Below are 48,102 nucleotides of genomic sequence, written 5' to 3'. Positions count from 1 at the left end.
GTCCCCGCCGGGGCCACCCCCGCCATTCGGTCGGGCGTGGCCTCCACGCCCGAGCCGCCGTCGTCGGGCTGGGCGCGGACCGTGGTCATGGAACCCGGGCAGTACGCGATGGCGAAGAGGGTCACCACCGCGGCCGGGGACGCCGCGCTCAACCAGCTGCTGACGGTCTCCGGGGCCTCCCTCGCCGTCTACTCGGCGCTCTCCGTCGCGCTCGCCTGGTGGATGGCGGGCCGGGTGCTGCGGCCGGTCGGCGTCATCACTGCCCGCGCCCGCCGGCTCTCCGGCAGCAACCTGCACGAACGCCTGGCGCTGAAGGCCCCGCCCGGCGAGCTCAAGGAACTGGCCGACACCTTCGACGGGATGCTCGACCGGATCGAGGAGCTGGTCGCCGCCCGGCAGCGGTTCGCCGCCAACGCCGCCCACGAACTGCGCACCCCGCTCGCCGTGCAGCGGGCCGCGGCCGAGATCGGCCTCGCCGACGACCCGCCGCCCGAGAAGGTCGCCTGGATCCGGGACAAACTCATCGACACCGCCGCCGACAGCGAGCAGCTCATCGAGGGACTGCTGCTCCTCGCGGTCTCCGACGAGGGCCTGCGGCGGCGCGAACGGGTCGCGCTGGACGCGGCCGCCGTCACGGTGACCAAGGCGCTGGAGCCGGAGGCGGAGAATCGGTCCATCACCATCGAGGCGGAGGCCCGGCCGCTGCCGGTGGAGGGCGACCCGGTCCTGCTGGACCATCTCGTGCACAACCTGGTCGCCAACGCGCTGCGCCACAACCACCCCGGCGGAACGGTACGGGTCCGGGTGGGGCCGGGCGGTCTGGAGGTCGCCAACACCGGGCCGGTGGTGGACCCGGCGACCGTGCCGCTGCTGTTCGAGCCGTTCCGCCGGGCGCAGGCCCGCCGCCACGCCCCCGGTGAGGGGGCCGGCCTGGGGCTGTCCATCGTGGCGTCGATCGCGAGGGCGCACGGCGGCGGGGCGAGCGCGACGGCGAACCCGGGAGGCGGTCTGACGGTCCGGGTCGTGCTGCCGGCCTGCCCGTAGCCGCCGGCGTGTCCGCGGAGGGGAGCCGGGGGCGGCCGACGGCCCGGCGCGATCAGCGGCGGTAGAAGATCCGGTCCCGGTACTCCGTCATGACGCGGCCGTTCCACTCGTGGCCGCCGTCGACGTTGCCCGAGCGCAGCAGTGGCGGCTCGATGCCCCGGGCGACCAGCTGCTCCGCGGCGGCGGCCATCATGGCCTGCATCAGCGCGCTGGTGACGACCGTCGACGCGGGGGCGAAGGGCGCCTCGATCCCGTCGAGGGTCAGCTCGGCGTCGCCGATGGCGATCTTGCTGTCGAGCACGATGTCGCAGTGGTCCCGCAGAAAGCCGCCCGAGGTGTGCCGGGAGCGGGTGCCGTCCGCGTACGCCACCGAGGTCACGCCGATGACCTTCAGGCCGAGGGCCCGTGCGTTCAGCGCCATCTCCACCGGGAGCGCGTTGCGGCCGGAGAGCGAGATGATCACGAGGACGTCGCCGGCGGTGGCGGGGCTGGAGTCGAGCACGGCGCCCGCCAGTCCGTCGACCCGCTCCAGCGCGGAGCCGAGCGTCGCGGGCACGACGTCGACGCCGACCGTTCCGGGGACGGCCAGCAGGTTCATCAGGGCGAGGCCGCCGGCCCGGTAGACGACGTCCTGCGCGGCGAGCGAGGAGTGTCCGGCGCCGAAGGCGAAGAGCCTGCCGCCCGCTTCCACGGTGTCGGCGATCGCGGCACCGGCGGCCGCGATGTTGCCGGACTCCTCGTCGCGTACCCGCTCCAGCAGGCCGATCGCTGCGTCGAAGAACTGACCGGCCAGCTTGCTGTCGCTCATCGAGGAGGCCCTTTCCGGCGGGAAGAAGTGTTCATGGGTGTCCGTGCCGCCGATCACGTTGCGGTCTGGACCAGTGACATGTCAATACCGCCTGCCGGGCTGCGGCGTCCGGCGTTCGACCGGCCCGGCACGGTTGTCGGCGGTATGCGTCAGAATTGGAGGAGGGCCAGCGCACAGCGCTTACGACGTTTTCCTGTCACAGCATCGAGGGGCACGAATGTCCGGACTGATCGACACCACGGAGATGTATCTCCGCACCATCCTCGAACTCGAAGAGGAAGGCGTGGTCCCCATGCGCGCCCGGATCGCGGAACGGCTGGACCAGAGCGGTCCGACGGTCAGCCAGACGGTGGCGCGGATGGAGCGTGACGGCTTGGTGCGGGTCGCGGGCGACCGGCACCTGGAGCTGACCGACGAGGGGCGCCGCCTGGCGACGCGGGTGATGCGCAAGCACCGGCTCGCCGAGTGCCTGCTGGTCGATGTGATCGGCCTGGAGTGGGAGCAGGTCCACGCCGAGGCGTGCCGCTGGGAGCATGTGATGAGCGAGGCGGTGGAGCGGCGGGTGCTGGAGCTGCTGCGTCACCCGACGGAGTCGCCGTACGGGAATCCGATCCCGGGCCTGGAGGAGCTGGGCGAGAAGGCCGAGGCCGACCCGTTCCTGGACGAGGGCATGTTGAGCCTGGCGGAACTCGACCCGGGGGCGGACGGCAAGACGGTGGTCGTGCGCCGGATCGGTGAGCCGATCCAGACGGACGCCCAGCTGATGTACACGCTGCGGCGTGCGGGTGTGCAGCCCGGTTCCGTGGTCAGCGTGACGCAGTCGCCCGGCGGGGTGCTGGTGGGCAGCAGTGGTGAGGCGGCGGAGCTGGACACCGAGGTCGCCTCGCACGTGTTCGTCGCCAAGCGCTGAGTCCCCGGCTGCCGAGTGCCCGGTCGGCGACTGCCCCGCCGCCGGGGCCGGCCGTCGGCCGGGCTCCCCGGGCGGATGCCGTCGAGGGGCGCCGGCCGGGGGTGCGGCGGGGCCGGTGTTCTCCGGCCGGATTCCCGCCGCCGGGGCGCTGCTTGGCCGGATGTCGTTGCCGGGGCGCCGCCGGCGCGTTGAAGCGGGGCGTCCGCTCAGCGATTTTCCGTCCGGAAGTGCAGCGCCCGGACGGATCGCGTGCCAGGCTGTGGCTGAGGCATACCTGAGAGTGTCGGCCAACTGGTCGCGCGGTCGGGGAGGGAGCAGGTGCATGCGCCCGTCGTTTTCGCATGTCCGGTACGTCCGGCACGCGCACCGGAAGGTGGCTGCCGCGGTCCCGGCCGCCCGCGCATCGCGTGCCCGTGCCCATGAATCGAACATTTTCGCTGAATCGCACGCCGCCGCCCGGGGGACCGGTGCCGGCGCCCGCCGATGCGCATCGCCGCCGGCGGCTCCCCGGAAGACAGAGGGCCCCGGCGCCTCGCGGCGCCGGGGCCTGTCCTCCCCTGCTCTGACCTGGAGCCCCGAGCTCTCAAGGTCAGTCCCCACGGGCCCTCATCCCCGAGTGGCCCGCCTCCCGGAGAAGGTCTCCCCGCCGCCGCCTCGGTCAATCCTTGGGGCCGGTCACTCGAACGAGCGGTGTTGGATGGCAGATCCCGGTTTTCGAATACAAGTTCGATAGTCTGGCGTGACGCGACCACGCGGTGATCAAGGCTGTGATCAAGCGGCGATCGAGGACCAGAAGGGGGTGCCAGGACATATGGTGCGGCGCATCGATGTGACCGGGACCGACGGCTTACGCCTCGCGGCCTGGGAGTTCGCCGACCCGCCCAAGGGGCGCACGGAGGGCGAGCGCGCCCCCGGGGTCTTATTGCTCCACGGCCTGATGGGCCGGGCCGCGCACTGGGCCCCGACCGCCCGCTGGCTCGCGGAGCGGCACCGGGCCGTCGGCCTCGACCAGCGCGGGCACGGCCGCAGCGACAAGCCGGCCGAAGGCCCGTACACCCGTGACGCGTACGTCGCCGACGCCGAGGCCGCGATCGAGCAGCTCGGCCTCGCCCCCGTCACCCTCGTCGGGCATTCCATGGGGGCGCTGACGGCCTGGCAGCTCGCCGCGAAGCGCCCCGATCTGGTGCGGGCGCTGGTCATCTGCGACATGCGGGCCTCCGCGCTCGGCGCGGCCTCGCAGCGGGAGTGGGAGGACTGGTTCAAGTCCTGGCCGGTGCCGTTCGCGACGCTCTCCGACGTACGGAAGTGGTTCGGCGAGGACGACCCCTGGGTGGAGCGGCCCAACCCGGCCCGCGGCGAGTTCTTCGCCGAGGTGATGGCCGAGCGGGCCGACGGCTGGCGCCCCGTCTTCTCCCGCCGCCAGATGCTCCGCTCCCGCGCGACCTGGGTGTTCGACGCGCACTGGGAGGAGCTGGCGCAGGTCCGCTGCCCGACCCTGGTGCTCCGCGGGCTCGACGGCGAGCTGGGCCGGGCGGAGGCGCAGGAGATGGTCCGGGTGCTGCCGCGCGGGCAGTACGCCGAAGTGGCCGACGCCGGCCACCTCGTCCACTACGACCAGCCCGAGGGCTGGCGCGCCGCGGTCGAACCCTTCCTGGAGCAGTTCGCCGAGGACCCCCGGGAGGAGCGCGAACCCGTCCCGTCCTGACCGGGGGTGCGACGGAGCGGCGCGGCCGGGCCCGCGGGTCCGGCCGCGGCCGTCCTCAGCCCTTGCTGACCGCCGCCAGGATCTCCGGGAGCCGGTCCGCCGTGCGCGGGGCGGCCACCCGCAGCCCCGCCCAGGAGATCAGCGCCCCGTACACCGCCCCCACCGGCAGCAGCAGCCACAGCCACTGCTCGTGGTCCGCGACGTGCAGCCAGATCGTCGCCGCGATCGCCGGCGCGCAGAGCAGCCCCGCCGAGACCATGCCGCCGAAGATGGAGATCCAGGCGAGCCCGGCCTGCCCCGGCGCCACGTTCTTGAACGCCCCGTCCTGCGGGATCGAGTACGGGAAGTTCGCCGACGCCACCGCGCCCGTCGCCAGCATGCCGCCCAGCAGCGCGAACGACAGCCCCATGACCTCCGGCAGCGCGGCCCAGTCGTCGAGCACCGCGGCCGTCACCACCGTCACCACGATCGTGTAGGGCAGCGTGATCAGCAGCAGCGCCAGTGCCCGCGCCCGCAGTTCCAGATAGGCGTCACGGGTGGAGGAGATCGTCAGCGCCACCATCCAGAACGCCGAGGTGTCCTGTCCGAACTGGTTGTACATCTGGATGCCGAGCATCCAGGCGGCGAAACAGGCGAAGTAGACCGAGCCGGTGCCCTGGAGCGCGTTGAGGATCGGCACGATCAGCCCGATCGCCAGCGCCGTGACCCAGGCGGCCTTGGTCTTCGGATCGCGCGCGATGTACCGCAGGCTGCGCTCCATCACCGTCCCGGTACGCCCCTGCGGCAGCAGCGAGGCGAGCCCGGAGCCGCCCTTGCCGGCCTTCTCGCGGCCCGGCCCGGCGGCCGCCAGGGTCGAGCCGTCCGGGGTCGTCATCAGCTTCACCAGGCTCCGCTGCCACAGCCACAGCAGCGCGACCAGCGCCGCGACGGAGAGCAGCAGCTGTGCGAGGGCCGGGCCGTACGAGCCCCGCGACGCCGAGTCCACCGCCCCGATCGCCGAGGCGGGCGGCAGCCAGCGCACCACGTCGGCGACCGGGTCGAGCGCGGACAGCCCGCCCGCCCGGCCGAGCCGCTGGGCGCCGAAGTTGACGACCTGGAAGCCCACCGCGATCACCAGCCCGCTGAGCACCGCGAGATCGCGGCCCTTGCGGGACGTCAGCAGCCGGGTGTTGGCCGTGGCCACCGCCCGCGCCAGCGCCACGCACACCAGCAGCGCGAGTGGCGCGGCCACCACGGCGAACACCGCACCGGCCGCCCCGCGCGCCACCGCGAACACCGATCCGGCCGTCAGGCAGAGCGTGAACAGCGGACCGATCCCGACCAGCGAGGACGCCAGCAGCGCCGAGATCAGCGGGCGCGGCCGCAGCGGCAGCATCACCAGCCGGCTCGGGTCCAGAGTCTCGTCACCGCTGGGGAAGAACAGCGGCATCACGGTCCAGCCGACCGCCAGCACCGCCGCCAGCAGCACCACGAGGGAGCCGGTGTGGGCGTTCCCGCGCAGCGCGATCAGCCCGATCAGCTGGCCCGCGGCGAACAGCAGGGTGACGACGACGGAGGCGATGTACGCGGCCCGCCGGCCGGCCGACTGCCGCAGCCCGTTGCGCAGCAGGGTCAGCTTGAGCCGTACGAAGACCGGGACGAGGTTCTCGTTCGCGGCCCGTCCGGGGGCGGTGCCCGCGGGGGCGTCGAGCACGCTCATCGCTTGCCGCCCAGCCAGTCGAGGGAGCCGTCGGTGGCGCGGGATCCGGCGCCGACGAGTTCCAGGAAGGCGGTCTGCAGCGAGGGCGCCTCGCCGCGCACCTGGGCCAGGGTGCCCTGCGCCCGGATCCTGCCCGCCGCCATGACGGCGACCCAGTCGCAGAGGGACTCCACGAGCTCCATCACATGGCTGGAGAAGACGACGGTCGCCCCCGAGCGGGTGTACCGCTCCAGGACCTCGCGGATGGTCTGCGCCGAAACCGGGTCGACGCCCTCGAACGGCTCGTCCAAGAACAGCACTTCGGGGTTGTGCAGCAGCGCGGCCGCGAGCCCGATCTTCTTCCGCATGCCGGTCGAGTAGTCGACGACCAGTTTGTGCTGGGCGCCCGCGAGATCGAGCACGTCCAGGAGCTGGGTGGCCCGCTTGTCCACCTCGGCGCCGGGCAGCCCGTGCAACCTGCCGGTGTACGCGAGGAGTTCGCGCCCGGAGAGCCGCTCGAAGAGCCGCAGCCCCTCCGGCAGCACGCCGATCCTGGACTTCACCTCGACCGGGTCGCGCCACACGTCGTGGCCGGCCACCTCGACCTTGCCCTGGTCGGGCCGGAGCAGTCCGGTGACCATCGACAACGTGGTGGTCTTGCCCGCCCCGTTGGGCCCGACCAGACCGATGAACCTGCCCGCGGGCAGCTCCAGATCGATCCCGGCCACCGCGGTCTGTTCCCCGAACCGCTTCCACAGCCCCTGTACGCGAACGGCGGGCGCCGCCCCACCGGCTCCGCCCGCCGCGTCCGCTCCGTCCGCCCGTACCGCTCTGTCGGTCTCTGCGCGGTCACGCATGTTTCCTCTGCCTTTCGGTGGCCCCGTGTTCCGGGACCAGCCTACGAAAGGGTGTTCCGTCAGAGGCGGGTCCGCGCATCGGCCGCTTCCCTGGCGCAGGCGTAGGCGAGCGGGCTGATGAGCTCCTGCACGTCCGGCAGCCAGCGGTTGGCGGGGGTGGGGCGGCGCGCCCACTGCACCGCGCCGAGCCCGCCGACCCGGGTCGGCGGGCCCGTGACGTAGTGGCCCTCGCCGCGGGCGACCAGATCGATGGCGGCGGCCCGCCAGCCCAGCTGCCTCACGAGGCCGTCCGACCTGGCCGCCGCGCCCGGCAGCACGAAGAAGAACATCCGCCGGTCGGGGCCGCAGGTGACGGGGCCCAGCGGCAGGCCCATCCGCTCCATCCGGGCCAGCGCCAGGAAGCCGGCGGACTCCGGTACTTCGATCGCGTCGAAGCTGCGGCCGGTGGGCAGCAGGATCGACGCCTTCGGGTGCCTGGACCACATCCGGCGGGCCGCGGCCCCGCTCCCGGTCGCCTGGCCCGCCCAGTCGGGGCCGGTGGGATGGGCACCGGGGGCGGCGCAGTCGGCAGCGTCGCAGGAGCACCGCTCGGTCCCCTCCGCCGCCTCCAGCCAGGTGCCCGGGCACACGTCCCAGTGCCGCTCCTCCGCGTACCGCACCGCCGCGTCGAGCAGTTGCTCGCCCCGCTGCTGGGGGACCTTCGCGGCTTCCATGACTCCGACGGGCTCTTCGACTGCGATGGGCTCTTCCACGCTCAGCACAACTACGGCCAACACTTGGGGTTACGGGCGTGACGGGTGCGGTCCCGGCGTATCGATCCGGCATACGGGGCGCATGGATGCATGGGCGGGGGCGCGCGTGAGGCGGTGCCGGGCAGGGCGGGTAGCCACATACGGGCAACCGCCGGACCGCCCCTGCGCGGGTCCGGAACGGTCGGCCTCTGTCATATGCCGACATGAATGACAAGGAACAAGACGCACGTGACGAACACGATGAATCTGTGCATTTTCCGCGTATTCGCCGGGCAGTGATCGGCTCAATGATCACTGCGGCCTCAGGGGGAAACATGGCAGCCAGGCCTCTCGTCGCACGCCAGCCGAACGAACGGCTCCAGGCGCTCATCCAGGAAGCCGGATGCTCCAACGCCGGCCTCGCCCGCCGCGTCAACATGGTCGGCGCGGAACGCGGGCTCGACCTGCGCTACGACAAGACGTCCGTGGCCCGTTGGCTACGCGGACAGCAACCACGCGGCAGGGCACCGGGAATCATCGCCGAGGCGCTCGGCCGCAAGCTCGGCCGTACGGTCACGATCGACGAGATCGGGATGGCCAACGGCAAGAATCTGGCGTCCGGCGTCGGCCTCCAGTTCGCCCCGACCGTGATCGGTGCGATCGAGCAGGTCTGCGAGCTGTGGCGCAGCGATGTCGGCCGCCGGGACTTTCTGTCCGGTTCGGCGGTCGCCTCCTCCGCGCTCGTCGAACCCAGCCGTGACTGGCTGATCACCGGCGCCGACCCGCAGGTGGCACGGGCCGCCGGGGCCCGTGTCGGGATGCCGGACGTCGAGGCGGTGCGGGCGATGACGACCGCGCTGATCGATCTCGACCACCGGTTCGGCAGCGGCCACGTCCGGCCGGTCCTGGTGCACTACCTGAACAGCGTGGTCTCCGGGCTGCTCTCCGGGGCGTACCGGGAAGCGGTCGGCCGGCAGCTGTTCGGGGCGGTCGCCCGGCTCACCGAACTCGCCGGGTACATGGCGGTCGACACCGGTCAGCCGGGGCTCGCCCAGCGCTACTACATCCAGGCGCTGCGGCTGGCCCAGGCGGCGGGCGACCGGGCGTACGGCGGTTATGTGCTGGCCGCCTCGATGAGCCATCTCGCCGCGCAGCTCGGCAACCCCAGGGAGATCGCCCAGCTGGCCCGGGCCGCCCAGGAGGGCGCGCGCGGGCGCGTGACACCGCGGGCGGAGGCGATGTTCTACGCGGCGGAGGCGCGCGGCCACGCACTGCTCGGCGACGCCCGCTCCTGCCAGGCGGTGACGGGCCGCGCGCTGGCCGCCATGGAACGGGCCGAACCGGGCACGGGCGACGACCCCGACTGGATCGCCCACTTCGACCGCGCCTATCTCGCGGACGAGCTGGCGCACTGTCACCGGGACCTCGGCCAGGCGGAGGCCGCCGCGCGCCGCGCGAAGGAGTCGCTGGCCGGCCACCCGGAGTCCCGGACCCGCCGTCGCGGCATCGGCCTGGTGCTGCTGGCCACGGCCCAGGTCCAGATGCGCGAGGTGGAGCAGGCCTGCCACACGGGCACGCGGGCGATGGAGCTGCTGGGGTCGGTGCGCTCCAGCCGGGGAGCGGAGTATCTGGACGATCTCCAGCAGCGGCTGATCCCGTACGGGGACGAGTCGGCGGTGCGCGAGTTCGGCGCCCGGCTGGAGCTCCAGGCGGCCTGACCGGGGCCGGGGAACGGGGGCCCGGCCGGCGGGTGCGTCAGGGCGCTCCATTAACTGCGTCTTGAGGGCGCCGAGTGTTACAGCGTGCGTGAAGGGCTGGTGAGTGACAACACACGCTTGGCGAACGGCGGCAACCACCCGATAGCGTGAGCCGACGATTCCGTAGGTTTACACGTAGGAGTCCCGGTGACGCAGAGCGGTCAGGGTGACGAGCAGCAGCTCCCTGCTGTACGGCCCACGCACGAAGGTGTCGTGCTGCCCGCGGGTGGCGGCGAGCCCTGGATACCGGGGGGCCCCGCGGATCAGGCCGCCCCGGCGGGCGGCCAGCCGTGGGGGCAGCCCTGGGGGCCGCAGGCGGCGCACCAGGACCCCTCGCACCAGCCCCAGGGCCAGGGCCAGGGGGCTTACGGTCAGGGGCAGTACGGCCCCGGGCAGCCGGGGCAGGGACAGTACGGGCAGCCGCCCGCCCCGCAGCATGCCCAGATGCCGCAGGCCCAGCCACTGCCCCCCGTACAGCCGCAGCAGATGCAGCAGCCTCAGCAGATGCAGCCGCCACAGATGCAGCAACAGCCGCAGCCGCAGCAGTCGTTCGCGCAGCCGTTGCCGCCCGAGGCCGTGCCCGGGATGAGCATGGGCGGCGACGCGGAGGCCACGCAGTACATCGCACCGGTGCCCGGTGGGCCCGGACCGGGCGGGCTGCCGCCGGAGAGCCCCGCCGAGTCGACGACGTTCCTCGGCCACGGGATGCCGCCGCAGCAGGCGTACCAGCAGCAGCCCGGCGCCGGCGGTGACGCCGAGGCGACCCAGTTCATCCCGCCGGTCCCCGGCTCCACGCCCTACGGCATCAGGCCCGGCGCCCCGGGCGACCGGCAGCCGCCCGCCGAGTTCGACAACCTGTTCCGCAACGACGAACCGGCGGGCGCCACGCAGCAGATGCCCCGGCTCGACCCCGGTCGGCAGGCCGGTCAGCACCCGGGCGGACAGTACCGGGGTGCCCCGCAGTACCAGGGCGCCCCGCAGGCGCAGCAGCCCCCGCAGGCCGGGTACCAGCCGGTGGGCGAGGAGCCGCAGCCGCCGCGCAGGAAGCGGGCCCACGTCACGCTGATCGCGGCGGTCGTGGCCGGCTGCGCGGTGGTCGGTCTCGGCGCCGGTGCGCTGCTGAGCGGCGGCGACGACAAGGGCGAGGACGACAAGCAGCCGGTCGCCGCGGCGAGTTCACCCGCCGGGAAGGAGCCCTCCACGCAGGCGGCGGCCGACCCGGCGAAGCCGCAGGCCGAGGCGCTCGACAAGCTGCTGGCGGACAGCAACAACAGCCGCGCCGCGGTCATCGGGGCCGTCGAGAAGACCAAGAACTGCACGGATCTGGACCAGGCCGTGACCGATCTGAAGGGCGCCGCCCAGCAGCGCCGCGATCTGGTGACCCGGCTCGAAGGACTGTCCGTCGACAAGCTGCCGGACCACGCCCGGCTGACCGCCTCCCTCACCAAGGCCTGGCGGGCCTCCGCCGCCGCCGACGAGCACTACGCCGCATGGGCCGCGCAGGCCAAGCACGGCAAGAAGGTGTGCAAGCACGGGAAGGCGCGTACGACCTCCGAGACTCAGCAGGCCACCGTGCAGAGCGGCGAGGCGAGCAAGGCCAAGCAGCAGGCGTCCGGGCTGTGGAACTCGATCGCGACGAAGTACGGACTGACCCGGCGGGCGGCCACGCAGCTCTGAGGGACCGCCCCGCGGCGCCCGTCCGGCGGATCCGGGCCGGCGCCGCGGGTCAGCTCCTCGCGCTGGCGTCCGACAGAGTCTTCGAGACGTCCATGAAGCCCTTCCGGTCCGCGACGAGCCGGCCGTTGCGCACCACCTGATACGTCACCCTGGTGTTGACGATCCGGGGGTACGAGGACGAGCCCAGCACGTCCGTGAAGCCCCAGCGCAGCACCGGGGTGAGGCCGCCGGTCTCCGCCGGGGTGCCCTGGTTGAGGGCGGAGGTCAGCTTCCAGGAAGTGATCTGCGCGGAGTCGACCGACTCCACGATCTTCTTCAGCACGGTGTACGCGATCCAGGTCGTCTGCACGCCCGTGTCGTCCGGGTCGATCCGGTTGTCGCCGAAGGCGTGCTTGCGGATCACGTTCCGCATCGCGTCCCAGCGGGCGTCGCCCGCGTCCGGGTACCAGCCGGTGATGTACGCCCCCTCGAACGGGCTGTTCCGGCCGCCGGTGCTGTCGATCAGCGGCTGGTCGACGCTGCCCAGCACGGAGGAGATCCGGACGTCCCCGTACGACGGTTCGAGCCGCCGGAAGGAGTCGAAGAAGGTCTCCGTGCGCTTCCCGAGCACCGCCGTCACACAGCCGCCGGACGCCCCCGCCGCCTGGAGCGCGGGAGCGGCGGCCTCGTCGTACGAAGTGGCCGACTCGGGTGCCCGGATGTCGGTGGGCGCGGGCCGGCCGGCCTCGGTGAGACCGGTTCTGAGGAGCCAGGCCTGGCCGTCGCCGGGCAGGGTGTCGGGACGGACCACGGACACCCGCTCGCAACCGCGGGACAGCTGCCGGGCGTTGCCCGCCAGCAGGGCGGGCTGGCCGCCGTTGACCGGGAAGGAGATGTAGCTGCTGAACTCCTCGTCGGAAGCGCCGTACCCGCCGATGTAGGGGATTCCGGCGCCCTCCAGCGGCGGCATGAACGCCGTGCCGTGGCGGCTGTACGAGCCGACCACCGCCACCGCCTTCTTCTTGATGGCCAGCCGCGCGCAGTTCGCCGCCCCGATCGAGGTGTCCTGTTCGTCACAGGTGACGACCCGCAGCTTGTGACCGGCCAGCCCGCCGTTGTCGTTGGCCCAGCGGGCGTAGGTGCGGGCCATGGCGGTCATGCCCGCCATGTTCGCCGCGTCCGGACCCGTGCCGCCGCCGGGGGCCCAGGTCACGACGGTGACGGGCTCCCTGGAGACCCCCGTGGCCCCAGGGAGCGCGCCACAGCCGGTGACCAGCAACGCCCCGGCCGCCGCCGCACTTGTGAGGAACTTGTAGGGGCGGGTGAGGATGGGGCGTCGCCGTCCGGTCATGGACACGAACATTTCCGGCCGCGGGGTAACGCCACAGAGTGACCCGCTCAACGCTCAGTGACATCCAGGTGAATTGCGGGGGCCGGTGCGGTCGTCGGAAAAGGGAACGTACGATCGATGACCGTGCAGCAAGGTTCGGAGAACTCTTCCCGTCGCGGCCGTCGCTCCTCCACCATGGGCGGCATGCCGCTGAATGACATGCCTTGGTGGCGCTGGCGCAGCAACGTGCGCTCGGCGCTGCACATGCTCTCCGACCCCGTCTTCCACCACGAGTGCTGGCTGGCCGGCCGGGAGGGGTACGGCGACGTCACCGACGCCGTGTACCGCCTGGTCGAGGACACCTGGCTGGACAACTGGTCCGCCGAGAAGTACATCGGGACGATCTTCCGCGACACCGGCGAGGCCGCTCTCGTCGACGTCGCCGTGCTCCGGGTGCTGCGCATCATGCACCAGGTCGGCGCGGACGCCCCCGTCTCGGCGTATCTGGAGCACCACGGCTGGCAGGAGGCGGTACTGGCCGCCCGCGAGGCCCATGTGCTGCTCGCCGGGAACGACGGCGAGGACCCCGACACACCGCCGCGCTCCCTCGACGTGCTCCGCATCATGACCAGATCTGCCTGATTCACGGCCGGTGTGGCACGCTACGAGGATGACTGTGCCACGGCCTGCCGACGCCGCCCCCGAGCAGTACGTCCTCACTCTTTCCTGCCCCGACAAGCAGGGCATCGTGCACGCCGTGTCGAGCTATCTCTTCATGACCGGCTGCAACATCGAGGACAGCCAGCAGTTCGGCGACCACGACACGGGTCTGTTCTTCATGCGGGTCCACTTCTCGGCGGACGCCCCGGTGACCGTGGAGAAGCTGCGGGCCAGTTTCGCCGCCGTCGGCGACTCCTTCCGGATGGACTGGCAGATCCACCGCTCCGCGGACCGGATGCGGATCGTGCTGATGGTCAGCAAGTTCGGGCACTGCCTCAACGACCTGCTGTTCCGTTCCCGCATCGGGGCGCTGCCGGTCGACATCGCAGCGGTCGTCTCCAACCACACGGACTTCGCCGAGCTGGTCGGCTCCTACAACGTCCCCTTCCGGCACATCCCGGTGACCAAGGACACCAAGGCGGCGGCCGAGGCCGAGCTGCTGGAGCTGGTGCGCGAGGAGAACGTCGAGCTGGTCGTCCTCGCCCGCTACATGCAGGTGCTCTCGGACGACCTCTGCAAGCAGCTGAGCGGCCGGATCATCAACATCCACCACTCCTTCCTGCCGAGCTTCAAGGGCGCGAAGCCGTACCACCAGGCGCACGCCCGTGGTGTGAAGCTGATCGGTGCGACGGCGCACTACGTGACCGCGGACCTCGACGAGGGGCCGATCATCGAGCAGGAGGTCGAGCGGGTGGGCCACAACGTCACCCCGGACCAGCTGGTCGCCATCGGGCGCGACGTGGAGTGCCAGGCGCTGGCGCGGGCCGTGAAGTGGCACGCGGAGCGCCGCATCCTGCTCAACGGCCGCCGCACGGTGGTCTTCGCCTGAGCGCCGGGCACGGAAGGAACTACAGGCGGCTCAGCGAGGCCGCGGCGGAGAGCACGTCGCGGATCGCCTCGCGGTCGCCCTCCTGACCGGCCGCCGCCTCGACGGGCGGTACGCGCCCGGCCACCAGCCGGCAGAACTCCACGCCGTCCAGTGCGACCTGCGCCACGGTGTGCGCGGGGGAGCCGAGCGCGGCCGGGGAGTCCAGCGGGATGTACCAGTCGCCGCCGCCCGAACCCTCGACCTCCAGATGCAGCGAACGGCCCGGCGAACCGGCCGTCACCAGATGACGGGCGGGCCCGGCAAGACCGGTTCTGCGGCGCTCGGCGAGGGCGGCGGGCAGCAGCCGGGCCGCCAGGTCGATCATCCGGTTGAGGTGGGCGGCGGACGGCGCCTCGTACGGATAGTCCACCGCCTCCGCGATGTCGCCGCCGTGCACCCAGCACTCGAAGGCCCGGTCCAGCAGGGCGTCGTGCATCGGGAGGGCGAAGTCCCCGTACGAGACGGAGAGCTCGGAGACTCCGCGGCCGGCGAAGGACACCGTACGGATGAGGGTGTGGCTCTGCGCCCGCCACGGCTCGTGGACCGCGCGCGTGGGCGGCCGCAGCGCGGCGGACCAGTACCGCTCGGTGCGTGCGGTGGGCGAGAGCGGCCAGTCGGCGCCCCGGCCGAGGATTCCGTCGCCGAGCGGCACATCGAGGTCGAGTGCGGTGCCGATCAGTCCGTCGACGGCCATGAGATGGCTGATGACGCCCGCGACCGTGGTCTTGCGGCCGGCCTCCTGCTCGCCCTCGAACCACTTCAGCCGCACCGGGGCGTGCCACTCCGAGCCGCCGATGTCACGGAGCAGCGCGTCGAGCCGCGCGGTCTCCGCGTCGTACGGAGCGGCCCAGTCCGGCACCGGGATGTCGGCCGGGCGGCGGTTCAGACAGGCGTCGATCACCCGGGTCCGCAGCGTCGGGTCGAGATCCAGGCTGCGGTCGGTGTGCAGCAGCCCGACCGCGTCCCGCAGCCGCAGGGCCTCGTCCGCGCAGGCGGCGCACTCGGTCAGATGCGCCTCGACGGCCTCGGTCTCCTCCGCGGAGCAGGCCGCCAGGGCCCATGCGCCGAGGAGCGCCTTGAGGACGCGGTGCGTCAGCACCGGCGGGTCCGACGGGGTCGATGGGGCCGGTGGTGCCACGGCGGTTTCCGGTTCCGGTGCTGTCGGCCGCGGGGTCGTGCGCGGCTCCTCGGGCGGGGTCGCGGGGACGGGCGGGGGCAGGGGTACGGCGGAGAGGTCGAAGTCGTCCGCGGCGGCCCGGGGTCCCGGTATGCGCGGTGCGCCCCGGACCTCGTCGTCGTGCCCGCCGTCACTGCGGCCGTCCGCTCCGTCGTCGGTCACAGGGGCCGTCCGGGTCCGGGCGGCGACATCCCTTCGAGCGGGCGGGTGTGCGCGGTGGAGAGCAGTTGCAGCCCGAGGCGGAGCCGGCGGCGGGCCTCGTCCTCGGTGACCCCGAGATCGGCCGCGGTCTGCCGGTAGTCCCGGCGCTGGACGTACGCGAGCTCCAGGGCGGCGCGCAGCGGTGCGGGCATGGACGTGACGATGTAGTCGGCGCGGGCCGCGACCGTGGCCCGGTGCACCCGCTCCTCCAGACCGCTTCCGTCCTCGTCCGGGCCGTCGGGCCGGCCGTTCTCCTCGCGCAGCCGCCGCACGGACTGGCGGTGCGTGAGCCGGGCCACCCAGGAACGCATCGAGCCCTCCTTGGGGTCGTACGCGCCCGGGTTCTCCCACACGTAGCCGAAGACCTCGCGGGTCACCAGGTCGGCGGCGGTCTCGTCGTCCAGCATCCGGTGGGCCTGGCTGTGCACGAGCGAGGCGAACCGGTCGTAGAGCTCACCGAGAGCCGCCGCCTCACCGCGTGCCAGCCGCTGCTGCATCTTGCGGTCCCAGCGGGGTGGTGCGTTTTTGGCCATGCGACCCCCGACCCTGTTCCCTCTGCTCTGTTCCCCTCGTCACATCGAATGTAGTCGGCGGTGCCAACCATGTGCCTCCCTTTACGGCAAGTACGCCCGCCAAGAGGCCCGGGATGATAGGGAATGCGTCAGTCGGCTCCGGCGGAATCGGACCCGAACCGATCATTTCTGTTCGAATCCGACTGTGCCCGGTCGGGCCGCCCGGTGTTTCATGGGGGTGCGGCTGGGGCAGCCGCGAGAAGGAACGGAAACTTCCGGATCGTCGGAAGCCCCGGAACGAGAGGCCCAGTGGCGTGACACTAGATGTGGCCGAGACCGTGCAGGGCGAATGGACCGTGCTGCACATAAGTGGCGAACTGGATCTGCTGACGGCGCCCACGGTGCGCCAGTCCGTCCATGACGCGGTCGCCGTCGGCCGCCACGACGTGGTGCTCGACCTCTCCGAGGTGCTGTTCTGCGACTCCAGCGGGGTCGGTGTGCTGATCGCCTCCCGCCGGCTGATGCGTTCCTGCGGGGGCCGGCTGCGGCTGATCCTGCCGGCCCGGGGCGCGGAGGAGGGCTCGCACGTCAACCGGGTGCTCGCCGCCCTCGGCGTACGCCGGCTGTTCGAGGTCTACCCCGACTGGGACACCGCCGTCGACGACCGGGCCCGGCCGCTCTCCGCGTGAAGCCGCTCCGGGGCGCCGTCCACAGGGGGCGGCGGCGGGCGGCGACGACCGGGTCGTGACACCGGTGGAGCGCGTAAGTGACATGTGACGCCCTCCGGCGTCGTACGCTCCCCGCATGGACAGCGCAGAGTACGAGCGCAAGATCGCCTTCCGCTTCGCCGCCTTCGACCAGGACGGCAACGGATACATCGATCGCGCGGATTTCAATGCCGCCGCGGCCCGTCTGCTCGCCGAATTCGGTACGACGGCGCGTTGCGACAAGGGCCAGGCGCTCTACATCGGGGCCGAGGCGTTCTGGCAGGGCATGGCGGGCATCGCCGATGTCGACGGGGACCAGCGCGTCACCCGTGAGGAGTTCGTGGGCGGGGCCGTGAAACGGCTGCGCGACAACCCGGAGCGCTTCGCGGAGATCGCCCGCCCCTTCCTGCGCGCGGCGATCGCCGTGGCGGACCGGGACGACCTGGGCACGGCGGACGTGCCCGCCGTGGAACGGGCGCTGCGGGTGCTGGGCGCGGACGCCGGGACGGCACGGATCGCGGCCCGGAGCCTGGACGCGGACCACGACGGCCGGATCGCGGAGAACGAGGCGGTGTCGGCGCTCGCCGACTACTTCACGGTGATCGCCCCGGACACGTAGGACCGAGGGGGGTGCGGGGCGGCCCCCGCACCCCCCTCGTCGGCTCTCAGGCGAACTGCTCCCGCAGCCGGTACTTCAGCACCTTGCGCAGGGCGTCGTTGCGCGGCAGCGCGGCCACCACCTCCAGCCGCTCCGGCAGCTTGTGCACGGCGAGTCCCTCGGTCCGCAGATACCCCGTCAGCCGTGTCAGCGTCAGCGGCTCCGCACCCGCCGGCTGCTCCACGACCGCGCAGACCAGCTCGCCCCGCTCCGGGTCCGGCAGCCCGATCACCGCCGCGTCCCCGACGTCCGGGTGCCGGTGCAGCAGGTCCTCTATCTCCTTCGCGGAGATGTTCTCGCCCTTGCGGATGATGATGTCCTTCAGCCGCCCGGTGAGCACCAGATGCCCGCTCTGCCTGACGTGGCCGACGTCGCCGGTGATCAGGAACCCCTCCGCGTCGAAGGCCGACGCGGTCGCCGCCGGGTCCAGATAGCCCTTGCAGACCGCCTCGCCGCGCAGCCGCACCTCGCCGTCCGTGCCGTGCGGCAGCGGTTTGCCGTCCTCGTCGGTGATCCGGATCTCCATGCCCGCCGGCGGCCGCCCCTCCGTCCCGGCCAGGTTTTCCGCCGTGTCGTCGGGGGCGCCCATCGTGATCATGGGGACCTCGGTCATGCCGTAGCCGTGGGTGAGCCGGACGCCCATCTCCCGGACCACCGCGTGGTAGATCTCCGGCGGCTTCGGGGCCCCGCCGCCCGCCAGCAGCCGCAGGGTGGGGATCGGCTTCCGGTCCGGCACCTTGCGCTGTTCGGCCAGGAACATCGAGTAGAACGCCGTGGAACCGCCCGCGACCGTCACCCCGTGGCGCCGGTAGTCCGCCAGCGCGTCCGGCATCGCGAAGTGCTCCAGCAGCACCGCCGGGAACCCGTACAGCAGCAGCATCACCGCGTAGTCCGGCCCGCCGACGTGGGCGAACGGGAAGGCCACCGAGCCGATGTCGTCGGCCGTCAGGCGCAGTGCGTGGGCCAGGCAGGAGCCGCCCGCGATCAGGCTGCGGTCGGTGTGCAGCACCCCCTTCGGGTCGGAGGTGGTGCCCGAGGTCCAGTAGATCCAGCGCACCCGCGTGCCGTCGCCGGGCGGCGGCGGGAGCACCGAGGGATCGCCGTCCGGCAGCGACGCGTACGCCTCGAACACCGTCACCGGCCGGTCCGCCGTCAGCCGTCCGGCCATCGCGGTGTGGTCGAAGCCGCGCCAGGTGCCCGGTACGGCGAAGAACTCCGCCTTCGACTCGCGCAGCGCGAACCCCGCCTCGCGGTCCCGGTAGAACGGGATGACGGGCGACTGCACGGCCCCGATCCGGGTCAGCGCGAACGACAGCAGCACCGTCTCGATCCGGGTCGGCAGCTGCCAGGCGACGACGCCGGCGGGGCGTACGCCCATCTCCCACAGCCCGGCCGCGACCCGCTTGCCGCGGTCGCGCAACTCGCCGAAGGTCAGGGTGCGGTCGTCCTGGATCAGGAACGGGCGGTCCGGGGTCAGGGCGGCCCGGCGTTCGACGAGTTCCCAGAAGGTGCCCGATGCACCCAGGGCGTGCGCGGTCTCGGTCACGGCGTACCCCTCACAGCTGACGGACAGTCAGATAGTGCGGAGAGCGTAGAGCGCTGCGCCTTGTCGGTCCAGGGGTGCGGGGCTAGCCTGATGGCGACATAAATCTGACGGGTCATCAGAAAATCGCGCGCCGGAGGAGACACCATGACGGAACTGCCTCGGATCGTCAGCGTCGACGACCATGTGATCGAGCCGCCGCACCTCTTCTCGACCTGGCTGCCCGCCAAGTACCGCGAGCGCGGCCCGCAGCCGCTCACCGCCGGCATCGGTGAGCTGGCCTACACGGGCGGCAAGTACGTCATCACGATGGACCCGGACGGCCCGCCCACCGACTGGTGGATCTACGAGGACCTGAAGTTCCCGTACAAGCGCAACATCGCCGCCGTCGGCTTCGACCGCGACGACATGACGCTGGAGGGCATCACCCGGGCGGAGATGCGGCCCGGCTGCTGGGATCCGGCCGAGCGGCTCAAGGACATGGACCTCAACCACGTCGAGGCCAGCCTCTGCTTCCCGACCTTCCCGCGCTTCTGCGGCCAGACCTTCGCCGAGGCCCATGACAAGGAGGTCGCGCTCGCCTGCGTGCGCGCCTACAACGACTGGATGGTGGAGGAGTGGTGCGGCGACAGCGGCGGCCGGCTCATCCCGCTCTGCATCATCCCGCTCTGGGACATCGACCTGGCGGTCGCCGAGATCCACCGGAACGCGGCCCGCGGGGTGCGCGCGGTGACCTTCTCCGAGATCCCCACCCACCTGGGACTGCCGTCGATCCACACCGGGTACTGGGATCCGTTCTTCGCGGCCTGCCAGGAGACCGGCACGGTCGTCAACATGCACATCGGGTCCAGCTCGCAGATGCCCGCCGCGTCACCGGACGCCCCGCCCGCCGTGCAGGCCAGCCTCTCCTTCAACAACGCCATGGCCTCGATGATGGACTTCCTGTTCAGCGGGGTCCTGGTGAGGTTCCCGCGGCTCAAGCTCGCCTACAGCGAGGGCCAGATGGGCTGGATCCCGTACGCCCTGGAGCGCGCCGACGACGTCTGGGAGGAGCACCGGGCCTGGGGCGGGGTGCGCGACCTGATCCCCGAGCCGCCGTCCGTGTACTACTACCGGCAGATCTTCTGCTGCTTCTTCCGGGACAAGCACGGCGTCGCCTCGCTCGACGTCGTCGGACGGGACAACGCCACCTTCGAGACCGACTACCCGCACGTCGACTCGACCTTCCCGCACACCAAGGAGGTCGCCCTGGACCACGTCAAGGGACTGGACGACGAGACCGTCTACAAACTGATGCGCGGAAACGCGATCCGGATGCTCGATCTGGACCTCGACAAGTAGGCCCGCGATGGACCTCGCGTACACCCAGGAGGAGCAGGAGTTCCGGGCGCGGCTGCGCGAATGGCTGGGCGAGGTGCTGCCCGGACTGCCGCCGAGGCCCCGCCCCGACGACTGGCCGGGGCGCCGCGCGTACGACACGGCCTGGCAGCGGATGCTCCACGACGCCGGCTACGCGGGTCTGCACTGGCCCGTCGACGCGGGCGGCCGGGGCGCGACCCCGACCCAGCACCTGATCTTCCTGGAGGAGACGGAGAAGGCCGGAGCCCCGTACGTCGGGGCGAACTTCGTCGGGCTGCTGCACGCCGGCCCGACGATCGCCGCCGAGGGCACCGCGGAGCAGCGGGCCCGCTGGCTGCCGCCGGTGCTGCGCGGCGACGAGATCTGGTGCCAGGGCTTCAGCGAGCCCGACGCCGGATCCGACCTCGCCGCGCTGCGGACCAGGGCGGTGCGCGACGGCGACCACTACGTGGTGAGCGGCAGCAAGATCTGGACCTCGCACGCCGAGGTCGCCGACTGGTGCGAGCTCCTGGTGCGTACGGATCCGGCGGCGCCCAGGCACCGAGGGATCACCTGGCTCGCCATGGAGATGGACGCGCCCGGGGTCACCGTCCGCCCGCTGCGCACCCTCGCCGGATCCACCGAGTTCGCCGAGGTGTTCCTCGACGAGGTGCGGGTGCCGCTCTCGCACCGGGTCGGCGCGGAGAACGACGGCTGGCGGGTCACCATGGTCACCCTCTCCTTCGAGCGCGGTACGGCCTTCGTCGGCGAGGTCGTCGCCTGCCGCCGCACCCTGGACGAGCTGGCCGCCGAGGCGCGGCGCAGCGGACGCTGGGACGATCCGGTCCTGCGCCGCAGGCTGGGCAGGCTGAACGCCGAGTTCCGGGCGCTGTGGCGGCTCACCCAGTGGAACGTCAGCGAGGCGCAGCGGGCCGGCGGCGGGGTGCCCGGCACCGGCGGCTCGGTCTTCAAGCTGCGCTACTCGCACGCCCGCCAGGAGCTGTACGAGGCAGCCGCCGAGGTGCTCGGCGCCGACAGCGCGGACCTGGACCGGGAATGGGTCCTGGACCGGCTGTCCTCGCTCTCGTACACCATCGCCGCAGGCACCTCGCAGATCCAGCGGAACATCGTCGCCGAACGCATACTCGGCCTGCCGAAGGGGCGCTGACGCACTCATGGACTTCCAGCTCTCGGACGACCAGCGGGCCCTGCGGGCGGGGGTGCGGGAACTCCTGGCCGGGCGTTTCGGCAGGGACCGGATGCGGGCGGCGCTCGACGACGGCACGGGCGTCGACCGGGCGCTGTGGCGGGAGCTCGGCGAAGCCGGGTTCTTCGCGCTGCGGCTGCCGGAGGCGGAGGGGGGCGTCGGACTCGGACTGCCCGAATCGGTGCTGCTCTTCGAGGAGGTGGGGCGCTCGCTGCTGCCGGGGCCGCTGATCGCCACCCACCTCGCGGCCGGTCCGGTGAAGGGCGCGGCGCAGGGCGCGACGGTGGTCGCCGTCCTCGACCCGGGGCAGCCGGTGGCGCACCTGGGGGAGGCGGACGCGCTGCTGGTGCTGGGCCGTGTCCGCGAAGCGCCGCGCGCCACACCCTCCGGGCGTACGACGGGCCGTCACGGACACGACCCGGACCCCGGCGACGGGCCGCGGGCGTCCGCCGCGTCGGTGGACGTCACCCGGGTAAGGGACGACGCCGCCCCCGTACGTTCGATCGACCCGTTCACGCCCCTGTGGCGGGCCGAGGACCCGGAGGAGACCGGGGAACTGCTGCCCGGGGGCGGGCGGCTGCGCGAGGAGGGGGCCCTGCTGGCCGCCGCCGAACAGCTCGGCAGCGCCGCCCGGACGACCGAGATGGCCGTCCAACACGCCGGTGGGCGCGAACAGTTCGGATCGCCGATCGGGTCCTTCCAGGCGGTCAAACACCTGTGCGCCGGAATGCTGGTCCGGGCCGAACTGGCCCGCTGCGCCGTCTACGCGGCGGCCGTGACGGCGGACCCGGTGGAGATCGCGGGCGCGAAACTGCTCGCCGACGACGCGGCGGTCCGCAACGCGCGGGACTGCCTCCAGGTGCACGGCGGCATGGGCTTCACCTGGGAGGCAGATGTTCACCTGCATCTCAAACGGGCCTGGCTGCGGTCCGGGCAGTGGCTCACCGCGGCGGCGGCCGAGGAGGTGCTTGCGGGGGACCTGTGCTGAAGCCGGAGTGTTTCCGTGCAGGCTTTCGGCACCCGGCAGCGGGTGAATGTACGGTGCACGGAGGTGACGAACAGGGCCACGAGCCTCACGCTGCGGAGTTACGCAGTGCAGTCGGCGGGCGCGGGGCCGGTCCGCGGCCTTCACGTTCTCTGTCACGGGGTGGAGTCGGTGCCGGGCTCGGGTACGCTCCGTTGGATGCGACAGGAACTGGAACCGGGCGATCCGGAGCTTGCCCCTGCGGTGACTCCGGGTCCGGAGTGGCATCCTGCTCGCGTTCCTGGCAGAAGCGCCGGGAGCGCCCGGGAGGCGGTTCGGGCGACCTCTGCGCGCCTCTGTTCGACTCGCCGCAACGTGCGTCGCACAGTATGCATCACGCGTACTCCTTGGCGCTGGAATATGCCCGAAGCGCTTGTTGCGGTGACTGTACGTCAACCATGCTGTCTCGAAGGGGAATCACGTTCCGTGACCCCGAGGAGGCGCGAGGCGATGTGTCCGCCGGTTCGGATGGTGTGAGCGGTGCAGGTGCTTCAGGTTCAGCTGGAGGTCGGGCCGGATCCCGCGGAGGTCGGGCGGGCCCGTAGATGGGCCCGGTCGAGACTGGTCGGGTCCGGGATAAGGGACGACGAGCCACTGGCCGAGACGCTCATCCTGCTGATCTCGGAGCTGGTCACCAACGCGGTGGTGCACACCGGGTGCCCGGCGGTGCTGCGGATGCTGTTCGGCCTGACCGGCTCGGCCGGTGCGCCCGGGACCGTCCGGGTCGAGGTGGCCGACACCAGCTGCCGCCCGCCGCGGCAGCGCCACGCGGCCGGCGAGGACACCAACGGCCGGGGCCTGGAGCTGGTCGACGGTCTCGCGGACCGCTGGGGCTGGCAGCCGGAGGGCGCGGGCAAGCGCATCTGGTGCGAGGTCGACCGCGGCGCACCGCTGATCCAGCTGCCGCTGAACTCCGGCGCACAGGGCGCCGCGCCCTGCGCGGGAGACCCGGGCCGTGAGCCGCACCAGACGTCACAGGTCATGAAGGGCGCGTCGCGGGCCGTGAAGAACGCATCACAGGCCATGACGAACGCATCACAGAGCATGACGAACTTTGCATAAAGGTTAAAGCAGTCCTTGCGGGCTGCCGTACGGCGCCGGCCGGTCCCGTCACAGGACGGCGACCGGCGCGACCGGGGTGCCGGTCGCACCGACGAACGGCTCCGGCATCGCGGAGAGCAGGAAGGCGTACCGCTCCTCCTGTGCACAGGCTGTGGACAGGGCCTCCAGATTCCAGTTCTGGCCCTGGAGCATGCCCATCTCGACGAGGTCCAGGGCGTGCACCCCCAGCCACAGGTCCTCGATCTCCGGCGGGAAGATCTCGAAGGTCAGGGTGTCGTTGGCGACCGCCGCCACATCGCGCGCGCGGAACCATTCGGGCGTCCGGATCGACAGGCCGGGCGACGGATAGCCGTACGCGTGCTTGTCGCCCGCCAGATACACCTGCACCTGCCCGGTCCGTACGAGCACGATGTCGCCGGAGCGGACCCGCACCCCCGCCAGCTCCTCGGCCGCGTCCAGGTCCTCCGGGGTGACCGCGTGACCGCCGGGCAGCCGGTCCATGCCGTGGGCGCGCGCCACGTCGAGCAGCACCCCGCGCGAGACGATGTGCGGGGCCTTGTCGATCCCGCTGAACTGCGCGCCGCCGTGCGCGGTGATCGTCGCGGCCGGGCGGCCGTTGTAGATCTTCCCCGAGTGCGAGGCGTGGGTGAGGGCGTCCCAGTGGGTGGCCGTCTGCAGGCTCAGCACCGCCGTGTCGTCGCTGGTGGCGACGGTGCCGGGGCCGAAGAGCTCCTGGTTTATCTGAATCATGGTGTGCAGCGGGTTGACCCGTCCCGGGATCAGTCCGCTCTGCACGCCGTCCTGCTGGAGCGGGAGCGCGAGCGGGATCCGCAGACCGCTGCGGACGGCGGCGGCAGCCTCGCGCACCACGGCGTCGGTGATCAGGTTGAGCGTCCCGATCTCGTCGTCGTCGCCCCAGCGGCCCCAGTTGCTGACCCGCTTCGCGATGTCGTGGAACTCGGCCGGCAGTGACATGGCGCCTCCTGGGGCTTGTGCTCGTGGACCTGATGGCCCATAAAATCTAACGGTCCGTCAGAAACCGCGGGAAGGGGCCGGGCATGGGGAACTTCTTGGCAGGCAAGGTGGTGGCCGTCACGGGCGCCGGGCGCGGCATCGGGCGGGCGGTCGCGCTCGCGGCGGCGGCCGAGGGAGCACGGGTGGTCGTCAACGACTACGGCGTCTCCATCGAGGGCGGCGAGCCCAGCAGCGAGGTGGCCGAATCGGTCGTCAAGGAGATCGAGGCGGCGGGCGGCGAGGCGGTGGCGGTCGCCGACGACGTCTCCGCGATGGCGGGCGGGCAGCGGATCGTGGACACGGCGCTCGCCCGGTTCGGCCGGATCGACGGCGTCGTGTGCGTGGCCGGGATCCTGCGCGAACGGATGCTGTTCAACATGTCCGAGGAGGAGTGGGACCCGGTGGTCGCCACCCACCTCAAGGGCACCTTCACCGTCTTCCGGGCCGCGTCGGCGGTGATGCGCAAGCAGGAGGGCGGCGGCACCCTGATCGGCTTCACCAGCGGCAACCACCAGGGCAGCGTCGCCCAGGCCAACTACAGCGCCGCGAAGGGCGGGATCATCTCGCTGGTCCGGAGCGCGGCCCTCGGCCTGCACAAGTACGGCGTCACGGCCAATGCCGTCGCCCCGGTCGCCCGCACCCGGATGTCCGCCAACGTCCCCATGGAACTCAAGGAGATCGGCGAGCCGGAGGACGTGGCGGCGCTCGTCGTCTACCTGCTCAGCGAACGGGCCCGCCAGGAGAAGATCACCGGCCAGGTGTACACCGTCGCGGGGCCGAAGATCGCGGTCTGGGCCCAGCCCAGGGAGCTGCGGGCCGGGTACGTCGAAGGGGCGTGGACCCCGGAACGGATCGCGGACTTCCTGCCGGGGACGGTGGGCACCGACCCGATGCCGATGCTGGCCCGGCTGGAGGAGATGGCCGCGGCGGCAGCCGCGAAGGCGCGTCCCAACGCGTGAGGCCCTGCACGGCGAGCGGCAACGGTCAGGAGACACCGTGGACTTCACCTTCGGACCCGAGGACACCGCGTTCCGCGCGGAGGCGCGCGGCTGGCTGGAAGCGCACCTCGTGGGCGAGTACGCGGCGGCCGCGGGCACCGGCGGTCCCGGCAGCGAGCACGAGGGCGTCGCGGTCCGCCGCGCCTGGGAACGCGAACTGGGCCGGGACGGCTGGATCGGCCTCGGCTGGCAGAACCCGGGCACCGGCCACGGCAACCGCCGGGCGAGCCTCACCCAGCAGGTCGTCTGGGCCGAGGAGTACGCCCGCGCCGCCGCCCCCGCCCGGGTCGGCCACATCGGCGAGAACCTCCTCGCCCCGACCCTGATCGCCTACGGCAGCGAGGAACAGCAGCGGCGCTTCCTGCCCGCCGTGGCCCGCGGCGAGGCGCTCTGGTGCCAGGGCTACAGCGAACCGGACGCCGGATCGGACCTCGCCGCGGTGCGCACCGCCGCCGTGCCCGACCCGGGCGGCGGCCACCGGGTGACCGGGCAGAAGATCTGGACGTCACTGGCGAAGGAGGCCGACTGGTGCTTCGTGCTGGCCCGTACGGAGCCCGGCTCCAGCCGCCACCACGGCCTGTCGTTCCTCCTCGTGCCGATGGACCAGCCCGGCAGGATCGAGGTGCGGCCGATCCGTCAGATGTCCGGGACCAGCGAGTTCAACGAGGTCTTCTTCGACGGGGCGCACGCCGAGGAGTGCGTCGGCGGCGAGGGCAACGGCTGGACGGTCGCCATGGGGCTGCTGGCCCTGGAACGCGGCGTCTCCACGCTCGTCCAGCAGATCGGCTTCGCCGCCGAACTGGGCCGGGTGGTCCGGGCGGCCGTCGACAGCGGCGCCGTCACCGACCCGGTCCTGCGTGAACGTCTCGTACGGCAGTGGGCGCAGCTGCGCACCATGCGCTGGAACGCCCTGCGCACCCTCGGCTCCACCGGCGACCCGGGCGCGCCCAGTGTGGCGAAGCTGCTCTGGGGCGGCTGGCACCGCCGCCTGGGAGAGCTGGCCGTGCAGGTCAGGGGCGCGGCGGCGGCCGTCGGCCCGGACGACTGGTCGGCGAAGGCACCGTACGGACTCGACGAGGCACAGAGCCTGTTCCTGTTCACCCGGTCCGACACCATCTACGGCGGCTCGGACGAGATCCAGCGGAACATCATCGCCGAGCGGGTGCTCGGCCTACCGAGGGAGCCGAGATGAGAGGCGTCGTTTTCGACGGCAGGCGGACCGAGGTCGTCGACGATCTGGAGATACGCGATCCGGGCCCCGGCGAGGTGCTGGTGGCGGTGGCCGCGGCCGGACTGTGCCACAGCGACCTCTCGGTGATCGACGGGACGATTCCGTTCCCGCCGCCGGTGGTGCTCGGGCACGAGGGCGCGGGGGTGGTCGAGGCGGTCGGCGCCGGCGTCCGTCATGTGGCGCCGGGCGACCACGTGTCGCTGTCCACCCTCGCCAACTGCGGGGCGTGCGCCCAGTGCGACCGGGGGCGCCCGACGATGTGCCGCAAGGCGATCGGGATGCCGGGGCAGCCGTTCTCGCGGCGCGGGAAGCCGCTGTACCAGTTCGCCTCCAACTCGGCCTTCGCCGAACGGACCCTGGTCAAGGCCGTGCAGGCGGTGAAGATCCCGGACGAGCTGCCGCTCACCTCGGCGGCCCTGATCGGCTGCGGGGTGCTGACCGGGGTCGGCGCCGTGCTCAACCGGGCGAAGGTGGACCGGGGTGACACGGTCGTGGTGATCGGCACCGGTGGCATCGGGCTCAATGTGATCCAGGGCGCCCGGATCGCGGGCGCGCTGACGATCGTCGCCGTGGACGCCAACCCGGCGAAGGAGGCGGCGGCCCGGCAGTTCGGTGCGACACACTTCCTGACCTCGGCCGACGGGGTGCGGGACATCCTGCCGAACGGCGCCGACCACGCCTTCGAGTGCGTCGGCCGTACGGAGCTGATCCGTACCGCGATCGACCTGCTGGACCGGCACGGCCAGGCGGTCCTGCTGGGCGTCCCGGCGGCCACGGCGGAGGCCTCGTTCCTCGTCTCGTCGATGTACCTGGACAAGTCGATCCTGGGCTGCCGGTACGGCTCCTCGCGCCCGCAGCGGGACATCGCGCTCTACGCGGAGCTGTACCGGCAGGGCCTGCTGCTCCTGGACGAACTCGTCACCACCACCTACCCGGTGGAGGACTTCGACAAGGCGGCGGACGATGCGCACGAGGGCCGGGTGGCGCGGGGAGTACTGGTGTTCTGACCGTCCGGCGCGCGCCCCCTCAGCCGTTCCCGGCGGCCCGGAACGTGCGCCGGTACACCGTCGGGGAGACCCCCAGCGCCGCCTGGAGGTGCTGCCGCAGCGAGGTGGGCGTGCCGAAGCCCGCGTCGCGGGCCACCTGGTCGATCGACAGGTCCGTCGACTCCAGCAGTTGCCGGGCCCGTTCGACCCGTTGCCGGGTCAGCCACTGGACGGGGCTGACCCCGACCTCCTCCCGGAACCGGCGGGTGAAGGTCCGTACGCTCATCGACTCCTGCTGCGCCATGTCGCGCAGCAGGATCGGCCGCTCCAGCCGCCCGAGCGCCCAGGTGCGGGCCGTGGTCGTGGTCGCGAACTGCGTGTCGGGCACGGGGCGTCGGATGTACTGCGCCTGCCCGCCGTCCCGGTGCGGGGGCACCACCGTGCGGCGGGCCACGTCATTGGCGACGGCGGTGCCGTGGTCGCGGCGCACGATGTGCAGGCAGAGGTCGATCCCGGCGGCGACCCCGGCGGAGGTCAGCACCTCGCCGTCGTCGATGAACAGGACGTCCGGGTCGACCCGGACCTCGGGGAAGAGCCGCTGGAAGTGGTCGGCGTGCGACCAGTGGGTGGTGGCGGGGCGGCCGTCGAGATATCCGGCGGCGGCCAGCACGTAACTGCCCGTGCAGATGGAGACCATCCTGGTCCCCGGCCGGATGTGGGTGAACGCGGCGGCCAGTTCGTCGGTGAGCCTGCCCTCGTCGAAGACGGGGCCGAGTTGGTAGCTGGTGGGAATCACCACCGTGTCGGCGGTGGCCAGGGTCTCGGGGCCGTGCTCGACGGTGATCGTGAAGTCGGCGTCGGTGCCGACCGGTCCCGGCGGGCGGACGGAACAGGTCACGACTTCGTACAGACTGCGGCCCTCTTCGTGCGGCTCCTGGCCGAACGCGCGGCCGAATATCCGCTGGGGGATGCCCAGTTCGAAGGGAAGCAGCCCGTCGAGGGCCAGGACGGCTATTCGGTGCGGCATCGGCGGACTCCCTTTCCCCCTAGTGGTATAGACCTCAACCCTGATACATGTCACTCCTGTGAAGGAAAAGTCAGCGGAGCACCCGCGCATTCCCGCCGCCGAACGCGATGATGTACAGCCTCTTTCGCCCGGTTCGTCCTCCGCGCCGCTGATCGGCGGCGGCCGGCCGGACGGTCTCTGGAACCGTAACTTCCGGCTCTTCTTCGTCGCCCGTACCGCGGCGCTCTTCGGCGACGGCATGATCCCGGTGGCGCTCACCGCGGGCCTGCTGGGGGCCGGCCGGCCGCACTCCTCGGTGGGGTTCGCGCTCGCGGCCTGGATGGGGCCGCTGGCGGTCTTCGTCCTCTTCGGCGGGGTGCTGGCGGACCGGTTCACCCCCCGCCGGATGATGATCATCGCGGATGCGCTGCGGCTGGTCGGTGCCTCCGTGCTGGCGTTCTCCTTCGCCACCGGCAACCCCCCGCTGTGGGCGGTGTACACGCTGAGCTCGGTGGCCGGGGTGGGCGCCGCGCTCTTCCAGCCGGGCGTCGCCTCGACCGTGCCCCGGGTGGCCTCGGACGTGCAGCGGGCCAACGCGGTGCTGCGGGTCTCCGAGGCGCTGATGACCATGGCGGGCCCGGCCTTCGCGGGCCTGCTCGTCGGGCTGGCCAGCGCCGGGGCGGTCTACGCGGCGAACGCCTCGACGTTCCTGGTCTCCGGCGTCTGCCTGTTCCTGCTGCGGCTCGCCCCGGCCCCCTCGGACGAGGCGCAGCGCGGCGGCTTCGTCGCCGAACTGGTCGACGGATGGCGGGAGTTCCGGGCGCGGAGCTGGCTGTGGGGGGTGATCGCGATCTGGACGGTGTACGGCTTCACGGTGCTCGGCCCGATGCTGCCGCTCACCGCGGTCGAGGTCACCGAGGCGCACGGCTCGGGGACGTACGGCGTGATGATGGCGGTGAACGGCGCGGGCAGCGTCGTCGGAGGACTGCTCGCCCTGCGGCTGAGACCCCGGCGCCCGCTCGCTGCGGGGGCCGTGGCGCTGACCGGTGTCTGTGTGAACCTGGTGGCGCTGGGGCTCGGGATGCCGGTGCTCGCGCTCGGGACCGGGCAGTTTGTGGCGGGTGCGGCGTTCGCGTTCTGGCTGGTGATGTGGTCGACGACGGTCCAGACCCATGTGCCGCCGGAGGCGCTGAACCGGCTGCACGCGTACGACGTGGCGGGCTCGTTGCTGATGCTGGCGGCGGGCCGGGCCCTGGCCGGACCGGTCGCGGACCGGGTGGGGGCGCCCGAGGTGCTGCTGGCCGGAGCGGTGATCAACCTGCTGGCGGTGGCGGTGCTGCTGGTGGCCCGGCCGATCAGCCGGCTGGAACGGATCCGATGACGGGGGAGGGCGTACCGGTGGCCTCGTCCCGTACGGCCGCGGGGGGCGCCGCGGGTCCGCGTGCGCGCGCGGTCGCGGCCCCGCGGGTACGCGCGGTCGCGGCCGGGGCCGCGGTGCTGACCGTCCTCGCCGGGCTGGGGGTCAGGGCGTTCACGGACGGCGACCTCGCCAAGTACGCCGGGGACGCGCTCTACACCGTGCTGGTCTGCGCCCTGGTCGCCGTGATCGCGCCCGGCGCACGCCCGGTGGTCAGGGCCGGGGCGGCGCTGGCGTTCAGCTGGGCGGTGGAACTGCTGCAACTGACCGGGGTGCCGGCGGACCTCTCCCGCCACAGCACGGTGGCCCGGCTGGTGCTCGGCTCGACCTTCAACGCCCCCGACCTGTTCTGGTACGCGGTGGGCGCGGGCTTCGCCTGGGCGGTGTCGGCGGTGGCCGGTTCCGCGACTACTTCTGCCGGTTGCGCTCCTCGGACTTCTGCATCTCGATGACCTCGAAGACATGGGCGCTGGTCTGCCTGCGCACCGTCCCGGCGACGAACAGGCCCGCGCCGACGACGGACAGGGGAGCGGAGATCCCCAGCACGGTCAACTGCTTCGGCAGGCCGGACTCCACCTCGCACGACCCCGACATGGTCCGGTAGCAGTACATGTCCTGCTGCCCCGACAGCAGGAAGCCCAGCCAGACCCACAGCGCACAGGCCACGAGCAGCAGCACGGCGCCCCAGGTCTGCATCAGCGCGGAACGGTGGTGGAAGTACTGGCGTGCTGCCCACTGCATGGAGTCCCCCGGATCGGTACGCGGCGAGGCCGGCGGGCCCGGCTCCTCGGCCGACTGGAGATCGTACGCGCATCCGGGTCCGTCCGTCCGGGCCGGAAAGCGACGGTCCCGGTGGCCCGATCCCTGCGAACGGTGTCCCTCCGGCCACTCGTGGGAAGGTTCGCCCCGCCCCGATGCTGAGTGACGTGACCCAGACAACCGGAAGCGCCGCCGCCCGGGACGACGACCGGCCGACAGCCCCCGCGACTCCCCCCGTGGTCCCAGCAGTCCCCGCGGCTTCCGCGGCTCCCGCGGTTTCCGGGCGTCCCTCCCGCCGGCGCGTTCACCGTGCCTGGATCGTCGCGGCCGTCACCTTCGTGACGATCATCGGCGGCGCCGCTTTCAACGCCCTCCCCGGCCTCCTCATCGAACCGCTCAACGCGGAGTTCGGCTGGTCGCGCGGGGAGATCGGCCTCGCCGTCTCCATCGACATGGCGCTGTACGGGCTCACCGCACCCTTCGCCGCCGCGCTGATGGACCGCTTCGGCATCCGCCGGGTCGTCGTCGTGGCGCTCGGCGCCGTGGCCGCCGGGGCGCTGGCCGGCGTATGGATGACGGCCGCCTGGCAGCTGATGGTCTACTGGGGCCTGCTCGTCGGTCTCGGCACCGGTGCGATGGCGATGTCCTTCTCCGCGACGGTCACCAACCGCTGGTTCGTGGCCCGGCGCGGTCTGGTCACCGGCGTCCTCACCGCGGCGGGCGCGTCGGGCCAGCTCGTCTTCCTGCCGCTGTGCGCCTGGATCGTCGACCGGCACGGCTGGCGCCCGGCGTCGGTGACCGTCGCGCTCGCCGCCCTGGTCGTCGTCCCGTTCGTCTGGCTGCTGCTCCGCGACCACCCGGCCGATGCGGGGCTGGCCCCGTACGGCGGGGAGTACGTGGACAAGCCGGCGCCGGCGCGCGGGGCGGCGAGGCGGACCGTGCGGGTCCTGGCCGACGCGGCCCGCACCGGACCGTTCTGGCTGCTGGCGGGGTCGTTCGCGATCTGCGGGGCATCCACCAACGGCCTGATCCGCACGCACTTCGTGCCGTCGGCGCACGACCACCACATGCCCATCACGGCCGCCGCCTCGCTGCTCGCCGTCATCGGGATCTTCGACATCATCGGCACGGTCTTCTCCGGCTGGCTCACCGACCGCTTCGACGCCCGCCGCCTCCTCGCCGTCTACTACGCGCTGCGCGGCGTCTCGCTGCTCTTCCTGCCCTTCCTGATGCAGCCCACCGTGGAGCCGCCGATGGTCTTCTTCATCGTGTTCTACGGACTGGACTGGGTCGCCACCGTCCCGCCGACCCTGGCCCTGTGCCGCGAGCAGTACGGGGAGGACAGCGCCATCGTCTTCGGCTGGGTTCTGGCGTCCCATCAGGTGGGGGCGGCGCTGGTGGCGTTCCTGGGCGGGGTGGCGCGCGACGTGTTCGGTTCGTACGACGTGGTCTGGTACGCCTCCGGGGCGCTGTGCGCGATGGCGGCGCTGATGGCACTGGTGATCCGGCGGGTCCGGGAACCCGCGGACGCCGTCGCCGCACTGGGCTGAGGGCGCGGGGGCGGTGGACCGTGGTCGGGCCGCCGGGCGGTGGACCTGGTCAGGCCGTCGGGCGGTGGCCGCGGAGGTGCTCGGCGACGGCCAGGAAGACGTGCAGGTTCGCGATGTCGCTGACCGCGGTGCTGCACCAGGCGCCGGATCCGCCGGGCCCCGCGACGAGGATCCGGCCCGCCGCGACCCGGATCTCCCGGACCTCGGACCAGGGGAGCAGGCCCTTCGCCCTGGCGGTCAGGCCGGTGCCGGAGAGCGAGAGATCCCCGAAGTTCACCGTCTCGCCCGCCAGGACCGATTCCAGGGCCGCCGGCCCCTGGGCCCGGAGGACCGCCTGCTGCATATGGGGCCCCCAGGTCTCGGGGCCCTCGTAGAAGTGTGTGATGGTCGCGTGGTCGCGGCCCGGTCCCACCGCGGAGTAGACGTACTCGGTGGTCGTCGGGATGCCGTTGATGATCTTCCGGGTGATGTCCTGGTAGAGCCGTACGGAGTCCCAGCGGACGACGACCCGGCCGTCGCCGGACTCCGGGTGCACGATCAGCCCGTTCTCGAACAGGTGGAGGCGCTTGGCGGCCTGTCTTCGGCTGAAGTCCGGCGTCCGGCGCAGCCACCAGAGGAAGACCAGGCCGGGTATCACGAACAGCGCCAGGAGATTGATCGTCGTGAAGATGTAGAGGGCGAAGAGCGCCCTGTTCAGACGTTTGGGGGTGAAAGTGCCCTGTAAGGATCCGAGTTGATGGCCGGCGGCCAGTTCGGCGGCTTCGGCCGGCAGGGTGGTCGGTGCAGCTGCCATGGACGTGTCCCCGTGTCCTTGAGTGTTTTCCTGGCGTCCCTCGTGTCGAAGCTAAGACCGGGCGAGGCATTCCACCAGCGACTAGATTGCATGTGAGCCATGCATGGGGGGAATGTGTTCGAGATCGACGCGCTGCGTCTGCTGGTGGCCGTGGCCGAGACCGGATCGTTCACGAAGGCCGCGGTCCGGCTCGACTACACGCAGTCGGCGGTGTCCCGGCGGATCGCCTCGCTGGAGAAGGAGACGGGCGGGCCGCTCTTCGAACGGCTGGCCCGGGGCGTGCGGCTGAATCCGGCCGGCCACGCCCTGCACCGGCACGCGGTGGAGGTGCTCGCGCGCCTGGCGGGTGCGCGGGAGGAGATGGCCGCGATCCGGGCCGGGCGGGGCGGCCGGCTGCGGGTGGGCGCGTTCGCCACGGCCAATGTCTCGCTGGTGCCCGCCGCGCTGCGGGCGTTCGCGCGGTCCAGGCCGGAGGCCGAGATCGTCGTGGTGGAGGGCCGGACCGGCGAGTCGATGCGGCGCCTGGTGGAGGGGGCGCTCGACCTGGCCGTGGTCAGCGACTACCCGTCCGGTCTGCCGCCGGCCGACGGCGTCACGACCGAGGTCCTGCTGGAGGACGAGCTGTTCGTCGTCCTTCCCCGCGAGCACCGCCTGGCCGGGGCCGGGACGGTCGACCTGCGCGAACTGCGCGACGAGACCTGGCTCCAGGACGTCTCCGTCGACCGGCCCATGATGCTCGCCGAGGTCTGCGGCCGGGCCGGCTTCCGGCCGAGGCGGATCATCAGGATCGGCGAGTGGACCGGCAAGTTCGGATACGCGGCGGCCGGACTGGGAGTCGCGCTGGTTCCCTCACTGGCCGCCTGGGCGGTCCCCGCCGAACTCGCCGTATGCCGGCTGGGCGACCTCGCCCCGCACCGGACCGTATACGCCGCACTGCCCGCCACCGCGCCGCTCCCGGCGGCACTGGAGCTCCGGGACCTGCTGTGCGACGCGGTCCCGGGCGGCACCGTCGGCTGAGCGGCCGACGCGCTCACCCGTCGAGCGGCCCGAACCGTCCGAACGTCCCCCGGTGGAACAGCAGCGGATCGGCCCCGTCCACCGCCCCCATCGCCGCGACCCGGCCGACGACGATCAGATGGTCGCCCCCCGTGTGGACGGTCTGGATGCGGCAGTCGATCCAGGCCGGTACGGAGTCCAGCAGCGGCGAACCGGTCGCCGGGGCCGCCTCGTACGCCACCCCCGCGAACTTGTCCGCACCGCTCGCCGCGAAGCTCCGGCACAGCGCGCCCTGGTCCGCGCCGAGGATGTTGACGCAGAAGGCCCCGGCGCGTGCGATGCGCGGCCAGGTCGTCGACGTACGGGCCACCATGAACGTGACCAGCGGCGGATCGAGGGAGAGCGAGGCGAACGACTGGCAGGCGAAGCCGGCCGGGCCCGCCGCGTCGTCCGGGTCGTGCGCGGTCACGATGGTGACCCCGCTGGCGAAGTGCCCCAGCACGCGGCGGAATTCACCCGGCTCCACGGGCGCCCGCTCGTTGTCGGAGACCGCTCGCAGATGCGGGCGCGGCAGTGGATCGACCGGCGCCGGTCCGGCGGTCGTGGCGGCGCCGACGGACCTGAGGTACCGGACGGCGATGGCGGCCATGCCTGCGTGTCCCATCACCCCTCGATTAGAGCTGACGCATCGTCAGTTGTGAAGGGCCGGGGACCGGCAGCTTGGACATGCCTGTGCTCTGCAAGGTACATTGCATTGCATGGAACCAGGTGATCCGAGTAACCGCACTGCGAGCAAGGCCGAGAGCCAGCTCCGCAAGGGGGTGCTGGAGTACTGCGTGCTCGCCCTGATGCGCGACGGGGCGCGGTACGGGGTCGAGCTGTTGCGGGAGCTGGAGGAGACCGGCGCGCTGGCGACCAGCCAGGGCACGGTGTACCCGCTGCTGTCGCGGCTGCGGCGGGACCGGCTCGTCGACACCACCTGGCAGGAGTCCGCCTCGGGGCCACCGAGGCGCTACTACGAGCTGACCGAGGCCGGGCGCGCCGCGCTCGCGGAGTTCACGGGAACGTGGCCCGTTTTCCGGGATGCCGTCGACCACCTTCTCGCGCCGAAGGCGCAACCGCAGGCAGCTGGAGAGACCGGACGATGAACACGAAGAAGTCGCAGAGCGTCGGAAACAACGCCGGGAACAGCACCGGGAGCGAACTGGTCCGGGACTACCTCGCGACGGTCGAGCGCGAGGCGTCGGCGCTTCCCGCCGAACGCCGCCAGGAACTCGTCGCCGACCTCGCCGAGCACATCGAGATCGCGCTCGCCGAGCGGCCCGGCGGCAGCGACCGGGACATCCTGCGCGAACTGGGCGACCCGCGCACCATCGCCGCCACCGCGCTCCAGGAGTCCGGGTTCAACACCGGGGTCCTTCCCGGTGCCGGTGCTGTCACCGGCGCCGGCGCGGGGGAGGCGCCCGGTCGCCGCTCGCCCGCGTGGCTCGTGGTGCTGCTGCCGGTGCTCGCCTTCGGTCTCGGCTATCTCTGGGTACCGCTCGGCTTCGCGCTGAAGGTGGCCGGAGCCGTCGTGCTGTTCAGGTCCCCGTACTGGACGAAGAGCCAGAAGTGGACCGGCTTCGGCCTGACCGCGCTGGCGCCCTCGTCGATGAACGTGGCCTGGTTCCTCTTCAGCTACCCCAACGACCCGTCGCAGGCCGAGTACTGGACGGCGATCGTGGCGGTGGCCGTCGTGACGGTCGCCGGGGCGGGTTGGCTCTGGCGGGTGCGCAGCGGCGCGAACGCCGGGCAGCGGCAGTAGTCCCCGGCAGGGCCCACCCCCGACGATCGTCGGGGGTGGGCCCTGCCGTTCGGCCCGGGTCCGCCGCTCCCGCCGCTCCTAGGTTCACGTTCATGAGACGAGAAACCGGAAGCAGTACCCGTACCCGTACCCGTGCCGCACGGCCGTTGTCGGCCTGCGTCGTGCTGGGCGCGGGGGCGGCAGCCGTCGTGGGGCTCGCGCCGGGCGGGCTGGGTGCGGCCGACGCCGTGGAGGTGACGGGCGGCGCGTCGGCGTCCGCGTACCGCACGGTGACCGGGGCGGTGGCCGACGCGCCTTCCTGGGCGGGACCGCTGCTGGAGACGGCCACCGACGGCACCCTGGTCGTCCTCGGCCTGCTGCTGGTGTGGGTCTGGTGGAGCGCCGTACGGCGCGGGGACACCGGCCTCGCCGCGGGCGCGGTGCTCACCGGCATCGGCACGGTGCTGGCGTACGCGGTGAGCGAGGCCGTGAAGCTGGTGGTGGACGAGGAGCGGCCCTGCCGGGCCCTGCACGGCATCGCGGAGACGGCCGCCGAGTGCCCGCCGCCCGGCGACTGGTCCTTCCCGAGCAACCACGCCACCCTCGCCGCCGGTCTCGCCGTGGGCCTGGCCGTGCTGCGCCCGCGCCTCGCCGCCGTCACCCTGCCGGTGGGCGCGGCGGCGGCGCTGCTGCGGGTCGCGGTGGGGGCGCACTACCCGCACGACGTGCTGGCCGGCGCGGTCCTCGGGGCCTCGGTGGCGGCGGCCGTGCTGCTGGCGTTCCTGCCGCTCGCCCGGCGTGCGGCGTCAGCGATCGGGCGTCGGCTGCGCGGGCGCGACGATTCCGGCCTCGTGGGCGACGACGGCCGCGGCGGCCCGGTTGTCGACGCCCAGCCGGGCCAGGATGGAGCTCACATGCGCCTTGACCGTTCCTTCCACCAGGTGCAGCCGCCGGGCGATCTGACCGTTGGACAGCCCGCTGCCGAGGAAGGCCAGTACGTCGCGTTCCCGGCCGGTGAGCGCACCGACCCGTTCCCGGGCGGCGGCGCGGCGACCGGCCAGGGCGCCCGCGCCCGTCGCCGAGAGATGGGCGACGACCCGGGCCGCGACCTTCGGTGACAGATAGGCGGCCCCGTCGGCCACCGCGCGGACCCCCGCGATCAGTTCCTCGGGCTCGCCCGACTTGATCAGGAAGCCGGCGGCGCCGCCTCCCAGTGCCTGGAGGATGTAGTCGTCCTCCCCGAAGGTCGTGAGCATCACGACCCCCGTCCCCGGCACGGTGCGCCGGATCTCGGCCGCCGCCTCGATCCCGTTCGTCCCGGGCATCCGGATGTCGAGCACGGCGACGGCCGGACGGTGGCGGCGCACCAGCTCCACCGCGTCGCGCCCGTCGGCGGCCTCTGCGACGACGTCGATGTCCGGATCGGTGGACAGCACGGCGCGCACCCCCGCGCGGATCATCGGCTCGTCGTCCGCGATCAGTACCCGGATCACCGCCCGATCGCCTCCCCGGGGCGGGCGGCACCCGCGGCAGCGCCCGGGAGACCGTCCGGCCTCATGGCGTCAACGCCTCCTTGGACATCAGCCGGCCGTCCCGGAAACAGAGCCGGTAGGCGTCCCCGGACCGGTCGTCGAAGCGGTCCGCGGTCATCGCGTAGTACCCGCATGTGATGCCCTCTCCCCTCGGTTCCCCGGCCACCGGCCGCTGTGTGGTCTCGCGGTCGGGCAGCAGCCGCCCGACACTCTCCCGATCCTGGCCCACCCGCAGCCTGGCGTAGTCACCCGGGTCCAGTACGGACAGCCGGGCCGAGCGGATGTCCCAGGCCATCAGCGCCGCGCTCAGCAACGCCCAGGCCACCAGGGGCAGTACGACCGCGACGGCCAGCGCCCGGCGGACCCGGCTGCGGGCGTGCCGGTGTTCCTGGGGCAGCGCCGGGGGAACGGGCCGGGGGGCGGCGGGCGCCCGGTGGACCAGTGCGGTGGGTGCGGCGTGCGGGATCCGTGCGGTGACCGCGAAGCCGCCCCCGTACGGGCCGTGCGTGAACTCGCCGCCGGTCAGCCGTACCCGTTCGTCGAGCCCGATCAGTCCACGCCCGGTGCCCGGAACGCCCTCGGCGCGGGCCGGCGCGGGCGCGGGCCCGTTCTCCACCCGGACCGCCGTCTCCCCGGCCGCATGCGTCACCCGCACGTCCACCCGCGCCCCCGGCGCGTGCTTGGCCGCGTTGGTCAGGGCCTCCCGGACCACCCGGTGGGCGGCCCGCGCGGCCGCCGGGGAGACGGCGCCGGCCTCCCCCTCGACCCGCAGGGCGACCGGGAGCCCGGCGGCCGCGGCCTCCTCGACCAGCCGGGCGACATCGGTGCCGGACGGCTGCGACGCATCCTCGCCCGTATCCTCGCCCGCCTCCTCGCGCAGCAGGCCGATCACCTCGCCGAGCCGCTCCACCGAGGCGGCCGCCCGGGCCCGGATCTCCCCGGCCGCGGCCCGGTGCGTCTCGTCGAGACCGGGGGCCAGCTTGAGCGCACCGGCCGACAGGGCGATGAGGCTGAGGTCGTGCCCGAGTACGTCGTGCATGTCCTGGGCGATCCTGGCCCGCTCACGGGACCGCGCCTGCTCGGCGACGAGCCGCTGTTCGCGCTCCAGCCGGGCCGCCCGCTCCCAGCCGGCCCGGACGAGTTCCTGGTACTGGCGCCAGAAGCGCCCCGCGAACCACGGCAGCATCGCGGCCACCGCCACCACCGCGACGAACCGGCCCGCCATCAGCAGCCAGGAAGGCACCAGGGCCACCGCCACCACGCCACCGGCCAGCACCGCCGCCAGCGCCAGGACCGTGGGCCCGGTCCTCCCGGGCTCCCGCCCCGCGAAGAACGCCGCCACCGCGGCGGGCAGCGCCCACCACATACTGACCGCGCTCAGCCCGACACAGACCGCCGCCCCGACCGCCAGCAGATTGCCCGGGGCGACGAGCGCCCGCCGCACCGCACCGCTCGACCTCACTCGCTCCGCCTCTCCACCCGGACGACCGTACGCAGCCGGACCGCGCCCCGACACTGCCGAAAGTCACCGTTGCCAATTGCCTGGCGCGGGGCGGGCCGGGGCGGCTAGAGTCCACGACGAGACGGTTCGTCTCGTCTCGTATCGCCTCGTAACCGTACTCACGAAGGAGCGGCATCCCGTGCCGAGCACCAGAACCTGGTTCATCACCGGCGCCTCCCGTGGCCTGGGGCGCGCCTTCGCGGAGGCCGCGCTGTCCGCCGGGGACCGGGTGGTGGCGGCCGCCCGCGACGTCGGCCCGCTGGCCGGTCTCACGGAGCAGTACCCGGACCGGCTCCTCGCGCTGCCCCTCGACGTCTCCGACCGCCGGGCCGTGTTCGAGACCGTGGAACGCGCGGCGGCGGCCTTCGACGGCCTCGACATCGTGGTCAACAACGCCGGCGGTCTGCTGTACGGCATGGTGGAGGAGGCCACCGAGAAACAGATCCGGGACCACCTCGACGTCAATTTCTTCGGCGCGGTCTGGGTCGCCCAGGCCGTACTTCCCCACCTGCGTGCGCGCGGCTCCGGGCGCCTGCTCCAGGTCACGTCGATGGGCAGCGGCGGCGGCATGGCCACCGTCGGCTTCTACGCGGCGGGCAAGGCGGCGCTCGACTCGGTCAGCGAGGCGCTGGCGATGGAGGTCGAGCAGTTCGGCATCAAGGTCACCATCATCCAGATGGGCGGCTACGCCACGGGCCTGTTCACCTCCGGCACCACGGCGACCGCACCCGACCCCGCCTACGCCGAACTGCGCACCCGGCTGGAGGAGATGTGGGGCGACGACCTCGGCCCCGACCCGGGCGAGGCGGCCCCCGCGATCATGGAACTGGTCGCCCTGCCCGACCCGCCGCGCCGCCTGATCCTCGGCGCCCGGTCGTACGACATCGTCCAGGAGATGGGCCGCGACCGCGCGGAGCAGTACCGCGCCTGGGAGTCCCTCAGCCGCATGGCGCCGGGCTGAGGGCGCCGGACGGCGACCGCACCCGGTTCCGGGCCGCTACTCCGAGTCGTCGGACCGGCCGGGCGGGAGGAGACATCGAATGACCGGTGTGCCCGACTGCGGCCAGGCCATCGATTCCGACCGGATCGAGGGCAGCGTGACCCTGTTCTCCGAACCCGGCCACCTGGGTTACACCCATGTGGACGGCCCGCACCCGTTCGGTACGGTGCTGAGGCTGCCGGATCCGTTCGACCTGGACACCAGCGGCCTGTCATCCGCGTGACCGCTCGAAGTCCCGGTTGCACCCCGGACGCGCGCCAGACCCCAGGTTGCCCCGGGGGCGCGCCCCAGCCTCCCCGGTGCATGCCCTAGTGACCTGAGTCAGGGATTCGATGGCAGTAGGCGGCGACCTTTTCGAGGATTTCGTCGGCGGTCTTCGTCCAGACGAAAGGCCTGGGTTGGTCGTTCCAGTCGGCGAGCCAGGCCCGGATGTCGCGTTTCGTGGGCCTGGACGGAGCGGTGGACGCCTCGCTTGAGCTTCTTCTGTGTGAGCTCGGCGAACCACCGCTCCACCAGGTTCAGCCACGACGCACTCGTGGGCGTGAAGTGCAGGTGGAACCGTGGGTGCGCCAACAGCCACTACTTGATCTCGGGTGTCTTGTGGGTCGCGTAGTTGTCGAGGATCAGATGCACCTGGAGCCCGGCGGGGACCTCCTTGTCGAGCTTGGCCAGGAACTTCTTGAACTCGATGGCCCGGTGGCGGGGGTGCAGGGAACCGATGACCTTGCCGGTGGCGACCTCCAGGGCCGCGAAGAGAGTGGTGGTGCCGGCGCGGACGTAGCCGTGGCTGCGGCGTTCGGGAACGCCGGGCATCATCGGCAGGACCGGCTGGGACCGGTCCAGGGCCTGGATCTGCGACAGGCCTGCCCCGTCCGGGGTACGGCGGTCCGTGGCGGCCGTACCCCTCAGTCCGTCCCCTAGTAGCGGAGGTCCTTCTGCTCGGGGATCAGGCGGCCGGCGATGTGCAGGTTGCCGTCGGAGTCGAGCATCGCGATGATCTTCTTCGTGGAGCCGTGGTGGGTCGTGAAGTAGACCTTGTCCGCCTCCTGGGAGGAGGAGTGGTTCGTGTTCACGGACAGCTCGATGCTCACCGGGGAGCTGATGAGCACGTCCTTCTTCGGTGAGGTCGGGTAGACCTGGTTCTGCCGCAGCTTGACGCGGCCGTGGGTGTCCCCCTCGTCCCAGTCGGACGCCACGCCGAGGTCGATGTCAGCCATGCGATTTCCCCTCCGGTTCCAGTGGAAGAACTCTGAGGCCGGGCGTCACAAGACATCCCGAACCGGGCCCAGAACCTACACAGTTCGTTCACATGACGGCACCACATCTTGTGGGTATGACTGATTTTCATCCTTCTTCGTCGCGAATTGTCATCAAGGTTCCGGAGCTGTCGAAACGTCCGAAAAATGCCGTGACAAGCCCCCGGCATGGGGGCTAGGCCGTGTTCTTCAGGTCAGCCCGGCCTGATCCGAAAGACACGACCTAGACCCCCCGGTACTTCGGTGCCCGCCGTTCGACGAAGCTCGTCACGCCCTCGTTGGCGTCCTGCGTGGTCATGTTGATCTCCTGGGCCATGGCCTCGGCGGCGAAGGCCGTTGCCCGGTCCGCGTCCATCGACGCGTTGACGAGCTGCTTAGTGAGGGCGATCGCGCGGGTCGGCCCCTCGGCCAGCCGCTGGGCCCACGACCGTGCCGTCGCCGCCAGCTCCCCGTCCGGGACGACCCGGTTGACCAGCCCCAGACGTTCCGCCTCCGCCGCCGGGAGCGAGTCGCCGAAGAACATCAGCTCCTTGGCGCGCTGCGGGCCGATCAGCCGGGGCAGCAGATACGCGCCGCCGCCGTCCGGCACGAGGCCGCGGCGTACGAACACCTCGATGAACTTCGCCGACTCGGCGGCCAGCACCAGATCGCAGGCGAACGCGAGATGGGTGCCGATGCCGGCCGCCGTGCCGTTGACCGCCGCGACGACGGGCTTCTCGCAGTCCAGGACCGCGGCGATCAGACGCTGTGCGCCGAGCCGGATCGTACGGGCCACGTCGCCGGGCACCCGCTCGCCGGTCGCCGGGGCGCCGCGCAGGTCGGCGCCCGCGCAGAAACCGCGGCCGGTGGCGGTGAGCACGACGGCCCGGACCTTCGGGTCGGCGGAGGCCTCGGCGAGCAGGCCGATGACGCGTTCGCGCTGTTCCCAGGTGACGGCGTTCATCGCCTCGGGGCGGTTGAGCGTGATCCAGCAGACGCCGTTGTCAGTGGCGTGGAGTACCAATGAATGGAGCGGGTCGGCGGGCTCGGCCGGTTCGGTGGACTCGGTGATGTCTTCGGGGGAGGACGGCATGGGGCAGCTCCTGGGTGGGCGCGGTGGTGGCGGCAGCGGTCGTGGTGGCGGGCGGCTCGGGCAGTGGTGCGGGCGGTGGTTCGGGCGGTGGTTCGGGCGGTGGTGCGAGCGGTGGCTCGGACGACGGCTCGGGCGGTGGTTCGGGCGACGGCTCGGGCGGTCGGGGGATCGGCGGTCAGCGGCAGACGGCGAGTGCGTCCAGCGCCACCGCGCCCTGCCCCCGCCCGAGCACCATCAGCGGGTTGATGTCCAGCTCGGCGAGGTCGTCGCCCAGTTCCAGCGCCATCCGCTGCACCCGCAGCACGACCTCGACCAGTGCGTCCACATCCACCGGCGGACCGCCGCGCACGCCCTCCAGCAGGGCCCGGCCGCGCAGTTCGCCCAGCATCGAGCGCGCCTGGTCCTCGCCGAACGGCGGCACCCGCACCGCCGCGTCGTGCAGCACCTCGACGAGTACGCCCCCGAGCCCGACCGTCACCGTCGGCCCGAAGAGCGCGTCCTGAGTGACGCCGACCATCATCTCGACGCCCCGCTCGACCATCTGACAGACCAGGATCCCGTCCAGCTCGACGCCCTCGAACCGCGCGATGTCGGTCAGTTCGCGATACGTGTCCCGCACCTGGCTCGCGGAGGTGAGCCCGACCTTGACCAGGCCCAGTTCGGTCTTGTGGGCGAGCCGGGCGCCCGACGCCTTCATGACGACCGGGTAGCCGACCAGGGCCGCCGCCCGGACGGACGCCGCGGCGCTGGTCACCAACTGCTCGCGCGGCACCCGGATCCCGTAAGCCCGCAGCAGCTGCTTCGCCGCGTGCTCGCTCAGCTGCTGACCCGGGCGCATCAGCGCCTGCGCCTTGCGGAACGAGGGCGAGGGCGTGCGCGGCGCCTCGTCGAAGGGGGAACGGTAGGAAGCGGCGAACCGGTGGTGGTCGAGGTAGGCCTTCACGGCGGTGATGCAGTTGCCGAAGGTACGGAAGGTGGCGACGCGGGACGAGCCGAGCAGCGTCGTGCGGTACGCCTCCTCCGTACCGACGGGCGAGCCCCACACCACGCACACCAGCTTGTCCGTGCTCTCCGCCGCGTCCACCAGGTCCTGCGCGAGCCGGTCGCTCATCGGCGGGAAGGGGCCGGTGATCGGACAGATCAGCACCCCGACGTCGGGGTCGGCGAGGATCGCGTCGATGATCTTCCGGCCGCGCCAGTCGCCGACCGGGTGACCACCGTTGTCGACCGGGTTCGCCACGTTCAGATAGTCCGGGATCCACTCGTGCAGTTCACGCTGCTTCGCCTCGGACAGCGTGGGCAGGCTCAGCCCCGCGCCGGTCGCCAGGTCCGAGAAGTGCGCGCCCGTGCCGCCCGAGATCGAATACACCACGACCCCCTCGGCCTGCGGCTTCCGGGCCCGCGCGAGCAGCGCCGCGGTGTCCTGCAGCTCGTCGAGCCCGTCCACCCGGATCACACCGAACTGCCGCATCGCCGCGTCCACCACCTGGTCGGCGCCGGTCAGCTTGCCGGTGTGCGACGCGGCCATCCTGGCCCCCGTCTCGGTACGTCCCACCTTGACCGCCACCACCGGAACGCCGGCCCGCGCCGCCCGGTCCGCGGCCAGCAGGAAGGAGCGCCCGTCCTTGAGCCCCTCCACGTAGCAGGCGATGGCACCGACCTCGGGGCGCTGCGAGAAGTACGAGATGAAGTCGGCGGTCTCCAGATCCGCCTCGTTGCCCGTGGGCGCCCAGTGCGAGAGCCGCACGCCCAGTTCCTGAAGGGTGTAGACGGGGCGGCCCTGGTGACCGGACTGGGTGATCAGCGCGATGGCCGGCCCGTCCAGATCGTCCCGGAACTCCTCGAAGGCGTTGAGGTTGGTGTTCGGCCCGAGCAGCCGCAGCCCGGACCGTTCCACCGCGGCGGCCAGCCGTGCCTGGGCGGCGGCCCCCTCCTCGCCGGTCTCGGCGAACCCGGAGGCGAAGGCGACGGCGAACCGCACCTTGGCCTGCGCGAGTTCCTCGATCACCGGGAGCGGGTCGCCGACCAGCAGTACGGCCAGATCGACCTGCTCCGGCAGCTGTGCGACGGAAGGAGAACAGGCCAGCCCGAACACGGACTTTCTGGTGGGGTGCACGGGATACAGCCGCGCCCCGACCCGCTCGGCCCAGCGGATCAGCTGCCGGGTGATGCCGGTGTTGGGCCGTCCCTCGGTGTCGGACGCGCCGATGACGGCCACGGACCCGGGCCGGAAGAACCGGTCCAGATCCGGTACGGCCGCGTACAACGGCCGGCCGCTGACGTCCAGCACGCCTTCCGTGGCGGCGGCGACCGTCATGCTGTGGACGGCGGCGTGCGGCTCCTCGCCGCAGGCCACCACCCTGGCGCGGAAGTCGGTGGTGAGGGTGCCATGAGTCGATCCAAGCATCGTTCCGCCCACTCCTGCTCGGGGTCCGTCGGGTGATCGTGCCCGGCCAGCTCCCAAAAGCTGACGCCTTGTCAGGTTACTGAACTGACGGCGCGTCAGGAATGGGTGTGCAGGCAAAGCCTGAGAGCGCGGGGCGGCGGCCGGAGCCGTACAACCTCCGAGTGATCTTGAACGTCCAACGGTCGGGCCGGACACACCGGCCGTCGCCCGCCATTCGTGGCCCACCCCTGGGAGAAACATGAGACCCGTCTCCGCCCGGCACACCGTGCGTCTCGGTGTCCGTGCCGCCGCAGCCGCCGGACTGCTGACCGCCGGCCTCGCGGTCCCCGCGTTCGCCGGGGAGCAGACCGATCAGCTCTGGATACAGGCACCGAGCGAGCAGAAGCTGATCCCTGGCAGCACGTCGGAGGGCAGCCCGCTGGACATCGGGCTCTACCACGACAACGACAACTTCGCCGTCACCGACGGCCGGCTCTCGGTCGACATCTCCGGCATCGCCGGGGTGGCCGATGTGACCTGGCCCGACAACTGCGCCCCGACCGGGACCACGGCCGTCTGCACCGTCCCCGAGGTGCCCGTCATCGGTGACGCCTACAGCCCGCAGGTCCACCTCACGGTCCGCGCCGCCGACGGCGCCGCGACCGGGGCCCAGGGGCGGATCACCTACGCTGCCGTGGCCACCGGCGGCCCCGACGGCACGCTGGAGGCCCCGCACGACTCGTTCGACACCACGGTCTCGGTCGGTTCGGGCCCCGACCTGTCCCTCGGCGAGATCGCCCCGGTCAAGAACCTCCAGCCGGGCGCCGTCCGGACCGTCCCGTTCGCGGTGACCAACAAGGGCAGCGAGCGGTCCGAGGGCCTCACCGCCACCTTCACCGCTTCGTACGGGCTGGACTTCCTCACCAAGTACCCCGAGTGCACCTACAAGACGCTCGGCGACGGCTACGCCCCGATGTCCCAGGCCACCTGCTCCTTCGACCAGGTCGTCGAGCCGGGCGACTCCTTCACCCTGCCGACGCCGCTGCGGGTCGCCCTCGCCGCGCGCGCGTACGTTGAGCGCCTCGACATCAGCGTCGAACCCGGCAACGGAGCCGCCGACCTCTCGGACGAGGACAACTACACGATCGCCGCCTTCGGCGCGGTGAACACGGCGGACTTCGCGGCCCAGGGCGCCCGGGTCACCGGCGGCGCCGGCGAGACCGTCACCGCCGAACTCGGCTTCCGCAACAACGGCCCGGCCTGGATCGGCAACCTCGGCTCCGGCGACCCGGTCGCGGCCGTCGACTTCACCGTCCCCGAGGGCGTCACCGTCACCTCCGCCCCCGCCGACTGCGAACCGCGCACCCTGAGCGGCGGCCACTACCCGCAGCGGACCGGCGCCCCGCGCTACAGCTGCGAAATGCCGTACTGGGCCGTGGAGGACACGACGCGCTCGCTCCCCTTCCAGCTGCGCATCGACCGGGTCGTCCCCGACGCGACCGGCCGCGTCATGCTCACCACCGGTGGCTCCAGCCCCGCCACCTTCCCGTTCGACCCACAGCCGGCCAACAACACGGCCCAGCTCGTGGTGAATCCGACGCCCGTGGCCTGACCCACGTCCCCCAACACGAGCGCGGGACGCGACCGGTCCTCCCGGCCGCGCCCCGCGCGGGTCAGCCGCCGATGCCCGTCAGCTCACGGACGTGTAGTTCACGAAGTCCGCCCATGCCGTGGGTGTGACGGCGATTCGGGGGCCGGGCGCGTTCTTCGAGTCGCGGACGTGGACCGTGCCCGGGGTGGCCGCGACCTCGACGCAGTCGTTTCCGCTGCTGCTGTCGCTGTAGCTGCTCTTGAACCACTTCAGCTCGGAAGTGTCCCGGGCGGAGGGCTTGCGGATCATGTCTCTCCCAGCACTTGCTCGATGAAGGCCAGCGTCGCCTCTGGCGTCAGGGCCTGAGCCCGGATCATGCCATAGCGCAATTCGAGAACTCTGAGCTGCTTCGGGTCGGACACCGGGCGGCCGTTGAAGGCGCCGCTCGACCGCCCCACGGCCGTACCGTCCCCGAACTTCAGCACTTCGATCTCGCCGCCCATTCCGGGGTGAGTCTCGCAGGCGAGAGGCATCATCTGCAGTGAGACGTTCCGCAACTGGCCTACCTCCGAAAGCCGTTCGAGCTGGCGACGCCACTCCATTCTGCCCCCGATAGGCCGCCTGAGCGCAGCTTCTTCCAGGACGAAGCTGAGAGCGGGTGCCGGTGACCGCTCGAAGATCGAACGTCGGGCCATGCGCCCTGCGACCCCGCGCTCGACCTCATCCTGAGGGTAGAAGGGTTGCCGCGTCTCCAGAAGCACCCGCGCATGACCCTCCGTCTGCAACAAGCCATGGACGCCGTGGTTGGCATACACCAAGATCTCGACTGCGCGGGCCTCCATCTTCGCCAGGTCCCGGATCTTCTTCGGGTACCGGACCTCCGCCACGTCCTGCTTCATCGCGGAGAGCTTCCCGCCGGCCCCCAGTACCCTGTCCGCTCTGTCCAGGAGCTCCGGCCGGGGGATGCGACGGCCGCTCTCCACCTTGTAGACCAGGTCCTCCCCGTACCCGATCGCCGTGCCGAACTCGCAGGCTCGCAGGCCCGCCGACTCCCGCCATGCCTTGAGCTGGCGTCCCACTGCGGCGAGCACGGCCAGGCCCGACTCGTCGTCGGGGTCCACGTCCCAGCCGGACTCGTCCGCTCCGCCGTCAGTGCGTTCCGTACCGGCCCCATCCACGCTCATCCGTGCCCCATTTCCGCTGTGCGCGCCGTTCTCTTCCTCAACCCCTTCTGTCGCCGGCCCGTCACCCCGGACAGCCAGGACAGCGCTGGACAAGCCCCGGACAGTTACCGTACGCAAGGGCTTTGTCACTGTTCACGGTATGCGGGCCCGGCCACGCTGAGTGACGTGAATCGAGAAATCGCTCAACCTCAACGGGCCGCCCCCACACGCGCGTTCACCGTGCTGCTCTCGCCCACGCGCCGGGGCGCCCGCCTTGCCCGGCTGCTGACCACGGCGCATCTGGGCGACTGGGGGGATCGCCTGCGAATCGGCCGCGCACATCGTCGCCGAACCGGCCGCGAACGCCATGGGCCACGGACGAGTGGCCGGGCGGGACTTCCGGTCTGGGCCGAGCTCGACCTCGTACGGTGAGCGGCCGCACCGGATCGTGACAGCCGCGACCCGGTGGACCGCGATCCGGTGAACGACGACGCGGGGGACCGCGACGTGGTCGGGCACGACGTCAAAAGATCTAAGAACCGGGGAGAAAAACCCTTCCCAACCCAACCCCACCC

45 protein-coding genes and 3 pseudogenes are annotated in these 48,102 nt (G+C 72.3%); 27 read left to right on the top strand and 21 right to left on the bottom strand.

Annotated features, from left to right (window positions below):
* Positions 1–1,044 (top strand): sensor histidine kinase (locus AADR41_RS21390; protein WP_342282994.1); only part of this gene is annotated, 1,044 nt, incomplete at its 5' end.
* Between the two features lie 52 nt (positions 1,045–1,096).
* Here AADR41_RS21390 and AADR41_RS21385 read toward each other — a convergent pair.
* Entirely contained in the window at positions 1,097–1,852 is a 756-nt protein-coding gene (locus AADR41_RS21385) for an SIS domain-containing protein (protein ID WP_342282993.1), read from the bottom strand.
* A gap of 217 nt (positions 1,853–2,069) precedes the next feature.
* On the opposite strand from AADR41_RS21385, the gene AADR41_RS21380 reads away from it, so the two are divergent.
* Together AADR41_RS21380 and AADR41_RS21375 are read left to right on the top strand one after the other, a co-directional pair.
* Positions 2,070–2,762: a metal-dependent transcriptional regulator gene (locus AADR41_RS21380; protein WP_342282992.1), complete on the top strand. Its 693-nt coding sequence runs from the start codon at positions 2,070–2,072 to the stop codon at positions 2,760–2,762.
* An 811-nt stretch (positions 2,763–3,573) separates the two neighbouring features.
* Positions 3,574–4,467, top strand: a complete 894-nt coding sequence (locus AADR41_RS21375; protein WP_342283001.1) for an alpha/beta fold hydrolase — start codon at positions 3,574–3,576, stop codon at positions 4,465–4,467.
* 55 nt (positions 4,468–4,522) lie between these two features.
* On the opposite strand, the gene AADR41_RS21370 is transcribed toward AADR41_RS21375, so the two are convergent.
* Genes AADR41_RS21370 through AADR41_RS21360 form a run of 3 tightly spaced genes read right to left on the bottom strand, consistent with a single transcriptional unit; the run spans position 4,523 to position 7,715 of the window.
* The gene (locus AADR41_RS21370; protein WP_342282991.1) at positions 4,523–6,166 is read right to left on the bottom strand and encodes a transporter; all 1,644 of its coding nucleotides are present in this window, start codon (positions 6,164–6,166) and stop codon (positions 4,523–4,525) included.
* Positions 6,163–7,002 carry an ABC transporter ATP-binding protein gene (locus AADR41_RS21365; protein ID WP_342282990.1) on the bottom strand — a complete coding sequence of 280 codons (840 nt, stop codon included), beginning with the start codon at positions 7,000–7,002 and terminating at the stop codon, positions 6,163–6,165. Before AADR41_RS21365 ends, AADR41_RS21370 begins: the two co-directional genes overlap by 4 nt.
* Before the next feature lie 59 nt (positions 7,003–7,061).
* Positions 7,062–7,715 (bottom strand): bifunctional DNA primase/polymerase, encoded by a 654-nt coding sequence (locus AADR41_RS21360; RefSeq protein WP_342282989.1) that lies wholly within the window; start codon positions 7,713–7,715, stop codon positions 7,062–7,064.
* A 353-nt stretch (positions 7,716–8,068) separates the two neighbouring features.
* On the opposite strand from AADR41_RS21360, the gene AADR41_RS21355 reads away from it, so the two are divergent.
* Positions 8,069–9,451, top strand: a complete 1,383-nt coding sequence (locus AADR41_RS21355) for a transcriptional regulator (RefSeq protein ID WP_342282988.1) — start codon at positions 8,069–8,071, stop codon at positions 9,449–9,451.
* Between the two features lie 252 nt (positions 9,452–9,703).
* Positions 9,704–11,167: a hypothetical protein gene (locus tag AADR41_RS21350; RefSeq protein ID WP_446751086.1), complete on the top strand. Its 1,464-nt coding sequence runs from the start codon at positions 9,704–9,706 to the stop codon at positions 11,165–11,167.
* A 49-nt stretch (positions 11,168–11,216) separates the two neighbouring features.
* Here AADR41_RS21350 and AADR41_RS21345 read toward each other — a convergent pair whose 3' ends face one another.
* Positions 11,217–12,497, bottom strand: coding sequence for an ABC transporter substrate-binding protein (locus AADR41_RS21345; protein ID WP_342282986.1), 1,281 nt, complete (start codon positions 12,495–12,497; stop codon positions 11,217–11,219).
* A gap of 174 nt (positions 12,498–12,671) precedes the next feature.
* On the opposite strand from AADR41_RS21345, the gene AADR41_RS21340 reads away from it, so the two are divergent.
* Positions 12,672–13,118, top strand: a complete 447-nt coding sequence (locus AADR41_RS21340) for an SCO4402 family protein (protein WP_342283000.1) — start codon at positions 12,672–12,674, stop codon at positions 13,116–13,118.
* A gap of 28 nt (positions 13,119–13,146) precedes the next feature.
* Positions 13,147–14,025: a formyltetrahydrofolate deformylase gene (purU, locus tag AADR41_RS21335; protein WP_342282985.1), complete on the top strand. Its 879-nt coding sequence runs from the start codon at positions 13,147–13,149 to the stop codon at positions 14,023–14,025.
* Positions 14,026–14,044: 19 nt separating this feature from the next.
* Here purU and AADR41_RS21330 read toward each other — a convergent pair whose 3' ends face one another.
* Complete coding sequence (locus AADR41_RS21330) at positions 14,045–15,403, bottom strand: zf-HC2 domain-containing protein (protein ID WP_342282984.1); 1,359 nt, start codon at positions 15,401–15,403, stop codon at positions 14,045–14,047.
* Entirely contained in the window at positions 15,400–15,975 is a 576-nt protein-coding gene (locus tag AADR41_RS21325; RefSeq protein WP_342282983.1) for an RNA polymerase sigma factor, read from the bottom strand. The genes AADR41_RS21330 and AADR41_RS21325 overlap by 4 nt, the downstream gene beginning before the upstream one ends.
* Before the next feature lie 293 nt (positions 15,976–16,268).
* On the opposite strand from AADR41_RS21325, the gene AADR41_RS21320 reads away from it, so the two are divergent.
* Both AADR41_RS21320 and AADR41_RS21315 read left to right on the top strand, forming a co-directional pair.
* A complete protein-coding gene (locus AADR41_RS21320) occupies positions 16,269–16,643 on the top strand; it encodes an STAS domain-containing protein (protein WP_342282982.1) in 375 nt (124 codons plus the stop codon).
* A 115-nt stretch (positions 16,644–16,758) separates the two neighbouring features.
* On the top strand, positions 16,759–17,280 hold the full coding sequence (locus AADR41_RS21315) for an EF-hand domain-containing protein (RefSeq protein ID WP_342282981.1): 522 nt from the start codon (positions 16,759–16,761) through the stop codon (positions 17,278–17,280).
* A 46-nt stretch (positions 17,281–17,326) separates the two neighbouring features.
* On the opposite strand, the gene AADR41_RS21310 is transcribed toward AADR41_RS21315, so the two are convergent.
* Positions 17,327–18,865: a class I adenylate-forming enzyme family protein gene (locus AADR41_RS21310; protein WP_342282980.1), complete on the bottom strand. Its 1,539-nt coding sequence runs from the start codon at positions 18,863–18,865 to the stop codon at positions 17,327–17,329.
* Positions 18,866–19,009: 144 nt separating this feature from the next.
* Between AADR41_RS21310 and AADR41_RS21305 the strand changes: the two genes are divergently transcribed.
* The 4 genes from AADR41_RS21305 to AADR41_RS21290 all read left to right on the top strand — a co-directional run bounded on the left by AADR41_RS21305 (position 19,010) and on the right by AADR41_RS21290 (position 23,493).
* Entirely contained in the window at positions 19,010–20,203 is a 1,194-nt protein-coding gene (locus AADR41_RS21305; RefSeq protein WP_342282979.1) for an amidohydrolase family protein, read from the top strand.
* Between the two features lie 7 nt (positions 20,204–20,210).
* Positions 20,211–21,368 carry an acyl-CoA dehydrogenase family protein gene (locus tag AADR41_RS21300; protein ID WP_342282978.1) on the top strand — a complete coding sequence of 386 codons (1,158 nt, stop codon included), beginning with the start codon at positions 20,211–20,213 and terminating at the stop codon, positions 21,366–21,368.
* A 7-nt stretch (positions 21,369–21,375) separates the two neighbouring features.
* Positions 21,376–22,395, top strand: a complete 1,020-nt coding sequence (locus tag AADR41_RS21295; protein WP_342282977.1) for an acyl-CoA dehydrogenase family protein — start codon at positions 21,376–21,378, stop codon at positions 22,393–22,395.
* Positions 22,396–22,911: 516 nt separating this feature from the next.
* Complete coding sequence (locus AADR41_RS21290) at positions 22,912–23,493, top strand: ATP-binding protein (protein WP_342282976.1); 582 nt, start codon at positions 22,912–22,914, stop codon at positions 23,491–23,493.
* A gap of 48 nt (positions 23,494–23,541) precedes the next feature.
* Here AADR41_RS21290 and AADR41_RS21285 read toward each other — a convergent pair whose 3' ends face one another.
* The gene (locus AADR41_RS21285; protein ID WP_342282975.1) at positions 23,542–24,468 is read right to left on the bottom strand and encodes a cyclase family protein; all 927 of its coding nucleotides are present in this window, start codon (positions 24,466–24,468) and stop codon (positions 23,542–23,544) included.
* Between the two features lie 83 nt (positions 24,469–24,551).
* Between AADR41_RS21285 and AADR41_RS21280 the strand changes: the two genes are divergently transcribed.
* The 3 genes from AADR41_RS21280 to AADR41_RS21270 are packed head-to-tail and all read left to right on the top strand — an operon-like array spanning position 24,552 to position 27,743.
* Positions 24,552–25,466: an SDR family oxidoreductase gene (locus AADR41_RS21280; RefSeq protein WP_342282974.1), complete on the top strand. Its 915-nt coding sequence runs from the start codon at positions 24,552–24,554 to the stop codon at positions 25,464–25,466.
* Between the two features lie 37 nt (positions 25,467–25,503).
* Complete coding sequence (locus tag AADR41_RS21275; protein ID WP_342282973.1) at positions 25,504–26,697, top strand: acyl-CoA dehydrogenase family protein; 1,194 nt, start codon at positions 25,504–25,506, stop codon at positions 26,695–26,697.
* On the top strand, positions 26,694–27,743 hold the full coding sequence (locus tag AADR41_RS21270) for a Zn-dependent alcohol dehydrogenase (RefSeq protein ID WP_342282972.1): 1,050 nt from the start codon (positions 26,694–26,696) through the stop codon (positions 27,741–27,743). The genes AADR41_RS21275 and AADR41_RS21270 overlap by 4 nt, the downstream gene beginning before the upstream one ends.
* 19 nt (positions 27,744–27,762) lie before the next feature.
* Here the strand turns inward: AADR41_RS21270 and AADR41_RS21265 are convergent, their stop codons facing one another.
* Positions 27,763–28,749, bottom strand: coding sequence for a GlxA family transcriptional regulator (locus tag AADR41_RS21265; RefSeq protein WP_342282971.1), 987 nt, complete (start codon positions 28,747–28,749; stop codon positions 27,763–27,765).
* Between the two features lie 58 nt (positions 28,750–28,807).
* Between AADR41_RS21265 and AADR41_RS21260 the strand changes: the two genes are divergently transcribed.
* Both AADR41_RS21260 and AADR41_RS21255 read left to right on the top strand, forming a co-directional pair.
* Positions 28,808–30,109, top strand: coding sequence for an MFS transporter (locus tag AADR41_RS21260; RefSeq protein ID WP_446751085.1), 1,302 nt, complete (start codon positions 28,808–28,810; stop codon positions 30,107–30,109).
* Positions 30,106–30,597 carry a ribosomal maturation YjgA family protein gene (locus AADR41_RS21255; RefSeq protein WP_342282970.1) on the top strand — a complete coding sequence of 164 codons (492 nt, stop codon included), beginning with the start codon at positions 30,106–30,108 and terminating at the stop codon, positions 30,595–30,597. Before AADR41_RS21260 ends, AADR41_RS21255 begins: the two co-directional genes overlap by 4 nt.
* Here the strand turns inward: AADR41_RS21255 and AADR41_RS21250 are convergent.
* A complete protein-coding gene (locus AADR41_RS21250) occupies positions 30,554–30,886 on the bottom strand; it encodes a hypothetical protein (protein WP_342282969.1) in 333 nt (110 codons plus the stop codon). The two genes, AADR41_RS21255 and AADR41_RS21250, sit on opposite strands and share 44 nt — an antisense overlap.
* 173 nt (positions 30,887–31,059) lie before the next feature.
* Here AADR41_RS21250 and AADR41_RS21245 point away from each other — a divergent pair, with 173 nt between their 5' ends.
* Positions 31,060–32,454: an MFS transporter gene (locus AADR41_RS21245; protein ID WP_342282968.1), complete on the top strand. Its 1,395-nt coding sequence runs from the start codon at positions 31,060–31,062 to the stop codon at positions 32,452–32,454.
* Between the two features lie 49 nt (positions 32,455–32,503).
* Here AADR41_RS21245 and AADR41_RS21240 read toward each other — a convergent pair whose 3' ends face one another.
* Entirely contained in the window at positions 32,504–33,247 is a 744-nt protein-coding gene (locus AADR41_RS21240) for a DUF6585 family protein (protein ID WP_342282967.1), read from the bottom strand.
* 114 nt (positions 33,248–33,361) lie between these two features.
* Here AADR41_RS21240 and AADR41_RS21235 point away from each other — a divergent pair, with 114 nt between their 5' ends.
* Positions 33,362–34,264 carry a LysR family transcriptional regulator gene (locus AADR41_RS21235; protein ID WP_342282998.1) on the top strand — a complete coding sequence of 301 codons (903 nt, stop codon included), beginning with the start codon at positions 33,362–33,364 and terminating at the stop codon, positions 34,262–34,264.
* Positions 34,265–34,277: 13 nt separating this feature from the next.
* Here AADR41_RS21235 and AADR41_RS21230 read toward each other — a convergent pair whose 3' ends face one another.
* Positions 34,278–34,892 carry a flavin reductase family protein gene (locus AADR41_RS21230; RefSeq protein ID WP_342282997.1) on the bottom strand — a complete coding sequence of 205 codons (615 nt, stop codon included), beginning with the start codon at positions 34,890–34,892 and terminating at the stop codon, positions 34,278–34,280.
* Positions 34,893–35,001: 109 nt separating this feature from the next.
* On the opposite strand from AADR41_RS21230, the gene AADR41_RS21225 reads away from it, so the two are divergent.
* From AADR41_RS21225 to AADR41_RS21215, 3 genes and pseudogenes are all read left to right on the top strand, one after another.
* Entirely contained in the window at positions 35,002–35,391 is a 390-nt protein-coding gene (locus AADR41_RS21225; protein WP_342282966.1) for a PadR family transcriptional regulator, read from the top strand.
* Positions 35,388–36,047 carry a DUF1700 domain-containing protein gene (locus AADR41_RS21220; protein ID WP_342282964.1) on the top strand — a complete coding sequence of 220 codons (660 nt, stop codon included), beginning with the start codon at positions 35,388–35,390 and terminating at the stop codon, positions 36,045–36,047. Before AADR41_RS21225 ends, AADR41_RS21220 begins: the two co-directional genes overlap by 4 nt.
* Before the next feature lie 92 nt (positions 36,048–36,139).
* Positions 36,140–36,853: pseudogene (locus tag AADR41_RS21215) on the top strand (phosphatase PAP2 family protein); the annotation flags it as partial.
* On the opposite strand, the gene AADR41_RS21210 reads toward AADR41_RS21215, so the two are convergent.
* Both AADR41_RS21210 and AADR41_RS21205 read right to left on the bottom strand, forming a co-directional pair.
* Positions 36,833–37,519, bottom strand: coding sequence for a response regulator transcription factor (locus AADR41_RS21210; RefSeq protein ID WP_342282963.1), 687 nt, complete (start codon positions 37,517–37,519; stop codon positions 36,833–36,835). The pseudogene AADR41_RS21215 and the gene AADR41_RS21210 sit on opposite strands and share 21 nt — an antisense overlap.
* 61 nt (positions 37,520–37,580) lie before the next feature.
* Positions 37,581–39,020 (bottom strand): sensor histidine kinase, encoded by a 1,440-nt coding sequence (locus AADR41_RS21205; protein WP_446751084.1) that lies wholly within the window; start codon positions 39,018–39,020, stop codon positions 37,581–37,583.
* A 178-nt stretch (positions 39,021–39,198) separates the two neighbouring features.
* Here AADR41_RS21205 and AADR41_RS21200 point away from each other — a divergent pair, with 178 nt between their 5' ends.
* The gene (locus AADR41_RS21200; RefSeq protein ID WP_342282962.1) at positions 39,199–40,020 is read left to right on the top strand and encodes an SDR family NAD(P)-dependent oxidoreductase; all 822 of its coding nucleotides are present in this window, start codon (positions 39,199–39,201) and stop codon (positions 40,018–40,020) included.
* Between the two features lie 79 nt (positions 40,021–40,099).
* Entirely contained in the window at positions 40,100–40,282 is a 183-nt protein-coding gene (locus AADR41_RS21195) for a hypothetical protein (RefSeq protein WP_446751083.1), read from the top strand.
* An 85-nt stretch (positions 40,283–40,367) separates the two neighbouring features.
* Here AADR41_RS21195 and AADR41_RS21190 read toward each other — a convergent pair.
* The 4 genes and pseudogenes from AADR41_RS21190 to AADR41_RS21175 form a co-directional block, all read right to left on the bottom strand.
* Positions 40,368–40,917, bottom strand: a pseudogene (locus AADR41_RS21190) (IS630 family transposase); the annotation flags it as partial.
* A gap of 59 nt (positions 40,918–40,976) precedes the next feature.
* Complete coding sequence (locus tag AADR41_RS21185) at positions 40,977–41,276, bottom strand: DUF6342 family protein (RefSeq protein WP_342282961.1); 300 nt, start codon at positions 41,274–41,276, stop codon at positions 40,977–40,979.
* Positions 41,277–41,538: 262 nt separating this feature from the next.
* The gene (locus tag AADR41_RS21180) at positions 41,539–42,387 is read right to left on the bottom strand and encodes an enoyl-CoA hydratase/isomerase family protein (RefSeq protein WP_342282960.1); all 849 of its coding nucleotides are present in this window, start codon (positions 42,385–42,387) and stop codon (positions 41,539–41,541) included.
* Between the two features lie 175 nt (positions 42,388–42,562).
* The gene (locus tag AADR41_RS21175) at positions 42,563–44,794 is read right to left on the bottom strand and encodes an acetate--CoA ligase family protein (protein ID WP_342282959.1); all 2,232 of its coding nucleotides are present in this window, start codon (positions 44,792–44,794) and stop codon (positions 42,563–42,565) included.
* 238 nt (positions 44,795–45,032) lie between these two features.
* Between AADR41_RS21175 and AADR41_RS21170 the strand changes: the two genes are divergently transcribed.
* Positions 45,033–46,385, top strand: coding sequence for a hypothetical protein (locus AADR41_RS21170; protein ID WP_342282958.1), 1,353 nt, complete (start codon positions 45,033–45,035; stop codon positions 46,383–46,385).
* Positions 46,386–46,463: 78 nt separating this feature from the next.
* Here the strand turns inward: AADR41_RS21170 and AADR41_RS21165 are convergent, their stop codons facing one another.
* Together AADR41_RS21165 and AADR41_RS21160 are read right to left on the bottom strand one after the other, a co-directional pair.
* Positions 46,464–46,673 carry a DUF397 domain-containing protein gene (locus AADR41_RS21165; protein ID WP_342282957.1) on the bottom strand — a complete coding sequence of 70 codons (210 nt, stop codon included), beginning with the start codon at positions 46,671–46,673 and terminating at the stop codon, positions 46,464–46,466.
* Entirely contained in the window at positions 46,670–47,548 is an 879-nt protein-coding gene (locus tag AADR41_RS21160) for a helix-turn-helix domain-containing protein (protein ID WP_342282995.1), read from the bottom strand. Before AADR41_RS21160 ends, AADR41_RS21165 begins: the two co-directional genes overlap by 4 nt.
* Positions 47,549–47,713: 165 nt before the next feature.
* Here AADR41_RS21160 and AADR41_RS21155 point away from each other — a divergent pair.
* Positions 47,714–47,930, top strand: a pseudogene (locus tag AADR41_RS21155) (ATP-binding protein); the annotation flags it as partial.
* Positions 47,931–48,102 lie beyond the last annotated feature (172 nt).

Source organism: Streptomyces sp. CLV115, assembly GCF_038448545.1.
GTDB lineage: Bacteria > Actinomycetota > Actinomycetes > Streptomycetales > Streptomycetaceae > Streptomyces > Streptomyces sanglieri.
Note: the sequence above shows the minus strand (reverse complement) of the source record. Positions and strands in the feature narration are given on the sequence as shown.

Excerpts from the sequence above, each read along its gene's own strand:
- AADR41_RS21365 (WP_342282990.1), bottom strand. The coding sequence starts at position 7,002 with ATGCGTGACCGCGCAGAGACCGACAGAGCGGTACGGGCGGACGGAGCG.
- AADR41_RS21165 (WP_342282957.1), bottom strand. The coding sequence starts at position 46,673 with ATGATCCGCAAGCCCTCCGCCCGGGACACTTCCGAGCTGAAGTGGTTC.
- AADR41_RS21265 (WP_342282971.1), bottom strand. The coding sequence starts at position 28,749 with ATGCCGCACCGAATAGCCGTCCTGGCCCTCGACGGGCTGCTTCCCTTC.
- AADR41_RS21240 (WP_342282967.1), bottom strand. The coding sequence starts at position 33,247 with ATGGCAGCTGCACCGACCACCCTGCCGGCCGAAGCCGCCGAACTGGCC.
- AADR41_RS21270 (WP_342282972.1), top strand. The coding sequence starts at position 26,694 with ATGAGAGGCGTCGTTTTCGACGGCAGGCGGACCGAGGTCGTCGACGAT.
- AADR41_RS21285 (WP_342282975.1), bottom strand. The coding sequence starts at position 24,468 with ATGTCACTGCCGGCCGAGTTCCACGACATCGCGAAGCGGGTCAGCAAC.
- AADR41_RS21385 (WP_342282993.1), bottom strand. The coding sequence starts at position 1,852 with ATGAGCGACAGCAAGCTGGCCGGTCAGTTCTTCGACGCAGCGATCGGC.
- AADR41_RS21255 (WP_342282970.1), top strand. The coding sequence starts at position 30,106 with ATGACGGGGGAGGGCGTACCGGTGGCCTCGTCCCGTACGGCCGCGGGG.
- AADR41_RS21220 (WP_342282964.1), top strand. The coding sequence starts at position 35,388 with ATGAACACGAAGAAGTCGCAGAGCGTCGGAAACAACGCCGGGAACAGC.
- AADR41_RS21160 (WP_342282995.1), bottom strand. The coding sequence starts at position 47,548 with ATGAGCGTGGATGGGGCCGGTACGGAACGCACTGACGGCGGAGCGGAC.
- AADR41_RS21175 (WP_342282959.1), bottom strand. The coding sequence starts at position 44,794 with ATGCTTGGATCGACTCATGGCACCCTCACCACCGACTTCCGCGCCAGG.
- AADR41_RS21245 (WP_342282968.1), top strand. The coding sequence starts at position 31,060 with ATGCTGAGTGACGTGACCCAGACAACCGGAAGCGCCGCCGCCCGGGAC.
- AADR41_RS21250 (WP_342282969.1), bottom strand. The coding sequence starts at position 30,886 with ATGCAGTGGGCAGCACGCCAGTACTTCCACCACCGTTCCGCGCTGATG.
- AADR41_RS21295 (WP_342282977.1), top strand. The coding sequence starts at position 21,376 with ATGGACTTCCAGCTCTCGGACGACCAGCGGGCCCTGCGGGCGGGGGTG.
- AADR41_RS21380 (WP_342282992.1), top strand. The coding sequence starts at position 2,070 with ATGTCCGGACTGATCGACACCACGGAGATGTATCTCCGCACCATCCTC.
- AADR41_RS21185 (WP_342282961.1), bottom strand. The coding sequence starts at position 41,276 with ATGGCTGACATCGACCTCGGCGTGGCGTCCGACTGGGACGAGGGGGAC.
- AADR41_RS21340 (WP_342283000.1), top strand. The coding sequence starts at position 12,672 with ATGGGCGGCATGCCGCTGAATGACATGCCTTGGTGGCGCTGGCGCAGC.
- purU (WP_342282985.1), top strand. The coding sequence starts at position 13,147 with ATGACTGTGCCACGGCCTGCCGACGCCGCCCCCGAGCAGTACGTCCTC.
- AADR41_RS21225 (WP_342282966.1), top strand. The coding sequence starts at position 35,002 with ATGGAACCAGGTGATCCGAGTAACCGCACTGCGAGCAAGGCCGAGAGC.
- AADR41_RS21370 (WP_342282991.1), bottom strand. The coding sequence starts at position 6,166 with ATGAGCGTGCTCGACGCCCCCGCGGGCACCGCCCCCGGACGGGCCGCG.
- AADR41_RS21345 (WP_342282986.1), bottom strand. The coding sequence starts at position 12,497 with ATGACCGGACGGCGACGCCCCATCCTCACCCGCCCCTACAAGTTCCTC.
- AADR41_RS21325 (WP_342282983.1), bottom strand. The coding sequence starts at position 15,975 with ATGGCCAAAAACGCACCACCCCGCTGGGACCGCAAGATGCAGCAGCGG.
- AADR41_RS21360 (WP_342282989.1), bottom strand. The coding sequence starts at position 7,715 with ATGGAAGCCGCGAAGGTCCCCCAGCAGCGGGGCGAGCAACTGCTCGAC.
- AADR41_RS21180 (WP_342282960.1), bottom strand. The coding sequence starts at position 42,387 with ATGCCGTCCTCCCCCGAAGACATCACCGAGTCCACCGAACCGGCCGAG.
- AADR41_RS21280 (WP_342282974.1), top strand. The coding sequence starts at position 24,552 with ATGGGGAACTTCTTGGCAGGCAAGGTGGTGGCCGTCACGGGCGCCGGG.
- AADR41_RS21305 (WP_342282979.1), top strand. The coding sequence starts at position 19,010 with ATGACGGAACTGCCTCGGATCGTCAGCGTCGACGACCATGTGATCGAG.
- AADR41_RS21195 (WP_446751083.1), top strand. The coding sequence starts at position 40,100 with ATGACCGGTGTGCCCGACTGCGGCCAGGCCATCGATTCCGACCGGATC.
- AADR41_RS21230 (WP_342282997.1), bottom strand. The coding sequence starts at position 34,892 with ATGGCCGCCATCGCCGTCCGGTACCTCAGGTCCGTCGGCGCCGCCACG.
- AADR41_RS21315 (WP_342282981.1), top strand. The coding sequence starts at position 16,759 with ATGGACAGCGCAGAGTACGAGCGCAAGATCGCCTTCCGCTTCGCCGCC.
- AADR41_RS21375 (WP_342283001.1), top strand. The coding sequence starts at position 3,574 with ATGGTGCGGCGCATCGATGTGACCGGGACCGACGGCTTACGCCTCGCG.
- AADR41_RS21170 (WP_342282958.1), top strand. The coding sequence starts at position 45,033 with ATGAGACCCGTCTCCGCCCGGCACACCGTGCGTCTCGGTGTCCGTGCC.
- AADR41_RS21300 (WP_342282978.1), top strand. The coding sequence starts at position 20,211 with ATGGACCTCGCGTACACCCAGGAGGAGCAGGAGTTCCGGGCGCGGCTG.
- AADR41_RS21355 (WP_342282988.1), top strand. The coding sequence starts at position 8,069 with ATGGCAGCCAGGCCTCTCGTCGCACGCCAGCCGAACGAACGGCTCCAG.